Source organism: Streptomyces hoynatensis (assembly GCF_003626535.1).
Taxonomy (GTDB): Bacteria; Actinomycetota; Actinomycetes; order Streptomycetales; family Streptomycetaceae; genus Streptomyces; species Streptomyces hoynatensis.
In genome coordinates this window covers 1-54,901 of sequence record NZ_RBAL01000014.1, presented here as the reverse complement: position 1 = coordinate 54,901, position 54,901 = coordinate 1, and the positions used below count along the sequence as shown (strand labels likewise).

The 54,901-nt window shown below is 73.8% G+C and carries 53 protein-coding genes, 1 rRNA gene and 1 pseudogene (1 of these 55 cut by a window edge); 19 read left to right on the top strand and 36 right to left on the bottom strand.

The window, feature by feature from the left end; translation table 11 throughout:
- The 10 genes in view from D7294_RS21790 to D7294_RS21745 are tightly spaced (at most 50 nt apart) and all read right to left on the bottom strand, a layout consistent with a single transcriptional unit that may run on beyond the window.
- A protein-coding gene (locus D7294_RS21790; RefSeq protein WP_174248409.1) for an NADH-quinone oxidoreductase subunit J crosses the window boundary here: on the bottom strand, positions 1-799 show its 5' portion. It extends 170 nt beyond the left edge of the window; only the first 799 of its 969 coding nucleotides appear in the window; the start codon lies at positions 797-799; its stop codon lies beyond the left edge, outside the window.
- A complete protein-coding gene (gene nuoI / locus D7294_RS21785; RefSeq protein ID WP_120682371.1) occupies positions 796-1,443 on the bottom strand; it encodes an NADH-quinone oxidoreductase subunit NuoI in 648 nt (215 codons plus the stop codon). Before nuoI ends, D7294_RS21790 begins: the two co-directional genes overlap by 4 nt.
- Positions 1,436-2,830, bottom strand: a complete 1,395-nt coding sequence (gene nuoH, locus D7294_RS21780; RefSeq protein ID WP_120682369.1) for an NADH-quinone oxidoreductase subunit NuoH — start codon at positions 2,828-2,830, stop codon at positions 1,436-1,438. The genes nuoI and nuoH overlap by 8 nt, the downstream gene beginning before the upstream one ends.
- Positions 2,830-5,358 carry an NADH-quinone oxidoreductase subunit G gene (locus D7294_RS21775; RefSeq protein ID WP_120682366.1) on the bottom strand — a complete coding sequence of 843 codons (2,529 nt, stop codon included), beginning with the start codon at positions 5,356-5,358 and terminating at the stop codon, positions 2,830-2,832. The genes nuoH and D7294_RS21775 overlap by 1 nt, the downstream gene beginning before the upstream one ends.
- Positions 5,355-6,698: an NADH-quinone oxidoreductase subunit NuoF gene (gene nuoF / locus D7294_RS21770; RefSeq protein WP_120682364.1), complete on the bottom strand. Its 1,344-nt coding sequence runs from the start codon at positions 6,696-6,698 to the stop codon at positions 5,355-5,357. The genes D7294_RS21775 and nuoF overlap by 4 nt, the downstream gene beginning before the upstream one ends.
- Positions 6,698-7,429 (bottom strand): NADH-quinone oxidoreductase subunit NuoE, encoded by a 732-nt coding sequence (gene nuoE / locus D7294_RS21765; RefSeq protein ID WP_120682363.1) that lies wholly within the window; start codon positions 7,427-7,429, stop codon positions 6,698-6,700. The genes nuoF and nuoE overlap by 1 nt, the downstream gene beginning before the upstream one ends.
- Positions 7,426-8,763, bottom strand: a complete 1,338-nt coding sequence (locus D7294_RS21760) for an NADH-quinone oxidoreductase subunit D (protein ID WP_120682361.1) — start codon at positions 8,761-8,763, stop codon at positions 7,426-7,428. The genes nuoE and D7294_RS21760 overlap by 4 nt, the downstream gene beginning before the upstream one ends.
- Positions 8,763-9,470 carry an NADH-quinone oxidoreductase subunit C gene (locus D7294_RS21755; RefSeq protein ID WP_241562549.1) on the bottom strand — a complete coding sequence of 236 codons (708 nt, stop codon included), beginning with the start codon at positions 9,468-9,470 and terminating at the stop codon, positions 8,763-8,765. The genes D7294_RS21760 and D7294_RS21755 overlap by 1 nt, the downstream gene beginning before the upstream one ends.
- A gap of 50 nt (positions 9,471-9,520) precedes the next feature.
- Positions 9,521-10,075, bottom strand: coding sequence for a NuoB/complex I 20 kDa subunit family protein (locus D7294_RS21750; RefSeq protein ID WP_120682357.1), 555 nt, complete (start codon positions 10,073-10,075; stop codon positions 9,521-9,523).
- 34 nt (positions 10,076-10,109) lie between these two features.
- Positions 10,110-10,469, bottom strand: coding sequence for an NADH-quinone oxidoreductase subunit A (locus D7294_RS21745; protein ID WP_120682355.1), 360 nt, complete (start codon positions 10,467-10,469; stop codon positions 10,110-10,112).
- Positions 10,470-10,855: 386 nt separating this feature from the next.
- On the opposite strand from D7294_RS21745, the gene D7294_RS21740 reads away from it, so the two are divergent.
- Both D7294_RS21740 and D7294_RS33765 read left to right on the top strand, forming a co-directional pair.
- Positions 10,856-11,647, top strand: coding sequence for a sulfite exporter TauE/SafE family protein (locus D7294_RS21740; protein ID WP_120682353.1), 792 nt, complete (start codon positions 10,856-10,858; stop codon positions 11,645-11,647).
- Between the two features lie 272 nt (positions 11,648-11,919).
- The gene (locus D7294_RS33765) at positions 11,920-12,774 is read left to right on the top strand and encodes a C40 family peptidase (protein ID WP_120682351.1); all 855 of its coding nucleotides are present in this window, start codon (positions 11,920-11,922) and stop codon (positions 12,772-12,774) included.
- A gap of 390 nt (positions 12,775-13,164) precedes the next feature.
- Here the strand turns inward: D7294_RS33765 and D7294_RS21725 are convergent, their stop codons facing one another.
- Positions 13,165-14,061: a sigma-70 family RNA polymerase sigma factor gene (locus D7294_RS21725; RefSeq protein ID WP_120682349.1), complete on the bottom strand. Its 897-nt coding sequence runs from the start codon at positions 14,059-14,061 to the stop codon at positions 13,165-13,167.
- Between the two features lie 75 nt (positions 14,062-14,136).
- On the opposite strand from D7294_RS21725, the gene D7294_RS21720 reads away from it, so the two are divergent.
- Complete coding sequence (locus D7294_RS21720) at positions 14,137-15,018, top strand: NAD(P)H-dependent oxidoreductase (RefSeq protein WP_120682347.1); 882 nt, start codon at positions 14,137-14,139, stop codon at positions 15,016-15,018.
- A 5-nt stretch (positions 15,019-15,023) separates the two neighbouring features.
- On the opposite strand, the gene D7294_RS21715 is transcribed toward D7294_RS21720, so the two are convergent.
- The gene (locus D7294_RS21715) at positions 15,024-16,310 is read right to left on the bottom strand and encodes a geranylgeranyl reductase family protein (protein WP_422070725.1); all 1,287 of its coding nucleotides are present in this window, start codon (positions 16,308-16,310) and stop codon (positions 15,024-15,026) included.
- A 90-nt stretch (positions 16,311-16,400) separates the two neighbouring features.
- Positions 16,401-17,102: a demethylmenaquinone methyltransferase gene (locus D7294_RS21710; RefSeq protein WP_120682343.1), complete on the bottom strand. Its 702-nt coding sequence runs from the start codon at positions 17,100-17,102 to the stop codon at positions 16,401-16,403.
- 94 nt (positions 17,103-17,196) lie between these two features.
- Between D7294_RS21710 and D7294_RS21705 the strand changes: the two genes are divergently transcribed.
- On the top strand, positions 17,197-17,580 hold the full coding sequence (locus D7294_RS21705; protein ID WP_120682341.1) for a hypothetical protein: 384 nt from the start codon (positions 17,197-17,199) through the stop codon (positions 17,578-17,580).
- Positions 17,581-17,592: 12 nt separating this feature from the next.
- Here the strand turns inward: D7294_RS21705 and D7294_RS21700 are convergent, their stop codons facing one another.
- Positions 17,593-17,802, bottom strand: coding sequence for a hypothetical protein (locus D7294_RS21700; protein WP_120682339.1), 210 nt, complete (start codon positions 17,800-17,802; stop codon positions 17,593-17,595).
- Between the two features lie 503 nt (positions 17,803-18,305).
- On the opposite strand from D7294_RS21700, the gene D7294_RS21695 reads away from it, so the two are divergent.
- Entirely contained in the window at positions 18,306-18,707 is a 402-nt protein-coding gene (locus tag D7294_RS21695) for a DUF4180 domain-containing protein (protein WP_120682337.1), read from the top strand.
- Here D7294_RS21695 and cpt read toward each other — a convergent pair.
- Entirely contained in the window at positions 18,673-19,341 is a 669-nt protein-coding gene (gene cpt, locus D7294_RS21690; RefSeq protein WP_120682335.1) for a chloramphenicol phosphotransferase CPT, read from the bottom strand. The two genes, D7294_RS21695 and cpt, sit on opposite strands and share 35 nt — an antisense overlap.
- Positions 19,342-19,429: 88 nt before the next feature.
- Positions 19,430-19,633 (bottom strand): DUF397 domain-containing protein, encoded by a 204-nt coding sequence (locus D7294_RS21685; protein ID WP_120682333.1) that lies wholly within the window; start codon positions 19,631-19,633, stop codon positions 19,430-19,432.
- A 549-nt stretch (positions 19,634-20,182) separates the two neighbouring features.
- Here D7294_RS21685 and D7294_RS21680 point away from each other — a divergent pair.
- The 3 genes from D7294_RS21680 (at position 20,183) to D7294_RS21670 (ending at position 23,576) form a co-directional block, all read left to right on the top strand.
- Complete coding sequence (locus D7294_RS21680) at positions 20,183-21,124, top strand: carbohydrate ABC transporter permease (RefSeq protein ID WP_120682331.1); 942 nt, start codon at positions 20,183-20,185, stop codon at positions 21,122-21,124.
- Positions 21,125-21,192: 68 nt separating this feature from the next.
- Positions 21,193-22,149: a carbohydrate ABC transporter permease gene (locus D7294_RS21675; protein ID WP_120682329.1), complete on the top strand. Its 957-nt coding sequence runs from the start codon at positions 21,193-21,195 to the stop codon at positions 22,147-22,149.
- Positions 22,150-22,166: 17 nt separating this feature from the next.
- Positions 22,167-23,576 carry an ABC transporter substrate-binding protein gene (locus D7294_RS21670; protein ID WP_120682327.1) on the top strand — a complete coding sequence of 470 codons (1,410 nt, stop codon included), beginning with the start codon at positions 22,167-22,169 and terminating at the stop codon, positions 23,574-23,576.
- A gap of 48 nt (positions 23,577-23,624) precedes the next feature.
- Here D7294_RS21670 and mqnC read toward each other — a convergent pair whose 3' ends face one another.
- Positions 23,625-24,821, bottom strand: coding sequence for a cyclic dehypoxanthinyl futalosine synthase (mqnC, locus tag D7294_RS21665; protein ID WP_120682325.1), 1,197 nt, complete (start codon positions 24,819-24,821; stop codon positions 23,625-23,627).
- A gap of 154 nt (positions 24,822-24,975) precedes the next feature.
- A complete protein-coding gene (locus tag D7294_RS21660) occupies positions 24,976-25,827 on the bottom strand; it encodes a menaquinone biosynthetic enzyme MqnA/MqnD family protein (RefSeq protein WP_120682560.1) in 852 nt (283 codons plus the stop codon).
- A gap of 232 nt (positions 25,828-26,059) precedes the next feature.
- On the opposite strand from D7294_RS21660, the gene D7294_RS21655 reads away from it, so the two are divergent.
- Positions 26,060-26,263 (top strand): cold-shock protein, encoded by a 204-nt coding sequence (locus D7294_RS21655; RefSeq protein WP_120682323.1) that lies wholly within the window; start codon positions 26,060-26,062, stop codon positions 26,261-26,263.
- A 560-nt stretch (positions 26,264-26,823) separates the two neighbouring features.
- On the opposite strand, the gene D7294_RS21650 is transcribed toward D7294_RS21655, so the two are convergent.
- From D7294_RS21650 to D7294_RS21600, 11 genes are all read right to left on the bottom strand, one after another.
- On the bottom strand, positions 26,824-27,228 hold the full coding sequence (locus D7294_RS21650) for a TraR/DksA family transcriptional regulator (RefSeq protein ID WP_120682322.1): 405 nt from the start codon (positions 27,226-27,228) through the stop codon (positions 26,824-26,826).
- A gap of 58 nt (positions 27,229-27,286) precedes the next feature.
- Entirely contained in the window at positions 27,287-29,269 is a 1,983-nt protein-coding gene (locus D7294_RS21645) for an AMP-dependent synthetase/ligase (protein WP_120682320.1), read from the bottom strand.
- A gap of 260 nt (positions 29,270-29,529) precedes the next feature.
- Positions 29,530-29,757, bottom strand: a complete 228-nt coding sequence (locus D7294_RS21640; protein ID WP_120682318.1) for a DUF7848 domain-containing protein — start codon at positions 29,755-29,757, stop codon at positions 29,530-29,532.
- Positions 29,757-30,263: an ATP-binding protein gene (locus tag D7294_RS21635; RefSeq protein WP_241562539.1), complete on the bottom strand. Its 507-nt coding sequence runs from the start codon at positions 30,261-30,263 to the stop codon at positions 29,757-29,759. Before D7294_RS21635 ends, D7294_RS21640 begins: the two co-directional genes overlap by 1 nt.
- 269 nt (positions 30,264-30,532) lie before the next feature.
- A complete protein-coding gene (locus tag D7294_RS21630; protein ID WP_120682316.1) occupies positions 30,533-32,167 on the bottom strand; it encodes an FAD-binding oxidoreductase in 1,635 nt (544 codons plus the stop codon).
- Positions 32,168-32,650: 483 nt separating this feature from the next.
- Positions 32,651-34,045 (bottom strand): dicarboxylate/amino acid:cation symporter, encoded by a 1,395-nt coding sequence (locus D7294_RS21625; protein WP_120682314.1) that lies wholly within the window; start codon positions 34,043-34,045, stop codon positions 32,651-32,653.
- A gap of 574 nt (positions 34,046-34,619) precedes the next feature.
- Positions 34,620-34,979 carry a DUF4229 domain-containing protein gene (locus D7294_RS21620; RefSeq protein ID WP_120682312.1) on the bottom strand — a complete coding sequence of 120 codons (360 nt, stop codon included), beginning with the start codon at positions 34,977-34,979 and terminating at the stop codon, positions 34,620-34,622.
- A gap of 77 nt (positions 34,980-35,056) precedes the next feature.
- Positions 35,057-35,656 carry a GNAT family N-acetyltransferase gene (locus D7294_RS21615; protein WP_120682557.1) on the bottom strand — a complete coding sequence of 200 codons (600 nt, stop codon included), beginning with the start codon at positions 35,654-35,656 and terminating at the stop codon, positions 35,057-35,059.
- Between the two features lie 5 nt (positions 35,657-35,661).
- Positions 35,662-36,828 (bottom strand): aminofutalosine synthase MqnE, encoded by a 1,167-nt coding sequence (mqnE, locus tag D7294_RS21610; protein ID WP_120682310.1) that lies wholly within the window; start codon positions 36,826-36,828, stop codon positions 35,662-35,664.
- A gap of 136 nt (positions 36,829-36,964) precedes the next feature.
- The gene (locus D7294_RS21605) at positions 36,965-37,426 is read right to left on the bottom strand and encodes an Lrp/AsnC family transcriptional regulator (RefSeq protein WP_120682308.1); all 462 of its coding nucleotides are present in this window, start codon (positions 37,424-37,426) and stop codon (positions 36,965-36,967) included.
- 127 nt (positions 37,427-37,553) lie between these two features.
- Entirely contained in the window at positions 37,554-38,252 is a 699-nt protein-coding gene (locus D7294_RS21600; RefSeq protein WP_120682306.1) for a UbiX family flavin prenyltransferase, read from the bottom strand.
- 356 nt (positions 38,253-38,608) lie between these two features.
- Between D7294_RS21600 and D7294_RS21595 the strand changes: the two genes are divergently transcribed.
- The 3 genes from D7294_RS21595 (at position 38,609) to D7294_RS21585 (ending at position 41,588) form a co-directional block, all read left to right on the top strand.
- Positions 38,609-39,721: a hypothetical protein gene (locus D7294_RS21595; RefSeq protein WP_147450886.1), complete on the top strand. Its 1,113-nt coding sequence runs from the start codon at positions 38,609-38,611 to the stop codon at positions 39,719-39,721.
- Between the two features lie 126 nt (positions 39,722-39,847).
- Entirely contained in the window at positions 39,848-40,495 is a 648-nt protein-coding gene (locus D7294_RS21590; protein WP_120682302.1) for an O-methyltransferase, read from the top strand.
- Between the two features lie 208 nt (positions 40,496-40,703).
- On the top strand, positions 40,704-41,588 hold the full coding sequence (locus D7294_RS21585) for an Fpg/Nei family DNA glycosylase (protein ID WP_120682300.1): 885 nt from the start codon (positions 40,704-40,706) through the stop codon (positions 41,586-41,588).
- A 98-nt stretch (positions 41,589-41,686) separates the two neighbouring features.
- Here D7294_RS21585 and D7294_RS21580 read toward each other — a convergent pair whose 3' ends face one another.
- Positions 41,687-43,258: a protein kinase domain-containing protein gene (locus D7294_RS21580; RefSeq protein WP_120682298.1), complete on the bottom strand. Its 1,572-nt coding sequence runs from the start codon at positions 43,256-43,258 to the stop codon at positions 41,687-41,689.
- A gap of 100 nt (positions 43,259-43,358) precedes the next feature.
- Between D7294_RS21580 and D7294_RS21575 the strand changes: the two genes are divergently transcribed.
- On the top strand, positions 43,359-44,141 hold the full coding sequence (locus D7294_RS21575) for a SecDF P1 head subdomain-containing protein (protein ID WP_120682296.1): 783 nt from the start codon (positions 43,359-43,361) through the stop codon (positions 44,139-44,141).
- Between the two features lie 276 nt (positions 44,142-44,417).
- The gene (locus D7294_RS21570) at positions 44,418-45,482 is read left to right on the top strand and encodes a sigma-70 family RNA polymerase sigma factor (protein WP_120682294.1); all 1,065 of its coding nucleotides are present in this window, start codon (positions 44,418-44,420) and stop codon (positions 45,480-45,482) included.
- Here D7294_RS21570 and D7294_RS21565 read toward each other — a convergent pair.
- Together D7294_RS21565 and D7294_RS21560 are read right to left on the bottom strand one after the other, a co-directional pair.
- The gene (locus D7294_RS21565; protein WP_120682292.1) at positions 45,378-45,746 is read right to left on the bottom strand and encodes a sulfate transporter; all 369 of its coding nucleotides are present in this window, start codon (positions 45,744-45,746) and stop codon (positions 45,378-45,380) included. The genes D7294_RS21570 and D7294_RS21565 overlap by 105 nt on opposite strands.
- Positions 45,747-45,827: 81 nt before the next feature.
- Positions 45,828-46,292: a GNAT family N-acetyltransferase gene (locus D7294_RS21560; RefSeq protein ID WP_120682290.1), complete on the bottom strand. Its 465-nt coding sequence runs from the start codon at positions 46,290-46,292 to the stop codon at positions 45,828-45,830.
- Between the two features lie 293 nt (positions 46,293-46,585).
- Between D7294_RS21560 and D7294_RS21555 the strand changes: the two genes are divergently transcribed.
- The 5 genes from D7294_RS21555 to D7294_RS32055 are packed head-to-tail and all read left to right on the top strand — an operon-like array spanning position 46,586 to position 53,186.
- On the top strand, positions 46,586-47,416 hold the full coding sequence (locus D7294_RS21555) for a DUF8175 domain-containg protein (protein ID WP_120682288.1): 831 nt from the start codon (positions 46,586-46,588) through the stop codon (positions 47,414-47,416).
- Complete coding sequence (locus tag D7294_RS21550; RefSeq protein ID WP_241562538.1) at positions 47,406-48,797, top strand: hypothetical protein; 1,392 nt, start codon at positions 47,406-47,408, stop codon at positions 48,795-48,797. The genes D7294_RS21555 and D7294_RS21550 overlap by 11 nt, the downstream gene beginning before the upstream one ends.
- Positions 48,794-50,353 carry an SCO6880 family protein gene (locus tag D7294_RS21545; RefSeq protein ID WP_120682286.1) on the top strand — a complete coding sequence of 520 codons (1,560 nt, stop codon included), beginning with the start codon at positions 48,794-48,796 and terminating at the stop codon, positions 50,351-50,353. The genes D7294_RS21550 and D7294_RS21545 overlap by 4 nt, the downstream gene beginning before the upstream one ends.
- A gap of 26 nt (positions 50,354-50,379) precedes the next feature.
- Positions 50,380-51,804 (top strand): ATP-binding protein, encoded by a 1,425-nt coding sequence (locus tag D7294_RS21540; RefSeq protein WP_120682284.1) that lies wholly within the window; start codon positions 50,380-50,382, stop codon positions 51,802-51,804.
- Positions 51,805-51,848: 44 nt separating this feature from the next.
- Positions 51,849-53,186: a type VI secretion protein gene (locus D7294_RS32055; RefSeq protein ID WP_158674677.1), complete on the top strand. Its 1,338-nt coding sequence runs from the start codon at positions 51,849-51,851 to the stop codon at positions 53,184-53,186.
- 64 nt (positions 53,187-53,250) lie between these two features.
- On the opposite strand, the gene D7294_RS21530 is transcribed toward D7294_RS32055, so the two are convergent.
- The 4 genes and pseudogenes from D7294_RS21530 to rrf all read right to left on the bottom strand — a co-directional run bounded on the left by D7294_RS21530 (position 53,251) and on the right by rrf (position 54,895).
- Positions 53,251-53,790 (bottom strand): universal stress protein, encoded by a 540-nt coding sequence (locus D7294_RS21530; RefSeq protein WP_120682553.1) that lies wholly within the window; start codon positions 53,788-53,790, stop codon positions 53,251-53,253.
- 5 nt (positions 53,791-53,795) lie between these two features.
- A pseudogene (locus tag D7294_RS21525) lies at positions 53,796-54,104 on the bottom strand (arsenic transporter); the annotation flags it as partial.
- A gap of 107 nt (positions 54,105-54,211) precedes the next feature.
- Entirely contained in the window at positions 54,212-54,694 is a 483-nt protein-coding gene (locus D7294_RS21520) for a GNAT family N-acetyltransferase (protein ID WP_120682282.1), read from the bottom strand.
- Positions 54,695-54,778: 84 nt separating this feature from the next.
- A 5S ribosomal RNA gene (rrf, locus tag D7294_RS21515) occupies positions 54,779-54,895 on the bottom strand.
- Positions 54,896-54,901 lie beyond the last annotated feature (6 nt).

The following is a 54,901-nucleotide window of genomic DNA, read 5'->3' as shown; positions in this document are numbered from 1 at the left end:
GGCCGTGGTAGCGGGCGGTGTGCTCCTCCAGGGCCGCCACGCCGGCGAGCGCCTCCGCGTGCACCTCGCGGACCTGGCCGCGGGCGCGCAGCGTGGCGTTGACGGTGAGCTCGGATGGGGTGCCGTCGGGCAGCAGGCCCGGGAGGTCCACGGCGTTGTGCCTGGCGTAGACGCCGGGCGCCGGGAGCGGGGTGACCTGGGTGCCCTTGCGCACGCGCTCCTCGGCCTGCTCGCGCTGGGTCTTGTTGCGCTCGATGCGCTGCCGGTGGGTGAGCAGCGTGGCGCCGATGGCGGCGATCGTCAGCAGGATGCCGGTGATCTCGAAGGCCACGACGTAGCGGGTGAACAGCAGCGCGGCCAGGCCGTGGACGTTGCCGTCGGCGTTGGCCTCGGCCAGGCCGGTGAAGGAGCCGGCGGAGGCCTGGGCGATGCCGGAGAGCAGCAGGATGCCCAGGCCGAGCCCGCAGGCGGCGGCCAGCCAGCGCTGGCCGGTCAGCGTCTCCTTCAGCGAGTCGGTCGCGCTGACGCCGACGAGCATCAGCACGAAGAGGAAGAGCATCATGACCGCGCCGGTGTAGACGACGATCTGCACGACGCCGAGGAAGTAGGCGCCGTTGGCCAGGTAGAAGAGGGCGAGGATCACCATCGTCCCGGCCAGGCACAGCGCCGAGTGCACGGCCCGCCGCAGCAGCACGGTGCACAGGGCGCCGACGACGGCCAGCGGCGCCAGCACCCAGAACTGGACGGCCTCGCCGGTGGAGGTCGAGGTCTCGGCGGCCAGCGTGGTGAGCGTGCTCATGCGCGCACCCCCGGTTCCGGCAGGCGGGCCGCCGCGGCGATCGGGTCCGCCTCGTCCCCGGCGCCGTCCTGCGCCGTGGCGTCCTCGGGGCCGGTCTCCCCCTTGGAGCGGGCCACCTGCCGCACGGTGCCTGGCGCGGCGCCCTTGACCTCGCCCCGGTAGTAGGACTGCTCGTCCGTGCCGGGGTACATCGCGTGCGGGGCCTCGACCATGCCCTCGGTCAGGCCGGCCAGCAGCTCCTCCTTGGTGTAGATGAGGGAGGCGCGGGAGCGGTCGGCGAGTTCGTACTCGTTCGTCATGGTCAGCGCCCGGGTGGGGCACGCCTCGACGCACAGGCCGCACAGGATGCAGCGCAGGTAGTTGATCTGGTAGACGCGGCCGTAGCGCTCGCCCGGGGAGTAGCGCTCCTCCTCGGTGTTGTCCGCGCCCTCCACGTAGATGGCGTCCGCGGGGCAGGCCCAGGCGCACAGCTCGCAGCCGATGCACTTCTCCAGGCCGTCCGGGTGCCGGTTGAGCTGGTGGCGGCCGTGGAAGCGGGGGGCCGTCGGCTTCTTCTCCTCCGGGTACTGCTCGGTGAGCCGCTTCTTGAACATGGCCTTGAAGGTCACGCCGAAGCCGCCCAGGGGATTCTGGAACTCAGGCATCGTCGCCCTCCTCTCCTTGGGTGCCTTCGGTGGACTCGCCGGAGACCGAGGCCGGCACCTTCTCCTTCGCGGCCCTGGAGGGGCGGCGCGGCACCGGTGGCAGGGTCTGTCCCGGCAGCGGCGGCACGGGGAAGCCGCCCGCCATCGGGTCGAACGTGGCGTGTGGCCTCGCCGCCTCCTCGGCCTCGCGCCGCTCCTCGGCGCGGTCGCGGAAGACGTCGAAGACGAAGGAGAGGAGCAGCAGGGCCAGGACGCCGCCGCCGACGTAGAGGACGATCTCGCGGAAGTCGTAGTCCTCGTTCTGCATGGCCCGGACGGTGGCGACCAGCATCAGCCAGACCAGGGCGATCGGGATGAGGACCTTCCAGCCGAGCACCATGAACTGGTCGTAGCGCACCCGGGGCAGGGTGGCCCTGATCCACATGAAGAAGAACACCACCGCGGCCGTCTTGACGATGAACCACAGCAGCGGCCACCAGCCGGAGTTGGCGCCCTCCCAGAAGCTCAGCGGCGCCGGGGCGCGCCAGCCGCCGAGGAAGACGGTCGTCATCAGCATCGAGACGGTGACCGTGTGGATGTACTCGGACATCATGAAGAAGGCGAACTTGATCGAGGAGTACTCGGTGAGGTACCCGCCGACCAGGTCGCCCTCGGACTCCGGCATGTCGAACGGCGGGCGGTGCGCCTCGCCGACCATCGCCACCATGTACATCAGGAAGGACACCGGCAGCAGGATCATGAACCACCGGTCGTCCTGCGCGTCCACGATGGCCGAGGTGGACATCGAGCCGGAGTACAGGAAGACCGCGGCGAAGCTGAGGCCCATCGCGACCTCGTAGGAGATGACCTGCGCGGTCGCCCGGACGCCGCCGAGCAGCGGGTAGGTGGAGCCGGAGGACCAGCCCGCAAGGACCGTGCCGTAGACGGCGATCGCCGAGGTGGCCAGCACGTAGAGCAGGGCCACCGGCAGGTCGGTCAGCTGCAGGACGGTCTCGGTGCCGAAGATGTTGACCGGGTGGTCGGCCGGGCCGAAGGGGATGACCGCGATCGCCATGAACGCCGGGACGGCGGCGAGGACCGGCGCCAGGAGGAAGACCGGCCGGTCGGCCCCCTTGACGATGATGTCCTCCTTCAGCATCAGCTTCACGCCGTCGGCCAGCGACTGGAGCATGCCCCAGGGGCCGTGCCGGTTGGGGCCGATGCGCAGCTGCATCCAGCCGAGCACCTTGCGCTCCATGACGATGCTGATCAGCACGAACAGCATCAGGATGGCGAAGCAGCCGACCGCCTTGATCAGGATCAGCCAGAACGGGTCCTGGCCGAACATCGAGAGATCGGCTTCCTGGGCGAGCCGCAGGGTGTGTTCCGCGTGCGCTGCCGGTGCCATCAGACGTTCACCTCCTCGGCGCGGGCCGCGGGCCCGGCTGTGACCTGGACGACGCTGCCTGGCACCGCGCCCAGGTCGTCGTAGGCGCCGCCGCCTACGGAGTTGAGCGGCAGCCAGACGACCCGGTCGGGCATCCCGGCGGTCACCTCGACGGGCAGCGAGACGGACCCGGCGGGCCCGGTGACCGACAGGTCGCCGCCCTCGGCGAGCCCGGCCTCGCGGGCCGTGGCCGGCGAGACGCGGGCCACGGCGGCGTGCCTGGTGGCGGCGAGCGCCTCGTCCCCGGCCTGGAGCAGGCCCCGGTCGAGCAGCAGCCGGTGCCCGGCGAGCACGGCCTCGCCCGCCCGCGGGGAGGGCAGTTCCGAGCCGGTGGCGGTGGGGCCGAGCGGCAGGTCGCCGGTCCACACCGGCAGCCCGTCCAGCTCGCTCCTGACGGCCTGGACGTCGGGCAGGCCGAGGGGGATGGCCGACTCCTCGTCGAGCGCGGCGATCTCCTCGGCCAGCATGTGCAGCGCCCTGGTGTCGGCCTGCACCAGGCGGCGGGTCATCTGGTCCGGCTTGACGGCGGCGTCGAACGGCCGGGCGCGGCCTTCCCAGTTGAGGAAGGTGCCCGCCTTCTCGACGACGGCGGCCACCGGCAGCACGACGTCGGCCCGCTCGGTCACCTCGGTCGGCCGCTGTTCCAGGCTCAGCAGGAAGCCGTGGGCGGCGACGGTGTCCAGCGCCCGGCGGGCGCCCTCGGGGTCCGGCAGGTCGGCGACCTCGACGCCGGCCACCACGAGGGCGCCGAGTTCGCCGGCCGCGGCGGCCCGCAGGATCTGGCCGGTGTCGCGTCCGGTGCCCGCGGGCAGCGCGGGCAGGCCCCAGGCCGCGGCGATCTCGGCCCTGGCCCGGGCGGAGCCCTCGGGGCGTCCGCCGGGCAGCAGCCCGGGCAGGGCGCCGGCCTCGATGGCCCCGCGTTCGCCGGCCCGCCGCGGAATCCAGACCAGCTGGGCGCCGGTGGCCGCGGCCGCGGCCACCGCCGCGGTGTAGGCGCCCGGCACGGTGGCCAGCCGCTCGCCGAGGATGATCAACGCGCCGGGCTCGCGCAGCGCCCCGGCGGCGGCGTGGCCCGCGGCGTCCAGGCTCGCCGCGTCGGCGGCCAGGGCGTCGAGCCAGTCCGGCTCGGTGCCGGGGGCGGCGGGCAGCAGGGTGCCGTTGGTCTTGGCCAGGCCGCGGGTGGCGTGGGTGGCCAGCGAGTAGACCCGCAGGCCGCGCTTGCGGGCCGCCTTGCGCAGCCGCAGGAACACGCCCGGCGCCTCCTCCTCGGACTCGAAGCCGACCAGCAGCACGGCCGGGGCGGCTTCCAGGGAGGCGTGGGTGGTGCCGGTGCCGTCCAGGTCGAGGCCGCGGCCCGCCACCTGCGAGGCGAGGAACGCGGTCTCCTCCTGGCTGTGGGCCCTGGCGCGGAAGTCGATGTCGTTGGTGCCGAGGCTGACCCGGGCGAACTTGGCGTAGGCGTAGGCGTCCTCGACGGTGAGCCGGCCGCCGGTGAGCACCGCCGCGCCGCGCGCCTTGGCCGCGACCAGGCCCTCGGCCGCCGCGCGCAGCGCCTCGGGCCAGCCGGCCGGCGCGAGGCGGCCGGTCTCGGCGTCGCGCACCAGCGGGGTGGTCAGCCGCTCGGGCAGCTGGGCGTAGCGGAACGCGAAGCGGCCCTTGTCGCAGATCCACTCCTCGTTGACCTCGGGGTCGTTGGCCGCCAGCCGCCGCAGCACCTTGCCGCGCCTGTGGTCGGTGCGGGTGGCGCAGCCGCCGGCGCAGTGCTCGCAGACGCTCGGCGAGGACACCAGGTCGAAGGGGCGGGAGCGGAAGCGGTAGGCGGCGGAGGTGAGCGCGCCCACCGGGCAGATCTGGATGGTGTTGCCCGAGAAGTACGACTCGAAGGGGTCGCCCTGGCCGGTGCCGACCTGCTGGAGCGCGCCGCGCTCGATCAGCTCGATCATCGGGTCGCCCGCGATCTGCTGGGAGAAGCGGGTGCAGCGCGCGCACAGCACGCAGCGTTCCCGGTCGAGCAGCACCTGCGCGGAGATGGGCACCGGCTTCTCGTAGGTGCGCTTGACGCCGTCGAAGCGGCTCTCCGGGTCGCCGGTGCTCATCGCCTGGTTCTGCAGCGGGCACTCGCCGCCCTTGTCGCAGACCGGGCAGTCCAGCGGGTGGTTGATCAGCAGCAGTTCCATCACGCCGCGCTGGGCCTTCTCGGCGACCTGCGAGGACAGCTGGGTGCGCACCACCATGCCGTCGGTGCAGGTGATGGTGCAGGAGGCCATCGGCTTGCGCTGGCCCTCCACCTCCACGATGCACTGGCGGCAGGCGCCGGCCGGGTCGAGGAGCGGGTGATCGCAGAACCGGGGGATCTCGATGCCGAGTTGCTCGGCGGCCCGGATCACCAGGGTGCCCTTGGGCACCGAGATCTCGATCCCGTCGATGGTCAGCGTCACCATCTCTGCCGAGGCGGCGGCCTTCGCCTTGCCCTCCGTGGTGACCGTCATGCGTTCACCTCCAGGTGAGCCGAGGAGTCGTCGTCCGCCCAGGCCGTTGACCTGGCGGGGTCGAAGGGGCAGCCACGCTGGGTGATGTGCTGCTCGTACTCCTCGCGGAAGTACTTCAGCGAGGAGAAGATCGGGCTCGCCGCGCCGTCGCCGAGGGCGCAGAACGACTTGCCGTTGATGTTGTCCGCGATGTCGGCGAGCTTGTCGATGTCGCTGAGCAGGCCCTTGCCCGCCTCGATGTCGCGCAGCAGCTGCACCAGCCAGTAGGTGCCCTCCCGGCAGGGGGTGCACTTGCCGCAGGACTCGTGGGCGTAGAACTCGGTCCAGCGGGTCACCGCGCGCACCACGCAGGTCGTCTCGTCGAAGCACTGGAGCGCCTTGGTGCCCAGCATCGAGCCGGCCGCGCCGACGCCCTCGTAGTCGAGGGGCACGTCCAGGTGCTCGTCGGTGAACATCGGGGTCGAGGAGCCGCCCGGGGTCCAGAACTTCAGCCGGTGGCCCGGGCGCATCCCGCCGCTGAGGTCGAGGAGTTCGCGCAGCGTGATGCCGAGCGGCGCCTCGTACTGTCCCGGCCGTGCGACGTGCCCGGAGAGCGAGTACAGCGTGAAGCCGGGGGACTTCTCGCTGCCCATGGAGCGGAACCACTCCTTGCCGCGGTCGATGATGGCGGGAACCGAGGCGATGGACTCGACGTTGTTCACCACGGTGGGACAGGCGTAGAGGCCGGCCACCGCGGGGAAGGGCGGGCGCAGCCTCGGCTGGCCGCGGCGCCCCTCCAGGGAGTCGAGCAGCGCGGTCTCCTCGCCGCAGATGTACGCGCCCGCGCCCGCGTGGACGGTGATGTCCAGGTCGCCGCCCGCGCCGAGGGCGCCCTTGCCGAGGTATCCGGCCCGGTACGCCTCGGCCACGGCGGCCTGCAGGCGGCGCAGGACGGGGACGACCTCGCCGCGGAGGTAGACGAAGGCGTGGTGGGAGCGGATGGCGTGACAGGCGATGACGATGCCCTCGATGAGGGCGTGCGGGCTGGCGTAGAGGAGGGGGATGTCCTTGCAGGTGCCGGGCTCGGACTCGTCGGCGTTGACGACGAGGTAGTGCGGCTTGCCGTCGCCCTGCGGGATGAACTGCCACTTCATGCCGGTGGGGAAGCCGGCGCCGCCGCGGCCGCGCAGCCCGGAGTCCTTCACGTAGGCGATGACCTCGTCCGGGGGCATCGCCAGGGCCTTGGGCAGGGCGCGGTATCCGCCGTGCGCGCGGTAGTTGTCCAGGGTCCAGGAGTCCTCCTGGTCCCAGGAGGCGGAAAGGACCGGCGTCAGAAGCTTCTCGGGGGACTGCTCGCCCATCACGCCTCCTCCGCTCGGGTGCCCGCGGAGCGCGGGGGCACCACGGGGTCGGCCTCGCCCTTGGCCAGCCGCAGCCCGGCGAGCGAGGCGGGGCCCGCGCTGCCGCCCGCGGCGGTGGCGCCGGGGCGCTCGTCGGGGAAGCCGGCGAGGATGCGGGCCGTCTGCTTGAAGTCGCACAGCGGGGCGCCGCGGGTGGGGATGACCTTGCGGCCCGCGCGCAGGTCGTCGACCAGGCGCTTGGCGGACTCGATGGTCTGGTTGTCGAAGAACTCCCAGTTGATCATCACCACCGGCGCGTAGTCGCAGGCGGCGTTGCACTCGATGTGCTCCAGCGTGACCTTGCCGTCCTCGGTGGTCTCGCCGTTGCCCACGCCGAGGTGCTCCTGGAGGGCGGCGTAGATGGCGTCGCCGCCGAGCACCGCGCACAGGGTGTTGGTGCACACGCCGACCTGGTAGTCGCCCGAGGGCTTGCGCCGGTACATGGAGTAGAAGGTGGCGACCGCGGTCACCTCGGCGGTGGTCAGCCCGAGCACGTCGGCGCAGAACTGCATGCCGGTGCGGGTGACGTAGCCCTCCTCCGACTGCACCAGGTGCAGCAGCGGCAGCAGGGCGGAGCGGCTGTCGGGATAGCGGGCGATCACCTCGGCCGCGTCCTTCTCCAGCCGGGCGCGCACCTCCTCCGGGTAGGCGGGGGCAGGGAGCGGCGGCATCCCCAGGTTCACGTCGCTCATCGGTCGACGCCTCCCATCACGGGGTCGATGGACGCGACGGCGACGATGACGTCGGCGACCATGCCGCCCTCGCACATCGCCGCCATGCACTGGAGGTTGGTGAAGGACGGGTCGCGGAAGTGGACCCGGTAGGGGCGGGTGCCGCCGTCGCTGACCATGTGGACGCCGAGTTCGCCCTTGGGCGACTCGACGGCGGTGTAGACCTGCCCCGGCGGCACCCGGAAGCCCTCGGTCACCAGCTTGAAGTGGTGGATGAGGGCCTCCATGGAGGTGCCCATGATGTTCTTGATGTGGTCGAGGGAGTTGCCGAGGCCGTCGGGGCCGAGGGCCAGCTGGGCGGGCCAGGCGATCTTCTTGTCGGCGACCATGACCGGGCCCGGCTCCAGGCGGTCGATGCACTGCTCGATGATCCGCAGCGACTGCCGCATCTCCTCCAGGCGCAGCAGGAAGCGGCCCAGGGAGTCGCAGGTGTCGGTGGTCGGGACCTCGAAGTCGTAGGTCTCGTAGCCGCAGTAGGGGTCCGACTTGCGCAGGTCGTGCGGGAGGCCGGCGGAGCGCAGGATGGGGCCGGTGGCCCCCAGGGCGAGGCAGCCGGCGAGGTCGAGGTAGCCGACGTCCTTCAGCCTGGCGCGGAAGACCGGGTTGGCGGTGCAGAGCTTGTCGTACTCCGGCAGGTTCTTGCGCATCTTCTTGACGAACTCGCGCAGGGCGTCGATCGCGCCGGGCGGCAGGTCCTGGGCGAGGCCGCCGGGCCGGATGAACGCGTGGTTCATCCGCAGGCCGGTGATCAGCTCGTAGAGGTCGAGGCACAGCTCGCGGTCGCGGAAGCCGTAGATCATGACCGTGGTCGCGCCCAGCTCCATGCCGCCGGTGGCGAGGGCGACCAGGTGCGAGGAGATCCGGTTGAGCTCCATCAGCAGCACCCGGATGACGCTGGCGCGTTCGGGCACGTCCTCGGTGATGCCGAGCAGCTTCTCCACGCCGAGGCAGTAGGCGGCCTCGTTGTAGAACGGCGTCAGGTAGTCCATCCGCGTCACGAAGGTCGTGCCCTGCGTCCAGGTCCGGTACTCGAGGTTCTTCTCGATGCCGGTGTGCAGGTAGCCGATGCCGCAGCGGGCCTCGGTGACCGTCTCGCCGTCGATCTCCAGGATCAGCCGCAGCACGCCGTGGGTGGACGGGTGCTGGGGGCCCATGTTGACGATGATCTTCTCGTCGTCCGCCCGCTCGGCGGCGAACTGCGAGACCTCGTCCCAGTCGCCTCCGGTGACCGTGTACACCGGGCCTTCGGTGGTCTCCCGCGGCTCCGCGGGCCTGGTGGCGTGTGTGGCAGACATCAGCTGTACGACCTCCGCTGGTCGGGTGCCGGGATCTGGGCGCCCTTGTACTCGACGGGAATGCCGCCGAGCGGGTAGTCCTTGCGCTGCGGGAAGCCGATCCAGTCGTCGGGCATGAGAATCCGGGTCAGCGCGGGGTGGCCGTCGAAGACGAGGCCGAAGAAGTCGTAGGTCTCCCGCTCGTGCCAGTCGTTCGTCGGGTAGACGGAGACGATCGAGGGGAGGTGCGGGTCGCTCTCGGGGACGCTGACCTCCAGCCGGATCAGCCGGCCGTGGGTGAGCGAACGCAGGTGGTAGACGGCGTGCAGCTCGCGGCCCGCGTCCTGCGGGTTGTGCACGCCGCTCACGCCGGTGCACAGCTCGAAGCGCAGCGCCGGGTCGTCGCGCAGCGTCCGCGCCACCGCGGGAAGGTGCTCGCGGGCGATGTGGAAGGTGAGTTCGCCGCGGTCGACCACGGTGCGCTCGATCACGGCCTCCGGGTCGAGGCCCTGCTCCTCCAGGGCGCCTTCGAGCTCGTCCGCGACCTCGTCGAAGTAGCCGCCGTAGGGGCGCGCGCTGCCCGCGGGCATCCGGACGGTGCGGGCGAGGCCGCCGTAGCCGCTGGTGTCGCCGCCGTTGTTCGCGCCGAACATGCCGCGGCGCTGCGCGATCGGCTCGCCGGCCTGGGAGCGCGGCGCGGGCGTGCTTGTGCTCGTGTTCCCGTTCACGTGACTCTCGCCGGCAGCGCCGCCGGTGCCGGGCCGCTCCTGCTCGCCGCTCACCGCAGCAGCCCCTTCATCTCGATCGTCGGGAGCGCCTTCAAGGCGGCCTCCTCGGCCTCGCGGGCCGCCTGCTCGCGGTTGATGCCGAGCTTCTCCTCGCGGATCTTCGCGTGCAGCTTGAGAATGGCGTCCATCAGCATTTCCGGGCGCGGCGGGCAGCCGGGCAGGTAGATGTCGACGGGAACGACGTGGTCGACGCCCTGCACGATCGAGTAGTTGTTGAACATCCCGCCGGAGGAGGCGCAGACGCCCATCGAGATGACCCACTTGGGATTCGGCATCTGGTCGTACACCTGACGCAGCACGGGGGCCATCTTCTGGCTGACCCGCCCGGCCACGATCATCAGGTCGGCCTGCCGCGGCGAGCCCCGGAAGACCTCCATGCCGAACCGGGCGAGGTCGTAGCGGCCCGCGCCCGTGGTCATCATCTCGATCGCGCAGCAGGCGAGTCCGAACGTGGCCGGGAAGACGGAGGACTTCCGGGCCAGCCCGGCGAGATTCTCGACGGTGTCCAGCAGAAAACCGCTGGGAAGTTTCTCTTCGAAACCCATCAGAGCTGTCCTTCTCTCAGTCCCATGCGAGCCCTCAGTCCCATTCGAGCCCTCCTCGGCGCCAGTCGTAGGCGTAGGCAACGCCGATCAGACCGACGAAAACCAGCATCTGCACGAGTCCGAACATGCCCAGCGAGTCGAATTCCACGGCCCAGGGATAAAGGAAGACGATCTCGATGTCGAAGATGATGAAGAGCATCGCCGTCAGGTAGTACTTGACGGGGAACCGCCCACCACCCGAGGGCTGCGGGGTGGGCTCGATGCCGCACTCGTACGCGTCGAGCTTTGCCCGGTTGTAGCGCTTGGGGCCGATGATCGCCGCCGCGACCACAGAGCCAACGGTGAAGAGGGCCCCCAGGGCACCCAGTACGAGGATGGGAACGTACGCGTTCACCGGCCCCGCTCCTTCCAGTCGACGGCGACTGCTACCTCGAAGATCATCGCTATGTGAGTCAGTTCACAAGACTGGAGGCATCTTAAGCCCGAGGCCCTGTGACCTTCGACACGGGGTCACCCACGAACTTTGTGATCTCTCCCACCCACCCAAGGCAGGCAAGCCGCACCAGGTCCGGATCTGCCACCTAAGGTGGCGGATCGCTCACGATGTGCCGACTCGTCGGGGAATCCCCCACCCCTCGCCCACCCCCCGCGAGCCGCGCCCCTTATCACCATCCCGGCGTCCACCGCAAATTCGCACGTGGGACCGGGTGGTGGTAAGGAAGACGGCCCGGCGGATATCCCGTCGCCCGGGCCGGGCGCCACGCCCTAGGGTCTCGGCACGTGGCTGACATATCGCTGACGACCGCCCTGCTGCTCTGCCTGGCGGCCTCACTCGCCGGCTGGGTGGACGCGGTGGTCGGCGGGGGCGGACTGCTCCAGCTGCCCGCCCTGCTCATCGGCCTCCCGCCGCACCTGCCGCCCACCTACGCGCTCGGCACCAACAAGGCGGTCTCGGTCACCGGAACGGCCATCGCCGCCCTCACCTACGCGCGGCGCGCCACCCTCGACGTGCGGCTCGCGCTGCGGCTGGGGGGCCTCGCCCTGGCCTCGGCCGCGGGCGGCGCGCTGTTTGCTTCCGCGGTCGACAAGCGGGTGCTGCAGCCCCTGATCATGGTCGTGCTGCTCGCCGTCGCCGCCTTCGTGACGCTGCGCCCGCGGTTCGGGACCCTCCCCGCCGCGCCCGGCACGGCGCCGCCCTCCCGGCGGAGGGTGGCCGCGGCGCTGCTGGTGGCCGGGGTGGGCATCGGCTTCTACGACGGCCTCATCGGCCCGGGCACCGGCACCTTCCTGGTGCTCGCGCTGGTGCCACTGCTGCGCCTCGACCTGCTGACGGCCTCCGCCACGGCGAAGGTCGTGAACGTCGGCACAAACGTCGGCGGGCTGCTGGTCTTCGCGCCCCGCGGCACCGCGCTGTGGGGCCTGGTGCCCTTCATGGCGCTGTTCAACATGGCGGGCGGCTGGGCCGGGGCGCACATGGCGCTGCGGCGCGGCAGCGGCTTCGTGCGGGTGGTGCTGCTCGCGGTCGTCGCCGGGCTGGTGGCCAAGCTGGCCTGGGACCAGTGGTGGGCGTGACCTCCGCCACGGCCGCACCCCGCCCGCGGCCGCCGGCCTTGACAAGCCGCCGCTCCGCGCCCCCGGAGCCGCCCGGGCGCCGCCGCGGCGGCGAAAAACCGGGCAGCGCGCGGGAGATGACCGCACATCCGCCCGAAAGGCCGCCGCGGCGGCGAAACGGCACTTCGGACAAACAGCGCGACAACTCCCCCGCTATGCACCCCGCATGGCGCACTGTGGCGCATCACACGTCAATTGAGCGGAACCGGTCATTGCTGATAGCCAGGGTGACCATGGTTCCCAGGTCCCCGAGGTTCACGTTCCGTCCCCGAGGCCGGCACCGCAGGGCGGGCCGGTCCGGCGCCACCGGCCTGCTGCGCGGCGGCGTCCTGACCGGCTTCGCCGGCACCGTCGCGGTCACCGGCGCCGCCAACCCGGCCTTCGCGGCCGAGGCACCCGCCGAGTCCACCGGCGAACTGCCCGCGCTGCACGGCGCGCTGGCCGCCTCCGCGGCCAGGGCGGCCGTCGCCACCCAGGATTACGTCAGCGACACGGCCCTGGCCGGCGCCAGGGAGGCGGCCGAGGAGCGCGCCATCGCCGAGGCGCGGCAGGCGGCGGCCGAGCGCGCGCAGGCCGAGGAGGCGCGCCGCCAGGCGGCCGAGGAGGCGAGCGCCAGGGCGGCGCAGGCCGCGGCCGAGCAGGCCCAACAGGCCCAACAGGCCCAACAGGCCCAACAGGCCCAGGAGGCGCAGGAGCAGGCCCAGGAGGCGCAGCCGTCCTCGGCCGCGGCGACCGGCGGCGCGGCCGCGGTGGTGGGCTTCGTGACCGCCCAACTCGGCGACGGGTACGCCTCGGGCGGCACCGGACCCGGCGTCTGGGACTGCTCCGGACTCGTCCAGGCCGCCTACGCCTCGGTCGGCGTCTCGCTGCCGCGGGTGGCCGCCGACCAGTCCGCGCAGGGCACCGAGGTCTCCCTCGACGCCCTCCAGCCCGGGGACATCCTCTACTGGGGTGGCCGCGGCTCGGCGTACCACGTGGCGATCTACGTCGGCGGCGGCTCCTACATAGGCGCCCAGAACCCCTCCTCCGGCGTGGTCGAGCACGACCTGAGCTGGGACCAGCCCACCGGCGCGGTCCGCGTGCTCTGAGCACGGGGGCGCGCCCGGCGGCGGCCCGCGGCCGAACCGGCCGCGGGCCGCCGCCGTTTCGCGGCGCGCACCGCGGCGCGCCGGGGGCGTCAGCCCCCGGGCCGCGGATGCGGCGGCCCGCCGGGCCGCCGCCCGCATCAACGGCACGCCGCGGGGCAGGACTTCCGGCTGCACCGGGACGCCACGAGCGAGGCGGGCGACGCGCTGTGGATCGCGCACGGCAACGGCAAGCCGGGGCAGCCCGGGATCACGGCGGAGTGGAGGTTCCACCAGTACACCAGCGATCCCCCGGACACGAACGTCGGCCGCTTCGACGACCGCGCCGGCCTGCGCCGCTGGGCCGGCTGAGCCGGCGGCCCGCTGCTCCCCCGGCCGCCGGCGCGGGGTGGCTCAGCCGCCGAGCACGGCGAAGCTCAGCCGCCGCAGCCGCTCCGGCCGCGCGATCACCTCGAAGGCCGCGATCCGCTCCCCCTCCACCGCGACGGTGAGGGCGAAGAGCAGCCGCCCGCGCGGCGCCACGACGATGCCCACCGCGCCGTCGACCAGCGCCGTCTGCGCGTGCCGCGAGGTACGCGCCAGGGCGACGGACTCCTCCGCGACGGCGCGCGCCCCGCGCACCACCGGCGCGGCCCCCGGCGAAAGCGCCGCCGGATCGGCGCGGCGCACCACGTCGGGCGCGAGCACCGCGAGCAGCCCCGCGAGGTCCCCGCCGCGGGCCGCGGCGAGGAAGGCCTCCACCACCTCGCGCTGCCTGGCCAGTTCCGCGGCGGGCACCGCGGGCGTGCCGCGCACCCGCGCACGCGCCCGGCTCGCCAGCTTCTTGGCGGCCACCGGCGTGCGGTCGAGGACGGCGGCGACGTCCCCGAACGGCACGGCGAAGACGTCGTGCAGCACGAAGGCGATCCGCTCGGCCGGGGACAGCGTGCCCAGCACCACAAGCAGCGCCCTGCCCACCGACTCGGCCAGCAGCACCTCCTCCTCGGGGCCGCCCTGCCCTCCGGCGCCGCCCGGCCGCCCCGCCGCCTCCGCGTCCTCGGTCCCGCCCACCGGCTCCTCCGGCCGCGCCTGCCGGGCCCGCAGCATGTCCAGGCACACCCGCGACAGCACCGTCTGCAGCCAGGCGGCCAGGTTCACGATGCCGGAGGCGTCCACGCGGGCGAGCCGCAGCCACGTCTCCTGCACCGCGTCCTCCGCCTCGCCGAGCGAGCCGAGCATCCGGTAGGCCACCGCCCGCAGATGACCACGGTGCTCCTCGAAACGCTCCGCAGGCAGCTCGCGCTCGTCCATCGGTCACCTTTCCGCCGCACGCTCCGTCGCCCAGTCCGACGGCCGACCGGCCGCAAAAGTGACAGGAGTACCGGCATGACGCTTTCCCACCCGACATCCCACCCGACGTCCCACCCGACGTCCCACCCGACGTCCCGCCCCACCTCCGGCCCCGCCGGCGGCGCCCCCGCCGCGCGCCCGGTCCTGCTGCACCTGGATTCCAGCGCGACGCGCGGCCCCGCCTCGCTCACCCGGCGGCTGACCGGGCGCTACGCCGCGGCCTGGCGCGAGCGGCACGGCTCGGCCGGCTACCGGTACCGCGACCTGGCCGCCACCCCGGTGCCGCCGATCGGGCCCGGCTACGCCGCGCTCGGGCAGCGCGTGGAGCGGCTCGGCCCGGCGCCCCTGGGCCTGGACGGCGTGTCGGCACTGGTGGCACGCCCCGCGGCCGGCGGGACCGGCGGGACCGACGAGACCGGCGGGACCGGCGAGAACAGCGCCGCCGGCGCGGACCTCGAAGGCCCCGAGGACGCCGCGGACCTGCGGCGGGAGTGGGCCATGACCCGGCCGCTGATCGAGGAGTTGCACGCGGCGGACACCCTGCTCCTGGGCGTGCCGATGTACAACTTCTCGGTGCCCGCGGCGCTGAAGGCGTGGATCGACCGGATCACCCTCCCCGGGGTCCACCGCGACCCGCGCACCGGGGAGGGCCTGCTGTGCCACACGCACGTGGTGGTGGTCACCGCGCGCGGCGGCGGCTACGGCCCCGGCAGCCCGCGCGCGGCGTGCGACTTCCAGGAGCCCTACCTGCGGGCGTACTTCACCGAGCACCTGGCCATCGCGCCGGAGCGGCTGAGCTTCGTCCACGCCGAGCTGACCAGGGCCGGGGACCTGCCGAAGCTCGCCTCCTTCCGGGAGGCGGCCGCCGCCTCCCTGGCGGCGGCCACGGCGCGGCTGGCCGAACTCGCCGCCCGCTGAGGCCCTCAGGAGCGGGGCGCCACCTTCGAGAGGCCGTTGATGACGCGGTCGGTGGCGTCCCCGCCCGTCGGGTCGGTCAGGTTGGCCAGCAGCTTCAGCAGGAAACGCATCAGGGCCGGGTGGTCGAGGCCGCGTTCGGCCGCCAGCCGCATCACGCGCGGGTTCCCGATCAGCCGCACGAAGGCGCGGCCCAGCGTGTAGTAGCCGCCGTAGGTGTCCTTCAGCGCCTTCGGGTAGCCGCGCAGCGCGACCTCGCGCTGGGCCGGGGTCTGCCTGGCCAGCGCCTGGCTGATCACCTCGGCCGCCATCCGGCCCGACTCCATGGCGTACGCGATGCCCTCGCCGTTGAACGGGTTCACCAGGCCGCCGGCGTCGCCGACCAGCAGCAGGCCGCGGGCGTAGTGCGGCTGCCTGTTGAACGCCATCGGCAGGGCGGCGCCGCGGATCGGCCCCGTCATGTGCTCGGGCGTGAACTGCCATTCCTGCGGCATCGACGCGCACCAGGCGCGCAGCACCTCGCGCCAGTCGAGGTCCTTGAAGGCGGGGGAGCTGTTCAGCACGCCGAGCCCGACGTTGGAGGTGCCGTCGCCCATGCCGAACACCCAGCCGTAGCCGGGCAGCAGCTTCTCCCGCGGGCCGCGCCGGTCCCACAGCTCGAACCAGGACTCCAGGTAGTCGTCGTCGTGCCGCGGGCTGGTGAAGTACGTCCGCACCGCCACGCCCATCGGGCGCTTCTCGTCGCGGTGCCGCCCCATCGCCAGCGAGAGGCGCGAGGAGTTGCCGTCCGCGGCCACCACCACCGGCGCCCGGAAGGCCACCTGGCGCTTCTCCTGGCCGAGCTTCGCCTCCACGCCGACGATCCGGCCGGTGCGCTCGTCCCTGATCGGGCCCGAGACGTTGCACTGCTCGTGCAGCCGCGCCCCGGCCTTCTCCGCCTGCCTGGCCAGCTGTTCGTCGAAGTCGTCGCGCTTGCGGACCAGTCCGTAGTCCGGGTACGAGGACAGCTCGGGCCAGTCGAGTTCGAGGCGCTTGCCTGCGCTGATGACGCGCAGGCCCTTGTTGCGCAGCCAGCCCGCCTCCTCGGAGACGTCGATCCCCATGGCGACCAGCTGCTTGACGGCCCGCGGGGTGAGGCCGTCGCCGCAGACCTTCTCGCGCGGGAAGCTGGTCTTCTCCAGCAGCAGCACGTCAAGTCCCGCCTGGGCGAGGTGGAATGCGGTCGTCGAACCGGCGGGACCGGCCCCGACGACGATCACGTCGGCGGTGTGTTCCAAGGCGGCGGGCTCGGCCACGGTCAGCACTCCCAATCGGTCGGGGTCCGGCGAACTCCGGGAATCTCCGGCGGCACCGCGAGGGGCGGATGCCTGCGCATGCTGTGGAGTCTAAGCGGCACGCGGCCTGACCCCCCGGTGCAGGGCGACGATGCCGCCGGACAGGTTCCGCCAGGCCACCCGCTCCCAGCCCGCCTGCCGCAGCCGCCCGGCGAGCGCCGGCTGGTCGGGCCAGGCGCGGATGGACTCGGCGAGGTAGACGTACGCCTCGGGGCTGCTGGACACGCGGGTGGCCACCGGGGGCAGCGCCCGCATCAGGTACTCCGTGTAGATCCTGCGGAAGGGCGCCCACGCCGGCTGGCTGAACTCGCAGACCACCAGGCGCCCGCCGGGGCGCGTCACCCGCAGCATCTCGCGCAGCGCCGCGTCCGGCCGCTGCACGTTGCGCAGCCCGAAGGAGATGGTCACCGCGTCGAACACCCCGTCGCGGAAGGGCAGCCTGGTGGCGTCCCCGGCCGTGAACGGCAGCCAGGGCCTGCGCTTCCTGCCCTCGGCCAGCATGCCCGTGCTGAAGTCGCAGGGCACGGTGAACGCCCCGGCCAGCGCGAAGGGGAGGGAGGAGGTGGCGGTCCCGGCCGCGAGGTCGAGCACCCGCTCGCCGGGCCTGGCCGCCACGGCTGCGGCGACCGCGCGCCGCCAGCGGCGGTTCTGGCCGAGCGCGAGCACGTCGTTGGTCAGGTCGTAACGGGCGGCCACCGCGTCGAACATGGCGGCGACTTCCCCTGGCTGCTTGTCCAGCGTGGCACGAGTCACCCGTCCATTCTCCCGGATGCCCCGGTACGCCGTTCGAGTGAGTTCCTCCTCGCCGATGCGGGACCCTTGCGGGCGAGCAACTACGGTGCCTGCCATGACTCAGCTTCCGCGTCCCCTGCTCGCGTCCCGCGCGCTGCGCCTGGCCACGGTCACCGCCTCGGCGGCCGGGGCGGTGCTCGCCGCCGCGGGCGGCGCCTCGGCGGCGCCGCACGACCGGCCGGCGGGCCCCCTCACCGGGACGGCCGGCGTGGCGACGGGCGCGCTGGCCTCCTCCGTCGACCCGCTGCTGGACCTGCGGCTCGACCCGCTGGCCGAGACCCCGGTGGACCCGCTGTCCAACTCCGCGGGCACCCAGGTCGCCGACTTCAGGCCGATGAGCACCGGGGAGCTGACCGGGCCGATCGCCGAGGGGGGCTCCGCCCGCGGCCTGGTGGGCGGGCTCACGCCCCGGCTGCTCGGCGGGCTGCCGATCGGCTGACCCGGGGGCGGCTCACTCCTCGCGTTCCGCCTCGCGCACGGCCACCTCCTCCTCGTACCGGCCCACCGCGTTCGTCCGCGCCGCCGCGTAGATCTCCCTGACCAGCTGCCGCGCCTCGTCCTCGGTGAGCCCGTCGGCCCGCCGCACGAGGGTCCTGGCCCACTCGTCGACGAAGCTCTCGATGTGTCCCGGGCTGTCGACCCAGCCGATGAAATCACCCATACCACCCATTTCACCCCCACCCCGGCTCCCCCGCTCCCCGGCCGCCTCCCCCGGCGGCCCGAGGGCGGGGGTTCTCACGTTCGGCGCCGGCGCGCCCCCGCGTTCCGGCCGCCTGGACCGTGCGCCCGGGGCGGGTGTACCGCCGCCGCGCCCTCCCCGGCGCCGCGGCCCGCGGCCCCGGGCGTACGGCCCGCGCGGCCGGGTTACCAGGCCCACCCCGACCGCGTGCCCCCGCGCGAGCCGGTCCCCGCGAGCGGAGATCCGGCACTCCTGACCACGAGACGGGGGGCGGAGAGGTTCACCCCGGGCGCGGGCAACTGGGGAAGTCCCCAGAGAATGGCCGACGGGCGCTTACCCGCGGGGCGAGCGCCGGAGCGGAAAGCGGGCCCGTTGCGCAACTGCCGGGCGCCGCCGCCCGTCCCCTCAGGTGTGCGCGCGCCGGCGGTCCCTGCGTCGCCGCGGGCACCACGCACCCGGAAACGCCGGAAGGGGCCAGGAAGGCCATGAACTCCACCGACTCGTTCACCGAACTGCACGGGGTGCCCGCCCTCCTGTGCGCCGCCTTCGGCCCCTCCCTGGCCGGGGAGGCGGCCGCCGTCGAGGTGGCGGGGGAGGCCCTCGGTCTCGGCGCCGAGTTGGTCGCGGTGCCGCTGACGCGCGTCGGCCCCGGCCTGTTCGACCCGGGGACCGGCCTGGCGGCCCGCCTGGTCGCCACCTTCACGGCGTACCGGCTGCACCTGGTCTTCGTCGGGGACTTCACCCTCCCGACCCTGGCCCGGCCGGCCATGCGGGAGTTCGTGGCGCGGGCGAACCGCGGGGATGAGGTGTGGTTCGTGGGGAGCCACCGGGAGCTGGCGGAACGCCTCGGGCTCAGGCGCCGGCTGGGCCCAGGGCCCGGGTGGTGACGGCCGGCGGGGCCGGGGCGGACGCGGGGGAAGCGGGGGGTTCCGCGGGCGCCGGGGGTTTCGCGGGCGCGGGGGATGTGGCGGGCGCGACGGGTGCGGCGGAGGCGAGCGCTTCGGCGATGAGGCGGGCGCAGGCCATCGGCTCGGCGTGCGTGGTGTCCACCTCCACGTCGTAGGTCAGGCCGCGGTGCACCAGTTCGGCCTGGGAGGCCGCCATGCCGCCGGCGCGGTCCCCGCGGGCCCGCTCCCGTTCGGCCGCGACCGCGGGCTCGCACCGCACCCCCACCCACAGCACCCGCAGGCCGTGCAGGGCGGCGCTCCAGCGGGCGCGCGAGGCGGGCCCGCCCAGGAAGACCTCGTCCACCAGGACCCGGGCGCCGCTCCTCGCGATCGCGGCCACGCCCCGAATCCAGGCCGCCTCAAGATCGCGGAAGACGGGCCCGACGGCCACGGCGCCGTCCGCGCCGACCTCCAGGCCGTCCGGCGCCGTGCGCAGCCGCTCCGGCAGGGCCTCGACGAACGTGTCCGTGCCGAAGGCCAGCCAGGGCTCGGGGAGGATCTCCTGCAGGCAGCGCGCGAGGGTGGTCTTCCCCGAGCTGGATCCGCCGTTGAGAACGATCACTTCTGCCGTCATGGGGCAAGACTGTCACGGGCCGCCCGAAGGCGGCCCGCGGACATCGGAAGGCGCGAAGGTGGGGGAAGAAAACTACGCGCCTGTGAACTCAGCGAATAACCCGGTGGGCGCCGATCAGCCCCGTGAAGCGGGTGAACTCCGCCCACGTGGCCGGACGTATCGCGAGGTGGGGTCCCTCTGGGTCCTTCGAGTCCCGGACGCGGACCGTGTCCTTGCACGCCACGACCTCCAGGCAGTTGCCCCCCTCGTCGCCGCTGTAGCTGCTCTTGAACCAGGCCAGTTCGGTGCTCATGCCTCTCCCGCCAGCTAGTCCGACAGGTCCCGGAACGCCTCACGGCTGAGACCTGCGACGGCAGCATTCCACACCCGCTGTGAGGAGTCGCGACCTCTGCGGAATTTTCGGTCAGCCGCGCGCCCGAGGCTCCCCGGAGGCCACCTGGCGGGCCGGGCGTTGCACGAGCGAAGGTCCGGTGACCGGGCCGGCCGGCGGCGGGCGATAACGCTGCGGTAAAGGCCGCTCCCCACAGCCTTGACAGAAGGGCCACCTACGACAACATTTTCGCCCAACTCTCAACGCGTTCGGTAAGGACGTCCTGACATCAGCACAAGGGGGTGTGTGTCAGTGTTTCCGCCGCGTCCGGCGTGCCCGCCGCGCCTGCCGTGCCCGATGTGCCTGAGGGGCCCGGCGAGTTCGGCGCGGCCGGGGAACCGGGTGCAGGCGAGCCGGCCGCGCCGGCTCAGGCGGTCCTCCCCTCCCGCCGGGCCCACGGCCGGCGCGCGCCGGCCCGCGCGCCCGCGCCCGCCCCGGCTCGCCGTGCTCCACCCGACGAAGGACTGAGCGATGGCAACGATCACCGGCGGCGCAGCCGCCGCCACCCCCGTGCCGCGCCCCGCGGCCCACCCCCCATCGAACCGGCGCAGGCGGGAGACCCGCGCGGCGCTGGTCTTCCTGGCCCCCGCGGCCCTCGGGTTCCTGGTCTTCTTCGCCTGGCCCACCCTCCGCGGCCTCTACCTCAGCCTGACCGACTACGACCTGCTCACCGCGCCCGAGTTCAGCGGCCTGGACAACTACCGCACGCTGATCCACGACGACGTGTTCTGGAACTCCCTGTGGGTGACGCTGGAGTACGTCGTCATCAACATCGGCGTGCAGACGGTCGTCGCCCTGGCCCTGGCCGTCCTGATGCACCGGCTCACCCAGTCCACGGTGATCCGCGGCGTGCTGCTGCTGCCCTACCTGATCTCCAACGTGGTGGTCGCCCTCGTCTGGTACTGGATGGCCGACTTCAACCTCGGCCTGATCAACCAGGGCATGGACTGGATCGGATTGGACCGCATAGGTTTCTTCGGCGACGAGAACTGGGCGATTCCCACCATCGCGCTGGTCAACGTCTGGCGGCACATGGGCTACACGGCCCTGCTGATCTTCGCCGGGCTGCAGGCCATCAACCGCGACGTCTACGAGGCCGCCGCGGTGGACGGCGCGAACGAACGGCGGATCTTCTTCGGCATCACCCTCCCCCTGCTGCGGCCCGTCCTCGCGCTGGTCCTGATCATCACGGTGATCGGCTCCTGGCAGATCTTCGACACGGTGGCCGTCACCACCAAGGGCGGCCCGGTGGACGCGACCCGCACGGTCCAGGTCTACATCTACGACCAGGCGTTCACCCGCTTCAACTTCGGCTACGCCTCGGCCATCTCGGTGGCCCTCTTCCTCATCCTCGCCTTCGTGGCCTTCGCCCAGCTCCGCCTGATGCGCGCGGGCGAGTCCGACCAGTCCTGAGCCACCGGACCCACCCACCGCACCCACCGGACCCACCGGACCCATCACCGGAAGAGGGAGTTCCCGCCATGACCGCCGTGGCACAGCCCGCCGCGCCCGCCCCGCAGGACGCGCCGCGCCGCACCCGCCTCCGCCCCGGCGGGCGGCGCCGCCCGCTCAACCCGGGCCGCCTCCTCGCCTGGGCGGTGCTCCTGCTGTTCCTCCTCGTCACCATCGCCCCGTTCCTGTGGATGCTGCGCACCGCGCTCTCCAACAACAGGAGCCTGTTCACCGAGCCCAACTCGCCGCTGCCCGTGGACTTCACCTGGGGGCCGCTTCAGCGGGTCTTCGGCACCGCAAGCACCGAGGAGGCCCAGGCCGAGGGCGGCTCGGGCGCCTCCCTGCACTTCTGGGTCTACCTGCGCAACTCGCTGATCGTCTCGACCCTCATCACGGTCGGCCAGGTCTTCTTCAGCGCCTGCGCCGCCTACGCCTTCGCCAGGCTCAGCTGGCCCGGCCGCGACAAGGTGTTCTTCGTCTTCCTCACCGCGCTGATGGTCCCGCCCGTCTTCACCATGCTGCCGAACTTCGTGCTCATCAAGGAGCTCGGCCTGCTCAACACCTATCCGGGGATCGTCGCGCCCTTCTTCTTCATGACGCCCTTCGCGGTCTTCTTCCTGCGCCAGTTCTTCCTCGGCATCAACCGGGAGCTGGAGGAGGCGGCGATGATCGACGGGGCGGGCTACTACCGGATCTTCTTCCGCATCATCCTGCCCGCGAGTTCGGCGCCGCTGGCCACCCTCGGCATCCTCACCTTCATCAACGCCTGGAACGAGTACTTCTGGCCGAACCTCGTCGGGCAGAAGGACGGGGTGCGGGTGCTGACCGTGGCGCTGAGCGCCTTCAGGACCGCCACCCCGAACACCGGCCCCGACTGGGCGGGCCTGATGGCCGCGGCGCTGGTGGCGGCCGTTCCGACGATGCTCGTCTTCCTCGCCTTCGGCCGGAAGATCATCAACTCCATCCAGTTCACCGGCGTGAAGTGACAAGCGAGGCGAAAGCGATGGCAAGCACCTCAGGCACCCCGGGAACCACCGGCCCCGCCGCCCTCCCGCGCGCCTCGGTCCGGCTGCGCCGCCGCCTGCTCGGCGGGGTGACGGCGCTGTCCGCCCTGGCCCTGACGGCCTGCGGGGGCGGCGCGTTCGGCACGGGCGACGGCAGGACGACGATCACGTACTGGCTGTGGGACGCCAACCAGCAGCCCGCCTACCAGCAGTGCGCCGAGGACTTCGAGAACTCCCAGTCCGAGTACCGCATCGACGTCCAGCAGCACGGCTGGGAGGACTACTGGACGCAGCTGGCCCTCGGCTTCGTCTCCGACTCGGCCCCCGACGTGTTCACCAACCACCTCTCGAAGTACCCGGAGTACGTCACCCGGGACCTGCTCATGCCGCTTGACGACCTCGTCGAGCGCGACCACCTGCCGCTCGACATCTACGAGGAGGGCCTGACCGAGCTGTGGACCGGCGAGGACGGCGCCCGCTACGGGCTGCCCAAGGACTGGGACGCCGTCGGCCTCTTCTACAACGAGGACATGCTCCGGGAGGCCGGCCTCGACCCCGCGCAGCTCCAGAACCTCACCTGGAACCCGGAGGACGGCGGCACCTACGAGGACGTCATCGCCCGCCTGACCGTCGACGAGAACGGCGTCCGCGGCGACGAGCCCGGCTTCGACAAGCACCACGTGCGCACCTACGGCCTGTGGATGCAGGGCGCGGGCGGCGACGGATTCGGCCAGGCCCAGTGGTCGATGTACGCGGTGTCCAACGGCTTCCAGTACACCGACACCAACCCCTGGGGCACCCACTTCAACTTCGACCAGCCGGCCTTCCAGGAGACGATGACCTGGTGGCAGCACCTCATCGAGGAGGGCTACTCCCCCGCCTTCGCCGTGCAGGACGGCCAGCAGTCCGCCGACCAGATGGCCGCGGGGAACGCCGCGATGGCCATGGACGGCAGCTGGATGACCGGCACCTTCACCGGGATCGAGGGGATTCGGGTCGGGATCGCGCCCACCCCGATCGGCCCGAGCGGCGAGCGCGCCAGCATGTCCAACTCGCTCGCCGACTCGATCTTCGCCGGCACCGACCATCCCGAGGGCGCCTGGGAGTGGGTCAAGTACCTGGCCTCGCCCGCCTGCCAGCGGGTCGTCGGGGAGTACCACGTCGTCTTCCCCGCGATCACCGAGGCCTGGCACGTGGCCCAGCAGAAGTTCGCCGAGGAGGGCATCGACGTCAGCCCCTTCACCGACCAGGTGGAGCAGGGCACGACCTTCCGCTTCCCGATCACCGAGCACGCCGGGGAGATCTCCGCGCTGCTGATCCCGGCCTTCGAGGCGGTGATGAGCGGCGCCCCCGTCGACTCGCTCGACGAGGTGAACGAGGAGATCAACGGCCTCTTCGAGGAGGACTGACCCCGGCGCGGCCGGCCGCCGGGCGATCTCCCGGCGGCCGGTGGCCCCTCAGCGGGCGTCGAGGAGCTTCAGCTCCGGGTGGGCCGTGCCGCCCTCGATCGCGGTGGAGGACAGGTGGGAGACCACCCGGTCGTCCACCGGGTCGAGCGCCGGGTCCTCGTGCACGACCAGGTGCTCGTAGGTGGTGGACCGCTGCGCGGGCACCCGTCCCGCGGTCCTGATCAGGTGGATCAGCTCCATCCGGTTGGAGCGGTGCCTGGCCCCCGCGGAGGAGACGACGTTCTCCTCCAGCATCACCGAGCCCAGGTCGTCCGCGCCGTAGTGCAGGGAGAGCTGCCCGACCTCCTTGCCCGTGGTCAGCCACGAGCCCTGGATGTGCGCCACGTTGTCGAGGAAGAGCCGCGCGATGGCGATCATCCGCAGGTACTCGAAGAGCGTGGCCTGCGTCTGCCCCTTCAGGTGGTTGTTCTCCGGCTGGTAGGTGTACGGGATGAACGCGCGGAAGCCGCCGGTGCGGTCCTGCACCTCGCGGATCATCCGCAGGTGCTCGATCCGCTCGGCGTTCGTCTCGCCCGTGCCCATCAGCATCGTCGTGGTGGACTCCACGCCCAGCCGGTGCGCGGTCTCCATGATCTCCAGCCAGCGCTCGCCCGACTCCTTCAGCGGCGCGATCGCCTGCCTGGGCCTGGCCGGCAGCAGTTCGGCGCCCGCGCCCGCGAAGGAGTCGAGGCCGGCGGCGCGCAGGCGGCGGATCGCCTCCTCGGCGCTGACGCCGGAGACCCGCGCCATGTGCTCCACCTCGGAGGCGCCAAGGGAGTGGATCACCAGCTGCGGGAAGGCCTCCTTGATGGCGGCGAAGTGCCGCTCGTAGTACTCCACGCCGTAGTCCGGGTGGTGCCCGCCCTGGAACATGATCTGGGTGCCGCCGAGTTCGACGGTCTCGGCGCAGCGCCGCAGGATGTCGTCGAGGTCCCGGGTCCACACGCCCTCGCTCTTGGGCGCGGCGTAGAAGGCGCAGAACTTGCACGCCGTCACGCAGGCGTTGGTGTAGTTGATGTTCCGCTCGATGATGTACGTGGCGATGTGCTCGGTGCCGGCGAAGCGCCTGCGGCGGGCGGCGTCGGCGGCGCGGCCGAGCGCGTGCAGGGGGGCGAAGCGGTAGAGCTCGACGGCCTCCTCCGGGCTGATCCGGCCGCCGTCGGCGGCCCGGTCGAGCACGGTCTGAAGCTCTGCGCGCTGGCCCATGGGCACGATCCCTTCGCCGGGTGGTGGCAGTCCGCCGGGCGCCGCCCGGCTTCGGGCGAGGGCCGCGACGTCGGCCCCAGCGTACGCCAGCGCCCCCGCGCGGGCCCGTGCGCCTCCCCGGCCCGGGGCGGCGGGGGCGGGCCGGGGCGGGCGCTCAGCTGCCGGGGGCGGGCAGCACCTCGATGCGGCGCGCCGCCTCCTCGCTGCCGATCCTGCGGGCGAACTCGGTGACGCCCTCCAGTTGCCTGGCGCCGAACCTGAAGTCGAGGGTGGTGAAGTAGCGTTCCAGGACCTCCGCGTCGAACACCTCCCAGCGGGCGGCCTGTTCCGCGGCCTTCGCGACCTCGGCGAGCGAGAGGTCGCGCGAGTCGAGGAAGGCGCGGTGCACCTCGCGGACGGTGCCGGGCTCCCGCTCCAGGTACTCGCGGCGCACCCCCCACACCGCGAAGACGAAGGGCAGCCCGGTCCACTCCTTCCACATGCTCCCCAGGTCGTGCACCCGGAGGCCGAGCCTGGGCGCCTCGTGCAGCGCGGCCCGCAGGGCGGCGTCGCCGATCAGGACGGCGGCCTCCGCCTCCTGCATCATCAGGCCGAGGTCGGGCGGGCAGGTGAAGTAGTCGGGGGCGACCCCGTACCGCTCGGCCAGCAGGAGCCTGGCGAGGCGGACGGAGGTGCGCGAGGTGGAGCCGAGGGCGACCCGGCGCCCGTCCAGCCGGTCCAGCGGCAGCTGCGAGACGATCAGGCAGGACATCACCGGGCCGTCGCAGCCCACCGCGATGTCGGAGAGCGCGGCGAGCTCGTCGGCGTGCTTGAGGTACTCGGCGACGGGCACCGGGCCGATGTCGAGCTCCCCGGCGACCAGCCGCTCGCTGAGCTTCTCCGGGGTGTCCTTGGTGAGCTCCAGGTCCAGCAGGCTGCCCGTTCTGGCGAGGCCCCAGTAGAGGGGGAGGCAGTTGAGGAACTGGATGTGCCCGACACGAGGACGGTTCCGGGAGTGTGTAGTCACGCCTGGCAGGGTACGCCTGAGGTCGTGCGAGCCGACGGTCCGGAGCTGATCCCCCTCACGGGGGAACTGCGCCCTTCCGGCCGTGCACACCGCGTGCTAGGCTCGAGCCGAGTTGCAGTTTGGTTTCCCTTGCAGTACGAGCCTGCGGAGCATGTGACCGCAGGCTTTCGTCGTTTTCAGGCTTCATGCAGGTTCTGGAGCAGGGCGACCCTTTTAGGCCCAGGGAGGGCTTATGGCTACCGGAACCGTCAAGTGGTTCAACGCCGAGAAGGGCTTTGGATTCATCGCCCAGGATGGCGGCGGCCCTGATGTCTTCGTTCACTATTCCGCTATCAACGCCACCGGTTTCCGCTCTCTCGAGGAGAGCCAGACCGTGACCTTCGACGTCACCCAGGGCCCGAAGGGTCCGCAGGCGGAGAACGTCACCATCGTCTGAGGCCACCACCTCGGCGTTTTTCCAAGGAGCCCCCGCCAGGTGGCGGGGGCTCCTGCATGTCGCGGGAAGGGCGGCGGCGGGCCGGAAGCGGCCGGGCGGCGCGCTTTCCCGGCCGCCCGGTGACGGGACGGGAAATTCCCGGCCGCGGTGGCGTGAATTCTCCCCGGAATGCGCCCGGGCCGCGCCCCCGGGCACCGCGGCCTCCGCGCGCCCGGGAAACTCCGCGCTTCCCCCGGGCCGCCGCCGAGGCCGCTCCCCTTTTGCCTATTTTTTGCCTTCCCTTTCGCCCGGTCTTCGGGTTCCACTTCTGGCCGGCCTTCGGGTTCGGCTTCCGGCCGGTCTTCGCGGGAAGGGCGAACGGCCGGGCTCCGGGCAGGGCGGGCCGGAGGCAATTGGCCGGGGGCCCCGGCCGGAATTCCCGGGCGGGCGGCACGGGCCGCGGCGCGGGGGCGCGGCGGGGGCGCGCGGCGGCCGGCGGGTCACCGGCGGACGCGCACCGGCTCACCGGCGGGGTGGACGGTTCACGGGTGGGGTGGACGGCTCACCGGCGGGGTGGACGGTCACCCGTGGGCGTGGACGCGCACGGGTGGGGCGTGCGTACGCGGGTCGGCGGCGCAGGTGTCGCACAGCGCGGTGATCCACGCGCCGTGCCGGCCGCCGCGAAACCGGGGCCTGCCCTCAGCCCCGCACAGCTCGCAGGTGCGTCCCGAGCGCGCCTCCGCCTCCTCGGTGAGCCTGCTCGCCGCGTCCATCCAGTGCCCGTCGAACTCGCCCTGCTCGTCGAAGCGCTCGGCCACCCATATGCGAAGACCGCCGAGCGCGCGCCGGCAGCTCTCGATCCGGTAGTCGGGGGCGAGGGCAAGCAGCTGCTCGTGCAGGCGCGCCAGCAGGGCGGCCCAGCCGGGGCCGACGGTATGAGACCAGGCGGGAAGCTGCTGCTCCCCGGGGGCGACTGGGTCTGTCATGCCTCCCATGGTGCCCCGGGGGTCTGACAATCGCGGGCGGCCGGCGCCCCGGTCCCGATCACGCCTGCGGCTCCTCGTAGAGGGCGTCGATCTCCGTCTCGAAGTCCCGCAGCACCTCGGCCCTGCGGAGCTTGAGGGAGGGCGTGAGGTAGCCCGAGTCGATCGTGAAGTCCCTGGGCAGCACCCGGAAGCGCCGGATCGACTCGGCCGAGGAGACCAGGTCGTTGGCCTCGTCCACCGCCCGCTGCAACTGCCGCAGCAGCTCCGGGTCCCGCAGCAGTTCCGCCTGTGGGACGTCCCCGAGCCCGGCGAGGAGCCGCCAGTGGTGCAGCCCGTCCGCGTCGAGGGTGAGCAGCGCGGCGAGGTAGGGGCGGTTGTCGCCGACGACCACGCACTGGCTGATCAGGGGATGGGCCCGCAGGCAGTCCTCCAGCGGGGCCGGGGCGACGTTCTTGCCGCCCGAGGTGATGATCAGGTCCTTCTTGCGGCCCGTGATGGCGAGGTAGCCGTCCTCGTCGAGCGAGCCGAGGTCGCCGGTGGCCAGCCAGCCCTCGGCGTCGGTGGCCGGAAGCACCCTGCCCAGGGCCGCGTCCCAGTACCCGCCGAACACCTGGGGGCCGCGCACCAGCACCTCGCCGTCGGGCGCGGTGCGCACCTCGGTGCCGGGCAGCGGCCTGCCGACCGTGCCGATCCGCGGCGCGTCGGGCGGGGTGACGGTCACCGCGGCACTCGTCTCGGTCAGGCCGTACCCCTCGTAGACCGAGACCCCGGCGCCCTCGTAGAAGGTGCCGAGCCGCCGCCCCAGCGGGGAGCCGCCGCAGATCACGTGCCGCACCCGCCCGCCGAGCGCCGCCCGCACGCGCCGGTACACCAGCGTGTCGTACAGCGAGCGGGCGGCCCGCAGCCCGAGCCCGGGGCCGTGCACGCCGCCGTGCTGCCTGGCCTCGGAGGCCGCCCCGTAGCGGCGGGCGACCCGGGCGGCCCGGTCGAAGGAGCCCGCCTTGCCCAGCTCCTCGGCCCTGGCCCTGGCGCCGTTGAAGACCTTCTCCAGCAGGTAGGGGATGGCGAACAGGAAGGTCGGCCGGAAGGAGGCCAGGTCGGCGAGCAGGTCCTCGGTCCGCAGGCTCGGCGCATGGCCGAGGCGGACCCGGGCGCGGACGCAGCCGAGGGTGACGATCCGGCCGAGCACGTGGGCCGGGGGCAGGAAGAGCAGCGTGGAGGGCCGCTCCCCCGGCGTGGGCTCGGCGAAGACCGGGCGCAGCGCCTCGATGGCGGCGTCCACCTCGGCCATGAGGTTGGCGTGCGTGAGGACGCAGCCCCTGGGCACCCCGGTGGTCCCCGAGGTGTAGATGACGGTGGCGGCCAGCCAGGGCATGAGGTTCGCGCGGCGCTCGGTCACCGCCTCGTCGGGCACCCCGCGGCCGTAGGCGGAGATCTGCCCGATCGCGCTGTTCTGGTGCGCGGAGATCGCGTCGAGCTGCCACAGGTGCTCCAGCACGGGCAGCCGGTGCCGCACGGCCGTGAGCGTCCTGGCCTCCCGCACCCCCTCGACCACGCAGGCCCTGGCGCCCGAGTCGGACAGGACCCAGCTCGCCTGGTGCGGCGAGGCGGTGTGGTAGACGGGCACGGTGATCAGCCCCGCGGCCCAGGCGGCGAAGTCCACCAGGGTCCACTCGTAGCGGGGGCGGCACATGATGGCGAGCCGGTCGCCCGGCCGCAGGCCGTAGGCGATCAGCCCCTTGGCGAGGGCGAGCACCTCGGCGGCGAACTCGGCGCAGGTGACGTCCTGCCAGCCCGCGTCCCCGTTCCCGCCGCCGCCACGGCCGCCTTCCGCCCCGGGGTCCCCGCGGCTGAACCTGCGGCTGAAAAGGACCTCGTCCGGGGCCTGCCCGGCGTTGAGGAAGGGCAGGTCGGCCAGGCTGCCGCTGTCCGGGGGCCGCGCCACGGGGGGCGTGGCGGCCCCGGTGACCCGGCCGCCGTCCAGGGTGAGCAACGGCGCGGGGAGCGTGCCTGCCGCGCGTGGCGGGCTCTCTCGTGCCATGGGGACCTCCCGGTCGCGCTCGGAGGGGCGATTCCCTGGATACCCCGGAAGTGCACTCGGGTGGGCGATTCCGACCGCCTCCTTCACGGGACCGTCACGCCGGCAAGGGCCCGTTTCCCTGGGCGGCACCCCCCTCACGCCGCCCCCGGCCCCCGGGGGAACCGACCGTGCGCCCCTCCCGCGCCCCCGTGCCCCGCGCCGCGTGCCCCCGGCGGGGTGCCGGTCGTGCGCCCCCGTGCGCCCCCGGCGTGGGGCGGCGGCTAGCCGATCAGCGGGTCCACCGGCGTGGCCCGCAGGAAGGTCATGACGGTCATCCGGAAGCCGGTGTGGCCGGTGCGCCCGGCGTGGCGCAGGCACCAGATGTCGGGGGCCTCCGTGGTGTCGGCGGCCGGGGACTCCTCGGTGCAGGTGGTGCACTCGGCGGCGTAGATGGGCGGGCCGCCGTGCGGGTCGGGCGAGAGCGTCCAGTCGGAGAGGCGGCTGACCATCACCTTGCCCCACCGCCGGTCCAGTCGAACCGGCAGAAAACGCTCTTCCCCCCCTGCTCGCGCGGGGCCCACCAGGTCGCGTCGGCCAGGCTCTGCACGATGAACAGGCCGCGCCCGTTCTCCGGCAGCAGGTCGAGCTCCCGGCCGAGGCGGCCGCCCGAGGGCAGCATCGGCGGCCTGGGGTCCTCGTCGGCCACCTCGAGGAACAGGCGGCGCGGCCAGTACCTGAAGGTGACTCCGATGCGCCGCTCGCCGGGCACGTGCCGCACCGAGTTCCCCACCAGCTCGGACACGCACAGCTCGACGTCGTCGACGAGGCCGGGCAGCTCCCAGTCCCGGAGCGTCTCGCGCGCCATCCTGCGGGCCACCATCGGCGTGTCGGTGGCGTTGGCGATGAGCGTGATCGACCGGAACCGGTAGGCAGAGGAGAACGCCGCCGGTTCCAGGGGCGCCGGCCGCGCCGCTGGTATGGGCAGTGGTCTCGCGTTCGGCGATGGCGACGTCATGGTGTACCCCCTCCGTGAGCCAAGCGAAGCCCTCATGCTTGACAGTCAAGAGCCGGAAGGGGCCAACTCGTAACTCTCACAAGGGGGTTCATAAACACACCGAGGGGGTTCACTGGGTGCGCGGGGTGAGCCCCCCCGTGAGCCCCCCGCCCGACCTGCGGGAATGCGCAGGCAGAGGCGCGGCGTGCGCCGCGGCTCGGGTCAGGAGGGGGGCGGCGCCCCGGGAAAGGGGCGAGCCGCCCCCGAAAAAGGCCGTTCCCGGGGCCTGCTCAGGCGGGGAGGGGCACCGAGAGCGCGTGCCGGAAGGCGTTGCGCGGGTCCCACGCCCCCTTGACCGCCTGCAGCCGCTCGAAGGCGTCCTTGTAGTAGAGGCGGTACCAGGGCACGTCCGAGGTGTTCCAGCGCGGGTCGGCGAGGTCGGCGTCCGCGTAGTTGATGTACGCCCCGTCCGTCACCCCGTCCAGCTCGGGCACGCCGCCCGAGGAGGCGTGCACATCCCGGTAGAACTCCCGCACCCAGGACAGGTGCAGCTCGTCGGTGGCCGGGTCGTGCCAGTGCGCCGCGTGCATCACCTTCACCACGGAGTCGCGCTGTGGCACGGCGGTGGCGCCCGGGTCCACCGCCGCGTACCGGCCGCCGAGCCCGGCCAGGAGCAGCCCGGCCAGCGGGGCCTGGAGCCGGCCCGTGGTGAGGTAGCGGTAGCTGGTGGAGATCTGCTCGTCGGTGTAACTGCTCCGCAGGTAGGTGCCCTTGGCCTTGCACCTGCGCAGCATGGCCTCGCCGGTGTCGGCGAAGCCCTCGACGTTCGTGGAACGCAGCCAGGGCAGCACCTGGTCGGTGACCGTCGGGGTGACGCCCACCGGGTCGAGCACGTCGGCGCGGTAGCGGGCCAGCAGGTCCTCGGTGCCCGGCTCGGTGGGGTCGACGAGCAGTTGCACGTTCACCACGGGCGAGGTGCTCGCGTGCAGGCCGAAGAAGTGGGCGTTGAGTGCCCCCTCCGGCGCGCCGGGCGCGCTGTGGGCCTCGAACCACTCGACGTAGCCGCGCAGCAGCCGCCCGAACTTCCGCTCGTCCAGCTCGCTCCAGGGCAGCGCGTAGCTGACGGACCGCTCCTGGCCCGGCGCCCTGGGCAGCAGCGCCGCGGGGTCGGTGCCCCGCGCCCCCGGCGAGCGCAGCAGGTACTTGGTGACGACGCCGAAGTTGCCGCCGCCGCCCCCGGTGTGGGCCCACCACAGCTCCCGGTTCGGGTCGTTCTCCTCGCGGGTGGCCAGCACGGTGCGCGGGGTGCCCGACTCGTCCAGCGTCACGATCTCGATCCCGTAGAGGTGGTCGGCGACGACGCCGTCGCGGCGGGCGAGGGGGCCGTTGCCGCCGCCCGCGATGTGCCCGCCGGCGCCCACCGCGGGGCAGGCCCCGCCGGGCACGGTCACGCCCCAGGCGGTGTGCAGGGTCTTGTAGACCTTGCGCAGGGTGGCGCCCGGCTCCACCACGATGGCGCGGTGGCCGGCGTCGTAGCCGACGGCTTCGAGCTGGGAGACGTCGAGGACCACCCGCACGTCCTCGTCGCACACGAAGTTCTCCAGGCAGTGGCCGCCGCTGCGGACCGCGAGGCGCTTGCCGCGCCCGGCGGCCTCGGCCAGGGCCTCCTCCACGTCCGCGACGCTCCCCGCCACCCGGACGTAGTCGGGGCTGCCGACGAACCTGGCGTTCCAGCCGCGCACCAGGTCGGCGTACCTGGGGTCGGCGGGGTCCGCGGTGGAGGCACCGATGCGGGGGGTGCCGCCGGCCGGGCCGCGGCGCGGCTCGCCGGCCCGCGCGGCACCGGGGGTCAGGCCGAGCGCGGCGGCGCCGGTGGCGGTGGCTGCGGCGCCGAGGAAGCGGCGGCGTGAGGTGTCTTCGGGCATGCGGATGCTCCTTGTCTGCCGTGGGGAGGCACGAAGGTGATCCGGCCGCGCCGCCGCGCTCGGGCCCGGTACGGCGGGCCGGGGCGGCTCCTGGCGCGGCCCTGACAGGTCGCGGACCAGTTTTCCCGCGCCCGCCCCCGGCCGGGTTCGCACAGGCGTCCCGGCCCCGCGGCGGCACCCCTGTCCCACGCGAACGACCCCGCCCCAGCGGGAACTTCATATCTGCCGACCGGCCGCCCCCGGCACGTCAATTCGAGGGGTGAGGCAACGCGCCACCCCGTGACCGCCCAGGGCGGGCCGCCGGCTTGTGCATCCGCCGGGCCCCGGGTCGGGGCACCGCCGGGGCCGGCCGCCGGGGCGCACACGCGCCGGTGGCGGGGGCGCGCACGCGCACCCCCGCCACCCCGCCGGGCCCCGCAAGCCGGTGAACCCGCCGGCCTGCGGGCCCGTGAACCCGCGGGCCCGTGCACCCGGTTTGCGGCGCTAGGCCGCGGCCGGCACCTTCTCGGGCCGGGCCAGGGCGCCGGCCTCCTCCTCCTGGTCGGCGCCGGAGATCTCGAAGCTGGTGGCGTGCGCGTACGCCTCGCGGTCGAGGATCTTCTCGCGGGCGGCGACGAGGATCGCGCACACCGACTGCCCGGCGACGTTGGTGGCCGTGCGCATCATGTCCAGGATCGGGTCGATCGCCAGCAGCAGGCCGACCCCCTCCAGGGGCAGGCCCAGGGTGCTGAGCGTCAGCGTCGTCATCACCGTGGCCCCGGTCAGGCCCGCGGTGGCGGCCGAGCCGACCACGGAGACGAAGGCGATCAGCAGGTAGTCGCGCAGGTCGAGGCCGATGCCGAAGATCTGCGCCACGAAGATCGCCGCGAGCGCCGGGTAGACCGCGGCGCAGCCGTCCATCTTGGTGGTGGCGCCGAAGGGCATGGCGAAGGAGGCGTACTCCCGCGGCACGCCGAGCCGTTCGGTGACCTTCTGGGTGACCGGCAGCGTGCCCACCGAGGAGCGGGAGACGAAGGCGAGCTGGAGGGCGGGCCAGGCGCCGCGGAAGAACTGGAGCGGGTTGAGCCCCGCGGCGAACCGCAGCAGCAGCGGGTAGACGCCGAACAGCACCAGCAGGCAGCCCACGTACACGTCGGCGGTGAAGGTCGCGTAATCGCCGATGAGGTCCCAGCCGTACTCGTTGATGGCCCGGCCGATCAGGCCGACGCTGCCGAGCGGGGCGAGCCGGATGACCCACCACAGGGCCTTCTGCAGGAGGGTGAGTGCGGACTCGCCGAAGGTGATCAGCGGCGCCGCCTTCTCGCCCAGCCGCAGCGCGGCGATGCCGGCCACCGCGGCCATGAAGACGATCTGGAGGACCTCGAGATCGGTGAAGGGGGTGATCACGTCGGTGGGGACGATGCCGGTGAGGAAGTCGATCCAGGAGCCCTTGGTCTCCGGGGTCTCGCCGTCGGCTGGGCTGAGTCCCGTGCCCTGCCCCGGGTCGGTGATCAGGCCGATGGCGAGGCCGATGACCACGGCGATCAGCGAGGTCGCCAGGAACCACAGCAGCGTGCGCCCGGCCAGGCGGGCGGCGTTGGAGACGTTGCGCAGGCTGGTGATCGAGATGACGATCGCGAAGAAGACCAGCGGGCCGACGGCCAGCCGCAGCAGCTGGACGAAGGTGCCGCCGACCTCCTCGAGGGTTCTGCCGAGCCAGTCCACCTGCCAGTGCCTGGCGATCCAGCCGAGCAGCACGCCGAGGACGAGGCCGGCGAGGATCTGCGCCCAGAACGGCGGCAGGGGTATGAGCGGGCGGCTGCGCGCGGGGGCGCCGGCGGCGGGGGAGTCCGCGCCGGGGGCCGGGGCGGGAGCCGCGTCGGGAGAGGGGGAGGACATGAGGACTCACTCCGGTGGGAGAGGTGTGGGTGGGGAAGGGGGGATCTGCCCCCGCGGGGCCGGCCGCGGCGGCCGGCCGGACCGGCGTTCGCGGCGTCGTTACCGGCGTTCGCGGCGTTCCCGGCCCCCGAGGCCGGAGACGGCCGCGGGCCGGCCCGGGACCGCCGCGGGCCGGCCCCGTGCGGGACCGCGCGAGGCCGCGGGGCGGCCGCACGCGGGAGACATCGGGGAAGTGCCCGGGAGGGGGCGCCGGGGAAACGTCCGGGAGGTGCCGGACGGACGCCGGGGAGGCCCGGGAGAGGCCGGGACCCCGAGGCCGCCGTGCGGGCGCCGGGAGGAGGGGACCGTCAGCGACAGGCCGCGGCGACGCGGCGGCACAGGTCGATGTGCAGCCGCGCGACGAGCAGGAGGCCCGGGGGAGCCCAGGGCGCGGTCGCGAGAGTCACGCGTAGCACGGTAGCACCACCCGATTGTCCGCCAAAGCCCCGGGAAGGTGCGGGAACGGCCGAGAACGCCCGGTTCTCCCCCGGGGCGGGCGGTGGCCGCCGCACCGCCTTGCGCTCAGGAGCCTGGCTCAGGCGCTCTTGGGCTTGGCGCCTTCCCCTGCCACGGCGCCCGGCCGGGGGGCCGCGGCGGCGTCGACCGCGGCGTCCTCCATGCCGCGGTGGGCGTTCAGCCGCTCACGGGCGCGCTCGACCTTCTCGGCGACCTGCTCGGACATGGCGTCGCGCTGGCCGCGGAGCACCACGTAGCTGATCGGCGCGGAGAGCACGATGGCCAGCAGGCCGATCCACAGCGGGTTGGCCTTGCCGACGGACTCGGGGATGACCCCGACGTAGGCCAGGACGGCGACGACCAGGAAACAGATCGCGAAGATGCCGAACCGCAGTCCCGTGTACCGGAGCGTCGCGTGGTTCGAGGGTCCGCCGCTCACGTCGCTTCCACCTCCGTCTGCCGTTTCGCTACGCCTTGTCCAGTGAAGCACAGGCACCACAGGGCCCGGGGCCCGGGTCAGCCCAGCGGCAGCCACAGGGTCACGTCGTCGCGGAACTCGCCCTCGGCCACCTTGATCGCGCCGGGCACCCGGCCCACCTCCCGGTAGCCGCAGGCGCCGTAGAAGCGTTCAAGACCCAGGCCCCCGCGGCAGGTCAGCCGGATGCCGGTGACGGCGGGGTCCACCCGGTGCGCCGCGGAGGCGGCGGCGGCCATCAGCTCGCGGCCCGCCCCGCGGCCCTGGAGGGCCGGGTGCAGCATCACGGTCCGCAGCCACAGCCAGTGCCGCATCAGGGCGTGGCCGTTGCGGACGAGGAAGGCGGTGCCGACCAGCCGGCCGCGCTCGGTGAAGGCCGCGAGCAGCCGGGTCGTGCCGTCGGCCATGCCCACCAGGTGGGAGCGCAGCGCGGGCTGGACGTCCTCGGCGGTCACGGGCGGGACGAAGCCGACGGCCCCGCCCGCGTTGACGACCTCGGCCCACAGCCGGGCCAGCTCCTCGCGCAGCGCGGGCGTGACCGCGGGGTCGAGGACGTACCGCAGGCGCCCGGGCCCGCCGTCCCGGCCGGGTTCGCCGCCGTCGGCGGTCCGGCCGCGCGCCGCGCCCACCGGTTCGTGCATGGCGCTCACACCCGCATCGGCTGCGGCGACTGGCGCCGCTCCGGGTCGGGGCCCTCGTACTCGCGGACCACCTCGTAGCGGGTGTTCCGCTCCACGGGCCGGAAGCCGGCGTCCCTGATGAGGGCGAGCAGGTCGTCGCGGGTCAGCTTCGCCGGGGTGCCGAAGTTGTCGGCGTCGTGGGTGATCTTGTACTCGACGACGGAGCCGTCCATGTCGTCGGCGCCGTGCTGGAGCGCGAGCTGCGCGGTCTGCACCCCGTGCATCACCCAGAACACCTTGACGTGCGGCACGTTGTCGAAGAGCAGCCGGGAGACGGCGAAGGTCCGCAGCGCCTCGGCGCCGGTCGCCATCGTGGTGCGGGCCTGGAGCCGGTTGCGGATCTTGCCGTCCTTCATGTCCACGAAGTCGTGCTGGTAGCGCAGCGGGATGAAGACCTGGAAGCCGCCGGTCTCGTCCTGCAGCTCGCGCAGCCGCAGCACGTGGTCCACGCGGTGGCGCGGCTCCTCGATGTGGCCGTAGAGCATCGTGCAGGGGGTCTTCAGCCCCTTCTCGTGGGCGAGGCGGTGGATGCGTGACCAGTCCTCCCAGTGGGTCCTGTGGTCGACGATGTGCTGCCTCACCTCCCAGTCGAAGATCTCCGCCCCGCCGCCGGTCAGCGACTCAAGACCGGCGTCGATCAGTTCGTCGAGGATGTCGGAGGCGGGCAGGCCCGAAATGGTCTCGAAGTGGTGAATCTCGGTCGCCGTGAACGCCTTGAGCGACACGCCCTCGGGCAGCGCCTCCTTCAGGGCGCGCAGCGAACGCGGGTAGTACCGCCAGGGCAGCGTGGGGTGCAGGCCGTTGACGATGTGCAGCTCCGTCAGCCCGTCGCCCTCCATGGCCTTGGCGAGCCGGACGGCCTCCTCGATGCGCATCGTGTACGCGTCCTTCTCGCCCGGCTTGCGCTGGAAGGAGCAGTAGGCGCAGGAGGCGGTGCAGACGTTCGTCATGTTGAGGTGGCGGTTGACGTTGAAGTAGACGACGTCGCCGTTCTTGCGGGTGCGCACCTCGTGGGCGAGGCCGCCGAGCCAGGCCAGGTCGTCCGCCTCGTAGAGCGCGATCCCGTCCTCCCGGCTGAGCCGTTCCCCGGCGCGCACCTTCTCCTCGAGCTCCCGCTTCAGCCCCGCGTCCACGCCTCGCGCCTCCTGCCCGCCTCGCCCGGCCTCGTTCGGCCCTGTACAGCCCCGTTCGGCCCCGTTCGGCCTGTGTGTGCTCCGGTCCGGCTCGGCCTCGCCCGGCCCGGTGATCCGTCTTGCGCTGCGGTCGAGACTACGCCTGCGCCCCGCCGGGAAGGTCGCCGACCCGGTTCTCCCACTTGGTGGAGAGCACCACGGTGGTCCTGGTGCGGGAGACGCCCTTGGTGCCGGTGAGCCGCCGCACGGTGCGCTCCAGCCCGTCCACGTCCCCGGCGCGGACCTTCACCATGAACGAGTCCTCCCCCGCGATGAACCAGCAGTCCTCGATCTGGGCGAAGTCCCGGAGCCGGTCGGCGACTTCCTCGTGGTCGACGGCGTCGGAGAGCTGGATGCCGATCAGGGCGGTGACCCCGAGGCCCAGCGAGCGGGCGTCCACGGTGGCCCGGTAGCCGGTGATGACGCCGGCCGCCTCCAGCCGGTTGATGCGGTCGGTGACGCTGGGTCCCGAGAGGCCGACGAGGCGGCCGAGTTCGGCATACGAGGCCCGGCCGTTCTCCCGCAGGGCCTGGATGAGCTGCCTGTCCACCGCGTCCATCGTCGCAGAGCCTTCCTCGTCCCCTGGTCGATTGCACAGACGAATCTAAGGCATTCGCGCCCGGCCACCTACGAGTGGGCGGCCCGGTGGCGTCCCTGGCCGTCGGCCGCCCGGGCGCGGCACGTCCCTACCGCCCGCCTGGCCCGCCGAGTTCCCCGCGCCACCGCCGGTAGAGGCCGTGCGGCACCCCGGCCGCGTCCAGGACCCGGCCGGCGACGAAGTCGACGAGGTCCTGCAGGTGCGTGGCCCCGGCGTAGAAGGCGGGGGAGGCGGGCAGCACCACGGCCCCGGCCTCGTCGAGCGCCACCAGCTGCCGCAGCGTCTGGCCGGTCAGCGGCGTCTCGCGGACGGCGAGGACCAGCCGGCGGCGTTCCTTGAGGGTGACGGCGGCGGCGCGCTGGAGCAGGTCCTTGGACAGGCCGAGGGCGACCCCGGCGACCGCGGCGGTCGAGGCGGGCACGATCAGCATCCCGCGCGCCGGGTAGGAGCCGGAGGCCGGGCCCGCCGCCAGGTCCCCCGCGGCCCAGTGGCGCACCCGCGCCAGGTCCGCCGCGGCCGGCTCGAACGCGCCCGGCTTGCCGTCCGCTCCCCTGCCCAGCCACTCGGCCAGGTCCTGTGCCCAGTGCGCGTCGCGGAAGGGGATGCCGGTCTCGTCGAGCAGCGTCAGCCTGGCGGCCCGGCTGACCACCAGGTCCACCTCACACCCCGCGGCCAGGAGCGCACGCAGCACGGCGGCGGCGTACGGCGTCCCGGACGCGCCTGAGATTCCGACGATCCACGGCTCGCGCGCGGGTGCGGGGACGGCTTCCGGCTCGCTGGGCTGCATGGTCCGAGGCTAGCCCCGCCGGGGCCGCCGCCCGCGGGGGCCCGTCCCGGGGGCGCGCGGGGCGCGGCACGCCCTCGTTGCGGCCTCGTTTCTAACAAGCCGCTTACCGCTCGGTGACGCCTCGGCCACAGGGGGAGGGCCGTCGGGGAGTTCCCGCGGTGCCGGTGGAGACTGGTCGGTGACGCACGGGCGTCGCCGCCCGCCGAAGCCGGCGGCGACGCCCGTGCGTCACCGCCCCCTACCCGCACAGGAGCGACGTCATCGGTACCCGCGCGCACACCCGCCCCTCGTTCCTGCGGCTGGCCGCCGTCTGCGGCGTCGCGCTGCTCACCGCCGCCGTCGGGGCCTGCCAGGCGGTGCAGAACGCCACGACAGGTCTTGAGGTGTCGGACGCGGTCGACGAGTTGCTGTCCTGGGAGGCCCTGACGGTCGCCGCCTCGCTGGACGCCACCCCGGAGCAGGTACGCGACTACCTCAGCCGGTCGGCCGCGCGCAACGGCACCGGCCGGCAGCCCTCGGCCGAGGACGCGCGGCTGCTCTCCCAGCTGGAGCTGACGGTCGCGGTGGGCGACCCCGGCCGCGACGAGGCGCTGCGCGACCTGGACGAGGACGACCCGCTCGACGGCGCGATGACCGTCAACTTCGGTGGCCGCGACGTCACCGGCATCAAGAACATAGGGGATCGCACCTACGTCAGGCTCGGCACCGAGGCGCTGGTGGAGGAGGTACTCGGCGGGGACGAGGCGGCCGTCTCGCGCGCCCACCGCTTCGAGGAGGACACCGACCTGCTGCCCGGCTCCCTGGAGAACGCCGCCAGGGCGCTGGGGGGCGACTGGGTGGAGGTCGACCCCTACGAGTTCGACGCGTACGCGCAGGCGCTGCACGAGAGCGGCCACGTGGACGCCGCCACCGCCGACCGGCTGGGCGGGGCGCTGCTGGACGGCGGCGAGCTGCTGACGCCCGAGGCGCAGTGGGAGCTGGTCGAGGAGCTGAACTCCGCGCTCCGCTCGGGCGCCACGCTGCACCCCGCCGGGCAGGCCGGCGGCGCCGAACTGGTCACCGTGACGATGTCCGCGGGGGACGCGCGGCGCGCCCTGGGCCCGCTGTTCACCGTGCTCGCCGCGGAGACCGAACGGTTCGGGCTGCCCCCGCTGGTGGACGAGCCCGCCGACGAGAACGCCCCGGTGGAGGCGCAACTCGCGATCCGCAACGGCGTCCTGGACGAGGTCACCGTGGACCTCGGCCAGTTCGGCGGCCCCGAGGCCGGCTCCCTGCCGCTGAGCCTGTCCCTCGCGGGCGGCTCGGCGCTCTCCCTCAACGCCCCCGAGTCCGGGGAGGGCGAGGGAGCCGAGGACCGGCCGCTGACCCCGGACGACCTGGCGGTCGCGCTGCTCTACCTCCAGGTGCGCGACGAGGAGCGGGCGGCCGACGAGGACCGCGCGGACGTGCCGGGGCCCATGCAGCCCTGAGCGGCCGGGACGGCGGGCCCGGGGCGGGGCGGCCGGGGCGGCGGGCCCGGGGCGGGGCGGCCGGGGCGGCGGGCCCGGGCGGCCGGGCGGCGGGCCGGCGCCCGCCGCCGTGCGTACCCTCCCCCCATGAGCATCGTGAATCCCGCCCTGAACGACTACCTCCTGGCCCACGCCACCCCGCAGGACGAGGTGCTGCGCGACCTCGCCGAGGAGACCGCGCGCACCCTGCCCGAGCGGCTGAGCATGCAGATCACGCAGGACGAGGGCGCCCTCCTCACCCTGCTCGCCCGGCTGTGCGGGGCGCGGCAGGCGGTGGAGATCGGCACCTTCACCGGCTACTCCTCGATCTGCATCGCCCGCGCCCTGCCCGCCGACGGGCGCCTGCTCGCCCTCGACGTCAACGAGGAGTGGACCTCGGTGGCCCGCCGCTACTGGGCGCGCGCCGGCCTCGCCGACCGCATCGAGCTGCGCCTGGGCCCGGCCCTCGACATGCTGCGCGCCCTTCCGCGCGAGGAGACCTTCGACTTCGCCTTCATCGACGCGGACAAGACCGGCTACCCCGCCTACTACGAGGAGCTGGTCCCCCGCATGCGCCCCGGCGGCCTGCTCGCCCTGGACAACGTGCTGCGCGGCGGACGGGTGGCCGACCCGGCCGCCTCCGACCCGGCCGACCTGGCGATCCGCAAGGTCAACGACACGGTGGTGGCCGACGAGCGGGTCGAGTCGGTGCTCCTGCCGATCCGCGACGGCCTGACCCTGGCCCGCAAGCGCTGAGTTCCGCGTCCCGGCCCCCGCGCACCCCGGCCCGGCGGGCCGGGAAACCCGCGTTTCCCGGCGCCCATCCGCGCTCCTCCGCACCCGTTCGCGTCTGCCGGCACGTGTCCGTGTCCGCCCACGGTGCCGCGCGTTCGCCCCCGCCACCCCCGATCGCCCCTTCCGGGACATCGGGGCGGAAAAACAAGGGAGGAAATAGGATGAAAACATGCCTGAACTGCCCGAGGTCGAGGCCCTGCGCGCCTTCCTCACCGAGCACACGGTCGGCCGCCAGATCGTGCGCGCGGTCCCGGTCGCCTTCCACGTGCTGAAGACCTACGACCCCCCACTCACCGCGCTCGAGGGCGAGACGGTCGCCGCGGTCACCAGGCACGGCAAGTTCCTCGACCTGCGCGCCGGCGAGCTGCACCTGGTCTTCCACCTCGCCAGGGCCGGCTGGCTGCGCTGGCAGGACGCCCTCCCGGCGGCCCCGCCCCGCCCCGGCAAGGGCCCGCTCGCGCTGCGCGTCGCCCTGGCCCTCGGCCCCCACCCGCCGGGCGCCCCGGCCTCCGGCTTCGACCTCACCGAGGCGGGCACCCAGAAGCGGCTGGCCGTCCACTGCGTGCGCGACCCCGCCGAGGTGCCGGGCATCGCCCGCCTCGGCCCCGATCCCCTCGACCCCGCGTTCACCGCGGAGGCGTTCGCCGGGCTGCTGCGCGGGGAGCGGCGGCGGCTCAAGGGCCTGCTGCGCGACCAGAGCGTCCTGGCCGGGATCGGCAACGCCTACTCCGACGAGATCCTGCACGCCGCCCGCATGTCGCCGTTCCGGCCGGCCGGCCGGCTGACCGAGGAGGAGGCGCACCGGCTGTACGCGGCCCTCGGCGACACCCTCCGCGCCGCCGTCGGGCGTGCGCAGGGGGTCGTGGCCGGGCGGCTGAAGGCGGAGAAGAGGAGCGGACTGCGGGTGCACGGCAGGACCGGGGAGCCGTGCCCCGTGTGCGGGGACACGATCCGCGAGGTCTCCTTCAGCGACTCCTCGCTCCAGTACTGCCCCACCTGCCAGACCGGCGGCAAGCCCCTGGCCGACCGCCGCCTGTCCCGCCTGCTGAAGTAGCGCGCGCCCCTTCGCGCGCGCCCCTTCCCGCGGGCGCCTTCCCGCGCACGCCTCCGCGCGGCCGCCCGCGGGCGCCCCCGGGCGCCCCCGGAACGCGCCTAGTCCACCGCGACGCCGTGCACCTCGGCGAGTTCCGCGAGGCCCCCGGCGAAGCTGCGGCTGACCGCGGAGAACCACCAGCCGTCCTCCTCGCGCACCAGCTCCCCCAGCGTCAGCCCCGCCGAACCCCGCGGGCCCGAGGGAAAGCCGTAACACAGCAGTTCCGTGCCGCCCTCCCGGTCGAGCAGCCGGGTGTGCAGCAGGCCGACCGCGGACAGTTCCTGCCCGCGCGCCTGCCCCTCGTCCACCGACAGCGCGAACACGATCCGCTCCACCGCCTCGGGCAGCCGCGCGAGGTCCACCCGGAACAGCGCCTCGGGGTCGTCCCCGCCGAGCGTCACCCCGACCCCGGGCGGCTCCGGGTTGTTGTAGAAGACGAAGTGGCCGTCGGACAGCACCCGCCCGTTCGCGCCCACCACGAAGGCGCTCGCGTCCACGTCCACCTCGGGCCCCGAGCCGTCCCCCGGGGCGCCGGGCGCCTGCCAGTCCAGGCCGACGGTGAACGCCTGCGCCCCGGGCAGCACGTCCGCGAGCCGCATCCGCTGCCCGGTGGCCAGCGGCAGCCGCCCGCCGCCCGGCCGCGGGCAGGCCGCCAGCAGCACCGCCCGCGGGTCCACGTCCACCCGCGTCGGCTGGTAGGGCGCGAGCACCGTCCCGGTGCCGCCGCCCGCCGCCCCCACGCCCCCGGCGCCCAGCAGCGACAACTCCCGCAGCCGCTCGGCCACTTCCGCCGCGCTGCCCGGCCTGGCCGCGGGCCGCTTGTCGAGCAGCGAGAGGATCAGCGCGTCCCACCCGGCCGGCAGCCCGGGCCGCAGCGCGCTCGGCGGCGGGGCCTCGCTCTCCATCTGCTGCCGCAACAGCTGGTACAGCGAGGGCCCGTGAAACGGCGGACTCCCCGTGACCAGCGCGTACAGCACGCAGCCCGCGGCGTACAGGTCGCTGCGCGGCCCCACCGTGCCGCCCTCGATCTGCTCGGGCGACATGTACGCGGGCGTGCCCACCACCACCCCGGTCGAGGTCAGCCGCGCATGGTCGGCCGACTCGGCGAGCACCGCGGCGATCCCGAAGTCCAGCACCCTGGCCAGCCCGTCCGGGCCGACCATGACGTTCGCCGGCTTCAGGTCGCGGTGCACCACGCCCGATTCGTGCGCCACCGAGAGGCCCAGGCACACCTGCTCCCCCCAGCGCGCCACCTCGCCCAGCGGCGGCAGGTCCCCGGCCAGCACCTGCTCCAGCGAACGGCCGCGCAGCCGCTCCATCACCAGGTACAGGAAGGGGTGCCGGTCGAGTTCCTCGTCGGGACCGCCCAGCGCGGCGCCCGGCCCGAGGGTGCCTTCCCCCACGTCGTGGACGGTGACGATGAACGGGCTGGAGAGCCCGGCGAGCAGCTTGGCCTCCCGCTCGAACCGCTCCCTGGCCCGCGGGTCGCGCCGCACCGCCGCGTCGCCCACGATCTTCACCGCGACGGTCCGCTCGAGGCGCAGGTCGAACGCCTCCCAGACGGTGCCCATGGCGCCCGCCCCCAGCTGCTGACCGAGCCGGTACCGGCCGTCGACAACGCGGTTAGGCATTCCCCGAACCCCCAAGCATCCGTTCCCCGAAGCCACCTGCGAAGGGGGCACCGATACCGCTACTTTAAGCGGGAGGCAACGGCTCGCGAGGGGGACCGGGATGAGCTACGGCGACGCGGGCGGCCCGGCGCAGGACGGACCCGGAACGCCCGGCCCCTCCGGCCCCCCGTCCCCGCACCTGCCCCGGCAGCCGCAGCAGGCACGGCACCCATGGCAGCCGCGGCAGCCGCAGCAGTTCCGGCAGCCCCCGCAGTCCCCGCAGCCTCCCGGGGTCCCGGAGTTCCCCGGGCCCCCGGCGCCCCGGCCGCCGGGCCCGCCCGGCCCGCAGGCCGGCGGCTCTCCCCGCCCCGGCCGCCTCGCCGGCAACTCCGCGGCCCTCCTCCTCGTCGCCGTCCTCGCCCTCCTCGGCGGGCTGCTGACCTTCCTCGCCCTGGCCTCCGCGGACAACGCGGCCCGCGCCGACGGGCGCCTCGCCGAGCCGCTGCGCGTCCTGCCGGTGACCGCGGCGGCCGCCGGCGGCTGCCCCGCCACCGGCGGAAACACCGTCGAGGACGTCTCCCACGACGCGTGCCTGACCATCGCCCCGGAACGGGGCATGGTCACCGACCGGCTGCGGGAGGTCGTCGCCGTCGCCGACCCGGTCAACCCGGCGACCTGGCAGGTGCAGATCACCTTCCAGCCCGAGGACGCGACCGCCTTCGGCGCGTTGTCCGCGGACGTCGCCCGGCGGGAGCCCCCCGCCAACCGGATAGCGATGCTCCACGGGGACCGGCTGCTGGCCGCCCCCGCGCTCCCGGAACCCATCACGGGCGGCTCCATCGTGCTCGCCGGCGACTACAGCAGGGACGAGGCCGAGGACCTCGCCGACGAGCTCCGCGCCTGACACCCGCCCGCGCCCGGGTCCCGCCCCGGCCGCGGCTCCCGCCCCCCGTTCCGGCAGCCGCGCCGTGCCGCTCCCGCACGGGCTGTACACGGGCTTCGCATGGGCTGCGCACGGGTCTCCTGGCCGTTCCCCCGGCCGGTCCCGGGCCGGCCGGGCCCGCGGTTACCCGGCATTGTCAGACCCCCTGACTATGGTGACGGTCGTAGGTCGATCCACCGTCAACGAGGGCCAACCGGGGCAAAGCGCTCCGTGGCCGGACACGCCAGGGAGCGAGCAATGAGCCAGACCGCGACGGCAGCAGGCGCCGGCACCCCCCAGGCCGCGCAGGCCACCCCCGCCGGGGAGGCGGCCGGCCGGCCGCGCATCAGCGAGACGCAGCTCGAAGAGCACCGCAGGGAGCTCACGGCCTACTGCTACCGCATGCTCGGCTCGGCCTTCGAGGCCGAGGACGCGGTCCAGGAGACCCTGGTGCGCGCCTGGCGCAGCCTGGACCGCTTCGAGGGCCGCTCCTCGCTGCGCTCCTGGCTCTACCGCATCGCGACGAACGTCTGCCTCACCATGCTCTCGGGCAGCAGCCGCCGCGCCCGCCCCATGGACCTGTCCTCGCCCACCCCGACCGCCTCCGCCGTCCTCGGCCCCCCGCTGCCCGAGACGGCCTGGATCGAGCCGATGCCCGACAGCCGCATGCTGCGCGACCCGGCCGAGGAGGCCGAGACCCGCGAGTCCGTCCGGCTCGCTTTCGTCGCCGCCCTCCAGCACCTGGCCCCGCGGCAGCGCGCCGTCCTCATCCTGCGCGAGGTGCTCAGCTGGCGGGCCGCCGAGGTGGCCGAGCTCCTCGGCACCACCGTCGCCTCGGTCAACAGCGCCCTCCAGCGCGCCCGCGGCACCCTCGCCGCCACCGGCCTCAGCGAGGCGGGCGACGCCGCCGAGCACGGCGCCGCCGCCCTCACCGAGGAGCAGCGCGGCCTCCTCGACCGCTACCTGCGGGCCTTCGAGGCCTACGACCTGGACTCCCTCACCGCCCTGCTGCACGAGGACGCCACCCTGTCCATGCCGCCCTACGAGCTGTGGATGCGCGGCCCCGCGGACATCCGTGCCTGGATGGCGGGCGAGGGAATAGGCTGCGCCGGCTCCCGCCTCATACCGACCCGGGCCAACGGCCTCCCCGCCTTCGGCCAGTACCGCCCCGACCCGGCGGGCGGCCACCGCCCCTGGGCGCTGCAGGTCATCGAGTTCTCAGGCGGCCGCATCACCGGGATCAACGCCTTCCTCGACACCGCCCGCCTCTTCCCGCTGTTCGGCCTGCCCGGCCACCTCCCCGAGGCCGCAGCCGCCGAGTAGCTCCGCCAGCCCCAGCGCCGCAAGGAGGCCGTACAGCTCCTCGCCCACGTTCCGGTACGCCAGCGCGCACCGCAGCCGCGTCGCGGTCAGCCGCAGCCTGGCCACCGTCTCGATCGCGGCCGGGCCGGCCCCGTCGAGCGCCGCCAGGTCGACCACCGCCCGGGCGGCCCCGCTGCGCCGCACGGCGCCCGCGAACCGCGCGCACACCCCGGGGACGTCCCCGAGCCGTACCGGTCCCCGCACCACGAACTCCACCGCACCCACCACCGGCCTCCCGGGAACTCCGCGGGCGCCCACGCCAGTTCGCGGGCCCCCGCGGAAAGAGACCCCGGCCGCCGCCCGGACTCATCGGGGCAGCGGCTTCACCCAGCGCCCCCACTCGGGTTGCCGCCGGTACCCCGCCGACGCCCAGGCGTGCCGGGCGAGTTCGTTGCGGTGCAGCACCATCGCGTCGGCGCGCCGCCCGCCCAGCGCCTCGAACCGCCGCTCGGCCGCCGCCAGCAGCGCCGTGGCCACCCCGCGCCGCCGGTACTCGGGCGCCACCGCGAGCCGGTAGAGGTGGCAGCGCCACCCGTCGAAGCCGGCGATCACGGTGCCCACGAGCCGCCCGCCGATCCAGGCCGAAAGCAGGGCCTCCGGGTCCCGCTCCAGCAGCCCCCGCACCCCCGCCACGTCGTCGCTCACGCTCACCCCCTCGGCGGCCCGCCGCCAGAACGCGAGCACCTCGGCCACCTCCGCCAGGACGGCGGCCCGCACCAGCACCTCGCTCGCCCCGCCCTCTTGACCCGACGCCCCCGAACCCCCGGGCATCCCCTCTGTCTCACACATCCCCCCATACCATCACGCCCCTCCCACCCGCCCACCCCCCTTTTTTTCGCACGCCGCAGCGGCGCACCTCCCGCACGCCACCGGCCCGCGCCCCGCCCCCGCCGCGGGTCCCGACGTGTCACCTGGGTCACGTTTGCCTCCCCTGCGCCCGGGAGGAACTGGCCAGGGCGCTGCCGCCCACGGGAGCACCCCTCGGCGAGGGGCGAACGTCAGTCGAGGACGCTAACGTCGTGTGAGGAGGTAATAGACTCACTGCTGTTGAGGGGGCGCGATTGATGAGTTACGGCGACGAATACGACGACACGCGCGCCCGCAGCGTCCCCGCACAGACCCGCACGCGCCTCCCCGAGCAACCGGACCAGGGCCCCCGCCGCCCCACCGCCTCCCCCGGCCGCACCATCGGCGCCATCGTCGGCGTCGTCGTCCTGCTCCTGGCCGCCATCGTCCTGGCCGACCGCGCCGGCGGCGAGGGCGAGCAGGAGGGCGGCGGTTCCGGCCAGGCCGAGGGCGACTCGGCCGAGGCCACCGCCCCCACCGGCGAACAGCCCGTCGACGGCTCCACCAACGGCATCCCCCGCGGCTTCGCCCAGACCGGCCAGGGCGCCCAGAGCGCCGCCGCCAACTACGCCGTCGCACTCGGCGGCACCGAGATGTTCGACCCGGAGCGCCGCCACACCATCGTCGACACCATCGCCGCCCCCACCGCGAGAGACGACCTCCAGGCCGCCTACGACGCCGCCTACAGCCCCGGCCTCAACGAGCGCCTCGGCCTCGACGAGGACGGCCTGGCCCCCCAGGGCGACACCTTCGTCAACCGCACCATGCCCGTCGGCTCCTCCCTGACCGAGTACGCCGACACCTCGGCCGAGGTCTCCGTCTGGTGCGCGGGACTCACCGGCATCGCGGGCCTCGACTCGCAAAACCCCGTCCGCACCAGCTGGTTCACCCTCCACCTCAGCCTCTCCTGGGCCGAGGGCGACTGGAAGGTCGTCAGCACCGAGCAGTCCGAGGGCCCCACCCCGGTCAACGGCGACAACGTGATCTCCGGAGCCGACGAGATCGCCGAAGCGGTCCAAGAGTACGGAGGGTTCACCTATGCGCGTTAGCCTCGCGGGCCTGCGCTCGTTCACCGCACTCAGGCTGCCGCGCCTGGCCCGGCTGGCCCCGGCCGCCGCCGGCGGCGGCCTCCTCGGCCTCGCCCTCGGCCTCTGCCTGGCCACCGGCGCCCACGCCGACGAGACCGACCCCCCGGCCGACCCCGACGCCACCCAGCCCCCCGACCGGAACAACGACGGCGCCAACGACTGCGAGCTCATCTCCGGCGGCGCCCGCGACCTGTGCGAGGGCGGCGACTCCGGCGGTGACGGCGGCGGCCTCCCGGACGCCGACCCCTCCCTCGACCCCCTCTCCTCTCTCGCCAAGGGCTGCGCCGACGCCGCCGCCTGGATCGTCAACGAACTGTCCGACCTCGTGGAGTCCACCACCAACGTCGACTTCACCAACGCCTCCTTCCTGCGTCAGTACGCCGTCGTCTTCGCCGCCTCCACCGTCCTCACCCTCATCCTGTGGCTCCTGGCCATCGTCAAGCGCGCCATCCGCGGCGTTCCCCTCACCACCGCGCTCACCGAGGCCGTCGGCTTCCTCTGGCTGACCGTCATGGCCTCCGCCTTCACCCCCCTGATCCTGTACGTCGTGGTCTCCGCCACCGACGGCATGACCCAGGGCATCGTCGCGGGCACCGGAGACAACTCCGAGGCGTTCTTCGGGGACTTCGCCGCCGCCCTGGAGGCCGGCGAGGACATCGGCGGCGGCCCGATCATGCTGATCGTCGTCTCCCTGATCTCCATCCTCGCCGCCGGCGTCCTCGCCCTCGAGCTGGTGATCCGCGCCGCCATGCTCTACGTCGGCGCCCTCCTCGGCACGGCCGTCTATGCCGGCCTCGTCGACAAGAACCTGTGGAGCCACGTCCGCCGCTGGGCCGGCATCATGATCGCGGTCATCCTCATCAAGCCGGTCATCGTCATCGTCCTCGGCCTCGCCGCCGCGCTCACCACCGGCGAGGACGACGGCCCCACCGCCGTCTCCGCCGTCGTCTCCGGCCTGGCCATCATCATCCTGGCCATCTTCGCCTCCGCGATGATCTACCGCTTCGTGCCCGGGTTCGGCGACGAGATCGTCAGCCAGCGCGCCATGCGCCAGGACACCTCCACCCGCGCCGCGAGCGCCGCCCTGTCCACCCCGGCCAACCTGCTCCGCCAGGGCATGAGCACCCACGGCGCCCGCGACGCCTCCGCGGGACCTGCCGCCGCCGCAGGCGCCGCCACCGGCCAGGGCGCCGCCAGGCCCGCCAACCCGCTCGCCCAGGGCGTCGCCGCGCACGGTACCCGCGGCGCAGACTCCACGTCATCATCGACCACAGGATCGACGAACAGGACCGGGAACCGCGGCGGTTCCGGGCCCGCGAGCAGCCAGGGAGGCAGCCGGTGACCGCACCACCCCCCACCTTCACCCGCCGCCGCACCTACCTCATCGGGCGCGCCAGGCCCCAGTCCCTCGTCGGCCGCAACCGCGAGGCCGGCGAGATCGCCCTCATCGTCGTCGGCGCGTTCCTCGGCATGATGAGCGGCATCCTCATCCCCCTCCTCACCCTCCGCCTCGTCGGCCTCGTCGGCTTTCCCCTCCTGGCCCTCGCCGCCGTCTACATGCCCTACAACGGCCGCACGTTCTACAGGTGGTTCGAGATCAACCGTTCCTTCCGCCGCACCCAGCGCCGCGGCGCCACCTACCGCTCCGCCGCCCCCGAGGCCGGCATCACCCTCGACGGCCGCGAGATCGAGATCGGCGCACCCCCCGGCGTCGGCCGCGTCCAGTGGCTCACCGCCGCCTTCGGCCCCGACGAGCTCGCCGTCCTGCTGCACACCGACCGCCGCACCATCACCGCGGCCATCGAGATCGAGGGCCCGGGCGTCGGCCTGCGCGACAGCGAGGACCAGGAGGCCCTCGTCGAACGTTTCGGCACGCTCCTCAAGCACGTCGCCAACGGCGACGGCCACGTCAGCCGCCTCCAGATGCTCGCCCGCACCCTCCCCGCCGACCCCGACGCCCACGCCAACGACGTCCGCGAACGCGGCGACGACCAGGCCCCCCGCTGGATTCAGGACTCCTACGAGCACCTCCAGTCCATGGTCTCCACCTCGAGCGAGCAGCACCGCGCCTACCTCGTCGCCTGCATGCACCACTCCCGCGAGCTCAGCCACGAGGCCCAGGCCATCGCCAAGGCCGCCGCCTCAGGCCGCGGCCAGGCCCGCCGCAGGATGAGCCGCGACGAGGCGCTCGCCGTCATCATGGCCCGCGAACTCACCGACATCTGCGCCCGCCTCACCGACGCCGACATCCGGGTGCGCCAGCCCCTCGGCGAGGCCCGCCTCTCCTCCCTGATCCACTCCATGTACGACCCGGACCACCCCATCGACCACCTCCAGGCCATGTCGCGGCGCAACGCCTGGCCGGCCGAGCTCGACGCCAGGGAGCCCACCTACCTCCAGGCCAAGACCCGCGAGTCGGAGACCCGCGAGCCCTGGTGTCACGCCACCGCCTGGATCAAGGAGTGGCCGATGACCCCCGTCGGCGTCAACTTCCTCGCCCCCCTGCTCGTTCACACCCCCGACGTCATCCGCACCGTCGCCGTCTGCATGGACCTGGAGCCCACCGAGATCGCCATCGAGCGGATGCTCACCGAGAAGACCAACGACGTGGCCGAGGCCTCCCGCGCCGCCAAGATGAACCGCACCGTCGACCCCAGGGACATCGCCGCCCACGGCCGCATCGACCAGCGCGGCGACGACCTCGCCTCCGGCGCCGCCGGCGTCAACCTCGTCGGCTACCTCACGGTCTCCTCCCCCAACCCCGAGGCGCTCGCCCGGGACAAGCGCACCATCCGCGCCTCGGCGGGTAAGTCCTATCTGAAGCTCGAATGGTGCGACCGCGAGCACCACCGCGCCTTCGTCAACACCCTCCCGTTCGCCACCGGAATCAAGCGCTAGGAGTCCCCAGTGAAGGAGGTGCCGCCATGCCGCCGCGCGACCCGCTGAGCCTCATCACCGAGGCGTTCACCAGCCTCCTGTTCGGCAGGACGGAAACGACCCGGCTGCCCGTACGTACCTCCACCGGCCAGGCGCAGGCGGTCTACCTGCCGACCGCCGCCCCCGGCCTCGGCGACTCGGGCGTCATCATCGGCCGCGAGGTCTACTCGGGCAAGGGCTACATCTACGACCCCTTCCAGCTCTACGGCCAGCAGCTGCCCGCCCCCCACTGGCTCGTCCTCGGCGAGTCGGGCAACGGCAAGTCGGCCCTGGAGAAGACCTACGTCCTGCGTCAACTCCGCTTCCGGGACCGGCAGATCGTCGTCCTGGACGCCCAGGGCGAGGACGGCGTCGGCGAATGGAACCTGATCGCCCAGGAGCTGGGCATCACCCCCATCCGCCTCGACCCGACGGCCACCCTCGACGGCAACGTCAGGCTCAACCCCCTCGACCCGGCCATCACCACCACCGGCCAGCTCGCCCTCCTGCGCACCATCATCGAGGTCGCCCTGGGCCGCCCCCTCGACGAACGCTCCGGCTTCGCCCTCAAGGTCGCCCACGCCTACGTCAACCAGACCACCGTCGACCGCCAGCCCATCCTGGGGGACATCGTCGACCGCCTCCGGCATCCCATGCCCGAGTCCGCCGACGCCATGAACGTCGACCTGGAGGACGTGCGCGCCTGGGGCCTGGACGTCGCCCTCGTCCTCGACCGGCTCGTCGACGGCGACCTGCGCGGCATGTTCGACGGGCCCACCACCGTCGGCATCGACCTCGACGCCCCCCTCATCGTCTTCGACCTCTCCCACATCGACCGCAACTCGATCGCCATGCCGATCCTCATGGCCATCGTCGGCGTCTGGCTCGAACACACCTGGATAAGGCCCGACCGCAGGAAGCGCATCTTCCTCGTCGAGGAGGCCTGGCACATCATCAACTCCCCCTCGGTCGCCCAGCTCTTCCAGCGCCTGCTGAAGTTCGGGCGCCGCCTCGGCCTGTCCTTCGTCGCCGTCGTCCACCACCTCTCCGACGTGGTCGACGGCGCCGCGGCCAAGGAGGCGGCGGCCATCCTCAAGATGGCCTCCACCCGCACCGTCTACGCCCAGAAGTCCGACGAGGCCAGGGCCACGGGGCAGGTCCTCGGCCTGCCGCGCTGGGCGGTCGAGATCATCCCCACCCTCACCCCCGGCATGGCCGTCTGGGACGTCAACGGCAACGTGCAGGTCGTCAAGCACCTGGTCACCGAGGCCGAACGCCCCCTCGTCTTCACCGACAGGGCCATGACCGAGTCCGCCTCCCGGGCCGCCGCGGCGGCGCTCGCCGAGGAGGCCCTCGCCGCGAGCGAGGACCCCTTCGAGGCGGAGACGGAGGCGCGTGTGATGTCCTTCGAGAAACGACAGGGCGTCGGCTGACGGCGCCGGGCACCTTCGGCTGAGCGGCAGGCAGGGCACAGGCGATGACGTACGAGCAGTCCCCGTCCCCCCACCCGGCGCAGGGACCGGGCCGACGCGGCGGCGTTCCCGACGAACTGCTGCTCGGCGCCCTCGCCCTGGCCGTCGGCCTGACCGCCCTCACCTGGACCGCCACCGGGCTGGCCGGCCTGCTCGCCCACGGCTCCTGGCCGCGGGGCGTCACCTTCCTGCGCACCGCGAGGGCCATGCGGTCCTTCCTCACGGACCCCGGCGACATCCCCACCGCCTGGCCCGAGGCGGACCCCGGCACCCTGCCCGGCGCCCCCGCGCTGTGGCTCACCTTCCTCGTCGAGGCGGCCCTGCTGTTTTCCACAGCCCTGTGGATCTACGTCCGCTTCGCCCGCTGGCGCGCCCGCCACACCGTCCGCCCCACCCCTGAAGGACCCCGCCCCGCCGCCCGCGCAGAACCCGCCCCGCCCGCGCCCGGCCCGCAACCCGAGCCCCACGCCAGCTACCACCCCGAGCCCAACGCCGGCTACCACCCCGAGCCTGACACCGAGCCCGCTCCCGCCCCTGACGCCGAGCCCGGCCCCCGGCCCGAGCCCCACCCGCGGCCCGAGGTTCCGCTCCTGCTCCCCCAGGCAGGCCGGCCGGCCCCCACCGAGCCCGGCCAGGACCGCCACGACCCGGGCCGGCAGGACCCGGTGAGCGCCGTACTCGAAGCCCCGCCCGGGCTGATCGTCGCCGACCCCCACGGCCGGCTCCTCGCCAAGACCGCCCGCCAGCGCGGCAGGATCGGCCCCGTCCACGTCTACGACCCGGGCCACGCCACCGACGCCCCCGTCCGGCTGCGCTGGGCCCCGCACCGCGGCTGCCAGGACATGTCCGTCGCCCGCCGCCGCGCCGCCGCCCTGCTGGCCCCCTACCGCCCCACCGAGCCGGTCTTCCGGCTCGACGCGGAGACCGCGGAGATCATCCTGCGCTGCCACCTCCACGCCGCCGCCCTCGCCGGCGAGCCCGTGCAGCAGGTCCACCGCTGGGCCCACGGCATCTCCCCCGCCACCCCGGCGAAGATCCTCCGCACCCACTCCCGCGCCGCAGGCGGCGCCTCCATGGAGCTGGAGAGCGCCCTCACCGGCCACCCCGCCCGCCGCGACGCGGCCCTGCGCCTCATCGCCAAGGCCCTCGGCGGCCTCGAACAGCTCCACATCCGCCAGGCCTGCACCCCGGGACGCGTGGACAACCTCGCCCTGGACAACCTCGCGGGCGAGGGCGCCACCCTCTACGTCGCCGGCGACCAGCGGGAGACCGCCGGGCTGCGCGGCGCCCTCGTCGACGCCCTCCGCGCCGACCAGCCCACCCTCGTCTTCCTGGCGGGCTGACCCGCCCGCCACCACGTCCCCGCCCCCGAACGCCCCGCGGGCTCCGGCGTTTTCCCCAGGCCGGTCAGGGGTGTTCCGGGCGTTCCGGATGCCCCTGGGGTTCCGGGGGCCCGTCCGGCCCGTGCGGCGGCGGGGGCGGAATGGTCCCGAGCCCCGGCGCCGGCCCGGGCCACACCAGCAGCACCGGGCAGGGCGCGTGGTCCACCACGAACCGGCTCGCGGGCCCCAGGCTCCGCGGCCCCAGGTGCTCCCGATCGCCGTCCCTGGCGAGGATCAGCAACTCGGCCCCGTCCGCAGCCGCCACCACCTCGTGCTCCACCCGCCCGGCCCGTTCGGAACGGGTGCAGGGCCGGCCGAGCTCGCCGGCCGCCGCGGCCAGCAGCTCCCGCGCCGCCGAGGAGGCGAGTCCCGCCACCCGCGGCCCCGGATCGCGCTCCGGATGCCCCCGCCCCAGCAGGCCCGCATAGGCCCCGCGCGCGGCCCCCGGCACCTCCTCCGCGGAGACGTGCAACAGCACGATGCGGCAGTTCTCCGGCACGTGCTCCCGCGCCGCCGCCACGCAGGCCCGCCAGGTGCCCTCCACGATCCAGACGACGACGGCCACGGTCCTCACCCTCCAACGATCCGCAGCGAGACCCACAGCGCCGGCACGGCCGACACCAGCGCGGCCGGCACCGTCGCCACGCCGAGCACGGTGAACTCCCGCAGGTTCACCTCTCCGTCCTGCATACGTACCACGCGCCGCCACAGCAGCGTCGCCAACGAACCGGCGTAGGTGAGGTTCGGCCCGACATTGACCCCCACCAGCACCGCCGCCACCGCGCCCGTTCCCGCCTCCGCCGCCGGCGGCAGCAGCACCGGCACGGCGGGCAGGTCGTTGACCAGGTTCGCCGGCAGGGCCGCGCGAACGGCCCGACCGCCTCGGGCAGGCCGCGGTGCCTGGCCACCGCCCAGCCGAGGACGGCGAGCGGCACCAGCAGGGAGAGCGGTTCGGCGAGCGCGGCGTTCAGCGGGGCACCGATCGGTCAGACGGGTCTGAGGGCCAGCTCGAAGGCGCGGAAGGCGGGATCACGCGGATCAGTGTCGCTGCTGCCCGTGGGCCGGAAGCCGAGCGACTCGTAGAACCGCGCCGCCCTGGGGTTGTTCTCGTGGACGCGCAGCCGCACCTCGCGCCCCTGGCCCCAGTCGATGGCCGCGCGCATCAGCTGCCCGGCGAGGCCGGTGCCCCGGTGTTCGGGAAGCATGTAGACGCCGACGACGTACACCAGCCCGCGCTTGGCGAAGGCGCCGACCATGCCGGCCCAACTCCCGTTCTCGGCCTCACCGATGAACGTCACCGTCTCCCGGCCCGAGGCGCGGCGCTCCCACTCGCCCCGGGTGAGCCGCACGGCCTCCTCGTAGGGTTCGTAGAACGCCACGGGCGCCACCGGGTCCCGCAGCGCGGCGAGCCGCAGCTCACGCAGCCGCTCCCAATCCTGCCGGGACGTCTGTCGGATTGTGTACCCCATGCGGCGATGCTCGCACCACGCGTGCCGCTCTGCAAACAAGTAGGGCCCGCTGGATGACCAACGGGCCCTACTTATTCACAAATTGTCCGGCGGTGTCCTACTCTCCCACACGGTCCCCCGTGCAGTACCATCGGCGCTGGAAGGCTTAGCTTCCGGGTTCGGAATGTAACCGGGCGTTTCCCCTCCGCCATGACCACCGGAACACTC

What these genes read in the sequence shown, in the direction of transcription:
- nuoI (WP_120682371.1), bottom strand. Translation starts at nt 1,443, where the DNA reads ATGCCTGAGTTCCAGAATCCCCTGGGCGGCTTCGGCGTGACCTTCAAG.
- nuoH (WP_120682369.1), bottom strand. Translation starts at nt 2,830, where the DNA reads ATGGCACCGGCAGCGCACGCGGAACACACCCTGCGGCTCGCCCAGGAA.
- D7294_RS21775 (WP_120682366.1), bottom strand. Translation starts at nt 5,358, where the DNA reads ATGACGGTCACCACGGAGGGCAAGGCGAAGGCCGCCGCCTCGGCAGAG.
- nuoF (WP_120682364.1), bottom strand. Translation starts at nt 6,698, where the DNA reads ATGGGCGAGCAGTCCCCCGAGAAGCTTCTGACGCCGGTCCTTTCCGCC.
- nuoE (WP_120682363.1), bottom strand. Translation starts at nt 7,429, where the DNA reads ATGAGCGACGTGAACCTGGGGATGCCGCCGCTCCCTGCCCCCGCCTAC.
- D7294_RS21760 (WP_120682361.1), bottom strand. Translation starts at nt 8,763, where the DNA reads ATGTCTGCCACACACGCCACCAGGCCCGCGGAGCCGCGGGAGACCACC.
- D7294_RS21750 (WP_120682357.1), bottom strand. Translation starts at nt 10,075, where the DNA reads ATGGGTTTCGAAGAGAAACTTCCCAGCGGTTTTCTGCTGGACACCGTC.
- D7294_RS33765 (WP_120682351.1), top strand. Translation starts at nt 11,920, where the DNA reads ATGGTTCCCAGGTCCCCGAGGTTCACGTTCCGTCCCCGAGGCCGGCAC.
- D7294_RS21725 (WP_120682349.1), bottom strand. Translation starts at nt 14,061, where the DNA reads ATGGACGAGCGCGAGCTGCCTGCGGAGCGTTTCGAGGAGCACCGTGGT.
- D7294_RS21720 (WP_120682347.1), top strand. Translation starts at nt 14,137, where the DNA reads ATGACGCTTTCCCACCCGACATCCCACCCGACGTCCCACCCGACGTCC.
- D7294_RS21705 (WP_120682341.1), top strand. Translation starts at nt 17,197, where the DNA reads ATGACTCAGCTTCCGCGTCCCCTGCTCGCGTCCCGCGCGCTGCGCCTG.
- D7294_RS21700 (WP_120682339.1), bottom strand. Translation starts at nt 17,802, where the DNA reads ATGGGTGATTTCATCGGCTGGGTCGACAGCCCGGGACACATCGAGAGC.
- D7294_RS21695 (WP_120682337.1), top strand. Translation starts at nt 18,306, where the DNA reads ATGAACTCCACCGACTCGTTCACCGAACTGCACGGGGTGCCCGCCCTC.
- cpt (WP_120682335.1), bottom strand. Translation starts at nt 19,341, where the DNA reads ATGACGGCAGAAGTGATCGTTCTCAACGGCGGATCCAGCTCGGGGAAG.
- D7294_RS21685 (WP_120682333.1), bottom strand. Translation starts at nt 19,633, where the DNA reads ATGAGCACCGAACTGGCCTGGTTCAAGAGCAGCTACAGCGGCGACGAG.
- D7294_RS21680 (WP_120682331.1), top strand. Translation starts at nt 20,183, where the DNA reads ATGGCAACGATCACCGGCGGCGCAGCCGCCGCCACCCCCGTGCCGCGC.
- D7294_RS21675 (WP_120682329.1), top strand. Translation starts at nt 21,193, where the DNA reads ATGACCGCCGTGGCACAGCCCGCCGCGCCCGCCCCGCAGGACGCGCCG.
- D7294_RS21670 (WP_120682327.1), top strand. Translation starts at nt 22,167, where the DNA reads ATGGCAAGCACCTCAGGCACCCCGGGAACCACCGGCCCCGCCGCCCTC.
- mqnC (WP_120682325.1), bottom strand. Translation starts at nt 24,821, where the DNA reads ATGGGCCAGCGCGCAGAGCTTCAGACCGTGCTCGACCGGGCCGCCGAC.
- D7294_RS21655 (WP_120682323.1), top strand. Translation starts at nt 26,060, where the DNA reads ATGGCTACCGGAACCGTCAAGTGGTTCAACGCCGAGAAGGGCTTTGGA.
- D7294_RS21650 (WP_120682322.1), bottom strand. Translation starts at nt 27,228, where the DNA reads ATGACAGACCCAGTCGCCCCCGGGGAGCAGCAGCTTCCCGCCTGGTCT.
- D7294_RS21645 (WP_120682320.1), bottom strand. Translation starts at nt 29,269, where the DNA reads ATGGCACGAGAGAGCCCGCCACGCGCGGCAGGCACGCTCCCCGCGCCG.
- D7294_RS21640 (WP_120682318.1), bottom strand. Translation starts at nt 29,757, where the DNA reads ATGGTCAGCCGCCTCTCCGACTGGACGCTCTCGCCCGACCCGCACGGC.
- D7294_RS21635 (WP_241562539.1), bottom strand. Translation starts at nt 30,263, where the DNA reads ATGACGTCGCCATCGCCGAACGCGAGACCACTGCCCATACCAGCGGCG.
- D7294_RS21630 (WP_120682316.1), bottom strand. Translation starts at nt 32,167, where the DNA reads ATGCCCGAAGACACCTCACGCCGCCGCTTCCTCGGCGCCGCAGCCACC.
- D7294_RS21625 (WP_120682314.1), bottom strand. Translation starts at nt 34,045, where the DNA reads ATGTCCTCCCCCTCTCCCGACGCGGCTCCCGCCCCGGCCCCCGGCGCG.
- D7294_RS21615 (WP_120682557.1), bottom strand. Translation starts at nt 35,656, where the DNA reads ATGCACGAACCGGTGGGCGCGGCGCGCGGCCGGACCGCCGACGGCGGC.
- D7294_RS21605 (WP_120682308.1), bottom strand. Translation starts at nt 37,426, where the DNA reads ATGGACGCGGTGGACAGGCAGCTCATCCAGGCCCTGCGGGAGAACGGC.
- D7294_RS21600 (WP_120682306.1), bottom strand. Translation starts at nt 38,252, where the DNA reads ATGCAGCCCAGCGAGCCGGAAGCCGTCCCCGCACCCGCGCGCGAGCCG.
- D7294_RS21590 (WP_120682302.1), top strand. Translation starts at nt 39,848, where the DNA reads ATGAGCATCGTGAATCCCGCCCTGAACGACTACCTCCTGGCCCACGCC.
- D7294_RS21585 (WP_120682300.1), top strand. Translation starts at nt 40,704, where the DNA reads ATGCCTGAACTGCCCGAGGTCGAGGCCCTGCGCGCCTTCCTCACCGAG.
- D7294_RS21580 (WP_120682298.1), bottom strand. Translation starts at nt 43,258, where the DNA reads ATGCCTAACCGCGTTGTCGACGGCCGGTACCGGCTCGGTCAGCAGCTG.
- D7294_RS21575 (WP_120682296.1), top strand. Translation starts at nt 43,359, where the DNA reads ATGAGCTACGGCGACGCGGGCGGCCCGGCGCAGGACGGACCCGGAACG.
- D7294_RS21570 (WP_120682294.1), top strand. Translation starts at nt 44,418, where the DNA reads ATGAGCCAGACCGCGACGGCAGCAGGCGCCGGCACCCCCCAGGCCGCG.
- D7294_RS21560 (WP_120682290.1), bottom strand. Translation starts at nt 46,292, where the DNA reads ATGCCCGGGGGTTCGGGGGCGTCGGGTCAAGAGGGCGGGGCGAGCGAG.
- D7294_RS21555 (WP_120682288.1), top strand. Translation starts at nt 46,586, where the DNA reads ATGAGTTACGGCGACGAATACGACGACACGCGCGCCCGCAGCGTCCCC.
- D7294_RS21550 (WP_241562538.1), top strand. Translation starts at nt 47,406, where the DNA reads ATGCGCGTTAGCCTCGCGGGCCTGCGCTCGTTCACCGCACTCAGGCTG.
- D7294_RS21540 (WP_120682284.1), top strand. Translation starts at nt 50,380, where the DNA reads ATGCCGCCGCGCGACCCGCTGAGCCTCATCACCGAGGCGTTCACCAGC.
- D7294_RS32055 (WP_158674677.1), top strand. Translation starts at nt 51,849, where the DNA reads ATGACGTACGAGCAGTCCCCGTCCCCCCACCCGGCGCAGGGACCGGGC.
- D7294_RS21520 (WP_120682282.1), bottom strand. Translation starts at nt 54,694, where the DNA reads ATGGGGTACACAATCCGACAGACGTCCCGGCAGGATTGGGAGCGGCTG.